This window comes from Collinsella aerofaciens (genome assembly GCF_025289055.1).
Lineage (GTDB): Bacteria > Actinomycetota > Coriobacteriia > Coriobacteriales > Coriobacteriaceae > Collinsella.
Map to the genome: position 1 here is coordinate 1 of NZ_JAESIQ010000025.1, position 40,876 is coordinate 40,876.

General features: G+C 59.1%; 42 protein-coding genes and 2 tRNA genes. 16 read left to right on the forward strand and 28 right to left on the reverse strand.

Translation table 11 applies throughout. The features are described 5' to 3' along the window. Positions 1-172 precede the first annotated feature (172 nt). From JMJ97_RS07955 to deoC, 4 genes are all read right to left on the reverse strand, one after another. On the reverse strand, positions 173-1,036 hold the full coding sequence (locus JMJ97_RS07955; RefSeq protein ID WP_260699821.1) for a PfkB family carbohydrate kinase: 864 nt from the start codon (positions 1,034-1,036) through the stop codon (positions 173-175). 60 nt (positions 1,037-1,096) lie between these two features. Then, positions 1,097-1,756: an HAD family hydrolase gene (locus tag JMJ97_RS07960; RefSeq protein ID WP_324248642.1), complete on the reverse strand. Its 660-nt coding sequence runs from the start codon at positions 1,754-1,756 to the stop codon at positions 1,097-1,099. Between the two features lie 63 nt (positions 1,757-1,819). Continuing rightward, positions 1,820-2,662: a Cof-type HAD-IIB family hydrolase gene (locus JMJ97_RS07965; protein WP_195232104.1), complete on the reverse strand. Its 843-nt coding sequence runs from the start codon at positions 2,660-2,662 to the stop codon at positions 1,820-1,822. 149 nt (positions 2,663-2,811) lie between these two features. Further along, positions 2,812-3,486, reverse strand: coding sequence for a deoxyribose-phosphate aldolase (gene deoC, locus JMJ97_RS07970; RefSeq protein ID WP_022094433.1), 675 nt, complete (start codon positions 3,484-3,486; stop codon positions 2,812-2,814). A 618-nt stretch (positions 3,487-4,104) separates the two neighbouring features. Between deoC and JMJ97_RS07975 the strand changes: the two genes are divergently transcribed. The 3 genes from JMJ97_RS07975 to JMJ97_RS07985 all read left to right on the forward strand — a co-directional run bounded on the left by JMJ97_RS07975 (position 4,105) and on the right by JMJ97_RS07985 (position 7,129). Beyond that, positions 4,105-5,151 (forward strand): hypothetical protein, encoded by a 1,047-nt coding sequence (locus JMJ97_RS07975; protein ID WP_260699823.1) that lies wholly within the window; start codon positions 4,105-4,107, stop codon positions 5,149-5,151. A gap of 63 nt (positions 5,152-5,214) precedes the next feature. Beyond that, a complete protein-coding gene (locus JMJ97_RS07980; RefSeq protein WP_022094432.1) occupies positions 5,215-5,832 on the forward strand; it encodes an ATP-dependent Clp protease proteolytic subunit in 618 nt (205 codons plus the stop codon). Continuing rightward, complete coding sequence (locus tag JMJ97_RS07985) at positions 5,825-7,129, forward strand: type IV secretory system conjugative DNA transfer family protein (protein WP_260699826.1); 1,305 nt, start codon at positions 5,825-5,827, stop codon at positions 7,127-7,129. Before JMJ97_RS07980 ends, JMJ97_RS07985 begins: the two co-directional genes overlap by 8 nt. Before the next feature lie 142 nt (positions 7,130-7,271). Here the strand turns inward: JMJ97_RS07985 and pgi are convergent, their stop codons facing one another. From pgi to JMJ97_RS08000, 3 genes are all read right to left on the reverse strand, one after another. Beyond that, positions 7,272-8,966 (reverse strand): glucose-6-phosphate isomerase, encoded by a 1,695-nt coding sequence (gene pgi / locus JMJ97_RS07990; protein WP_260699827.1) that lies wholly within the window; start codon positions 8,964-8,966, stop codon positions 7,272-7,274. A 199-nt stretch (positions 8,967-9,165) separates the two neighbouring features. Then, a complete protein-coding gene (locus tag JMJ97_RS07995; protein ID WP_195232109.1) occupies positions 9,166-9,690 on the reverse strand; it encodes an iron-containing alcohol dehydrogenase in 525 nt (174 codons plus the stop codon). Positions 9,691-9,831: 141 nt separating this feature from the next. Beyond that, a complete protein-coding gene (locus JMJ97_RS08000; protein WP_195521232.1) occupies positions 9,832-10,443 on the reverse strand; it encodes a phosphatase PAP2 family protein in 612 nt (203 codons plus the stop codon). 181 nt (positions 10,444-10,624) lie between these two features. Here JMJ97_RS08000 and JMJ97_RS08005 point away from each other — a divergent pair, with 181 nt between their 5' ends. Continuing rightward, positions 10,625-12,130, forward strand: coding sequence for a Y-family DNA polymerase (locus tag JMJ97_RS08005; protein WP_260699828.1), 1,506 nt, complete (start codon positions 10,625-10,627; stop codon positions 12,128-12,130). Continuing rightward, on the forward strand, positions 12,123-12,548 hold the full coding sequence (locus JMJ97_RS08010) for a hypothetical protein (RefSeq protein ID WP_260699829.1): 426 nt from the start codon (positions 12,123-12,125) through the stop codon (positions 12,546-12,548). The genes JMJ97_RS08005 and JMJ97_RS08010 overlap by 8 nt, the downstream gene beginning before the upstream one ends. Before the next feature lie 26 nt (positions 12,549-12,574). Here JMJ97_RS08010 and JMJ97_RS08015 read toward each other — a convergent pair whose 3' ends face one another. Further along, positions 12,575-12,958, reverse strand: a complete 384-nt coding sequence (locus tag JMJ97_RS08015) for a heavy-metal-associated domain-containing protein (RefSeq protein WP_260699830.1) — start codon at positions 12,956-12,958, stop codon at positions 12,575-12,577. A gap of 175 nt (positions 12,959-13,133) precedes the next feature. Here JMJ97_RS08015 and JMJ97_RS08020 point away from each other — a divergent pair, with 175 nt between their 5' ends. Next, entirely contained in the window at positions 13,134-13,838 is a 705-nt protein-coding gene (locus JMJ97_RS08020) for a DUF3793 family protein (RefSeq protein ID WP_260699832.1), read from the forward strand. Positions 13,839-13,884: 46 nt separating this feature from the next. After that, positions 13,885-14,304 carry a flavodoxin gene (locus tag JMJ97_RS08025; protein ID WP_260699833.1) on the forward strand — a complete coding sequence of 140 codons (420 nt, stop codon included), beginning with the start codon at positions 13,885-13,887 and terminating at the stop codon, positions 14,302-14,304. Between the two features lie 117 nt (positions 14,305-14,421). Here JMJ97_RS08025 and JMJ97_RS08030 read toward each other — a convergent pair whose 3' ends face one another. From JMJ97_RS08030 to JMJ97_RS08055, 6 genes are all read right to left on the reverse strand, one after another. After that, positions 14,422-15,174: an amino acid ABC transporter ATP-binding protein gene (locus JMJ97_RS08030; RefSeq protein WP_055251428.1), complete on the reverse strand. Its 753-nt coding sequence runs from the start codon at positions 15,172-15,174 to the stop codon at positions 14,422-14,424. 12 nt (positions 15,175-15,186) lie between these two features. Further along, entirely contained in the window at positions 15,187-16,548 is a 1,362-nt protein-coding gene (locus JMJ97_RS08035) for an ABC transporter permease subunit (RefSeq protein WP_229058824.1), read from the reverse strand. Between the two features lie 118 nt (positions 16,549-16,666). Continuing rightward, positions 16,667-17,527, reverse strand: coding sequence for an ABC transporter substrate-binding protein (locus JMJ97_RS08040; RefSeq protein WP_099431468.1), 861 nt, complete (start codon positions 17,525-17,527; stop codon positions 16,667-16,669). 147 nt (positions 17,528-17,674) lie between these two features. Further along, positions 17,675-18,541: a deoxyribonuclease IV gene (locus tag JMJ97_RS08045; RefSeq protein WP_195192519.1), complete on the reverse strand. Its 867-nt coding sequence runs from the start codon at positions 18,539-18,541 to the stop codon at positions 17,675-17,677. Positions 18,542-18,693: 152 nt separating this feature from the next. Continuing rightward, positions 18,694-19,713, reverse strand: coding sequence for a Gfo/Idh/MocA family protein (locus tag JMJ97_RS08050; protein ID WP_260699836.1), 1,020 nt, complete (start codon positions 19,711-19,713; stop codon positions 18,694-18,696). Positions 19,714-19,803: 90 nt separating this feature from the next. Beyond that, a complete protein-coding gene (locus JMJ97_RS08055; protein ID WP_260699838.1) occupies positions 19,804-20,994 on the reverse strand; it encodes an aldo/keto reductase in 1,191 nt (396 codons plus the stop codon). A gap of 163 nt (positions 20,995-21,157) precedes the next feature. Here JMJ97_RS08055 and JMJ97_RS08060 point away from each other — a divergent pair, with 163 nt between their 5' ends. Both JMJ97_RS08060 and JMJ97_RS08065 read left to right on the forward strand, forming a co-directional pair. Further along, positions 21,158-21,352, forward strand: coding sequence for a cyclase family protein (locus JMJ97_RS08060; protein WP_055309748.1), 195 nt, complete (start codon positions 21,158-21,160; stop codon positions 21,350-21,352). A 123-nt stretch (positions 21,353-21,475) separates the two neighbouring features. After that, positions 21,476-22,390, forward strand: a complete 915-nt coding sequence (locus JMJ97_RS08065) for a ketopantoate reductase family protein (protein WP_260699839.1) — start codon at positions 21,476-21,478, stop codon at positions 22,388-22,390. Between the two features lie 109 nt (positions 22,391-22,499). On the opposite strand, the gene JMJ97_RS08070 is transcribed toward JMJ97_RS08065, so the two are convergent. The 3 genes from JMJ97_RS08070 to JMJ97_RS08080 form a co-directional block, all read right to left on the reverse strand. Next, positions 22,500-22,706: a hypothetical protein gene (locus JMJ97_RS08070; RefSeq protein WP_260699840.1), complete on the reverse strand. Its 207-nt coding sequence runs from the start codon at positions 22,704-22,706 to the stop codon at positions 22,500-22,502. Between the two features lie 186 nt (positions 22,707-22,892). After that, on the reverse strand, positions 22,893-23,666 hold the full coding sequence (locus JMJ97_RS08075) for a hypothetical protein (RefSeq protein ID WP_195363524.1): 774 nt from the start codon (positions 23,664-23,666) through the stop codon (positions 22,893-22,895). 312 nt (positions 23,667-23,978) lie between these two features. Beyond that, complete coding sequence (locus tag JMJ97_RS08080) at positions 23,979-25,289, reverse strand: O-acetylhomoserine aminocarboxypropyltransferase/cysteine synthase family protein (protein ID WP_260699841.1); 1,311 nt, start codon at positions 25,287-25,289, stop codon at positions 23,979-23,981. A 273-nt stretch (positions 25,290-25,562) separates the two neighbouring features. On the opposite strand from JMJ97_RS08080, the gene JMJ97_RS08085 reads away from it, so the two are divergent. The 5 genes from JMJ97_RS08085 to JMJ97_RS08105 all read left to right on the forward strand — a co-directional run bounded on the left by JMJ97_RS08085 (position 25,563) and on the right by JMJ97_RS08105 (position 29,085). Continuing rightward, entirely contained in the window at positions 25,563-26,465 is a 903-nt protein-coding gene (locus JMJ97_RS08085) for a LysR family transcriptional regulator (protein ID WP_260699842.1), read from the forward strand. Between the two features lie 99 nt (positions 26,466-26,564). Further along, positions 26,565-27,050, forward strand: coding sequence for a ribonuclease HI (gene rnhA, locus JMJ97_RS08090; RefSeq protein ID WP_260699843.1), 486 nt, complete (start codon positions 26,565-26,567; stop codon positions 27,048-27,050). 73 nt (positions 27,051-27,123) lie between these two features. Further along, on the forward strand, positions 27,124-28,230 hold the full coding sequence (locus JMJ97_RS08095; protein WP_260699844.1) for a Gfo/Idh/MocA family protein: 1,107 nt from the start codon (positions 27,124-27,126) through the stop codon (positions 28,228-28,230). 2 nt (positions 28,231-28,232) lie between these two features. After that, positions 28,233-28,643: an acylphosphatase gene (locus JMJ97_RS08100; protein ID WP_260699845.1), complete on the forward strand. Its 411-nt coding sequence runs from the start codon at positions 28,233-28,235 to the stop codon at positions 28,641-28,643. A 61-nt stretch (positions 28,644-28,704) separates the two neighbouring features. Then, on the forward strand, positions 28,705-29,085 hold the full coding sequence (locus JMJ97_RS08105) for a Fur family transcriptional regulator (protein WP_192934621.1): 381 nt from the start codon (positions 28,705-28,707) through the stop codon (positions 29,083-29,085). Positions 29,086-29,161: 76 nt separating this feature from the next. Here the strand turns inward: JMJ97_RS08105 and JMJ97_RS08110 are convergent, their stop codons facing one another. The 3 genes from JMJ97_RS08110 to JMJ97_RS08120 form a co-directional block, all read right to left on the reverse strand. Further along, positions 29,162-29,959 carry an HAD-IIB family hydrolase gene (locus JMJ97_RS08110; RefSeq protein ID WP_260699846.1) on the reverse strand — a complete coding sequence of 266 codons (798 nt, stop codon included), beginning with the start codon at positions 29,957-29,959 and terminating at the stop codon, positions 29,162-29,164. Positions 29,960-30,042: 83 nt separating this feature from the next. Beyond that, positions 30,043-30,621 carry an urease accessory protein UreE gene (locus JMJ97_RS08115; protein ID WP_260699847.1) on the reverse strand — a complete coding sequence of 193 codons (579 nt, stop codon included), beginning with the start codon at positions 30,619-30,621 and terminating at the stop codon, positions 30,043-30,045. Positions 30,622-30,624: 3 nt separating this feature from the next. Then, positions 30,625-31,053, reverse strand: coding sequence for an FKBP-type peptidyl-prolyl cis-trans isomerase (locus JMJ97_RS08120; RefSeq protein WP_117817160.1), 429 nt, complete (start codon positions 31,051-31,053; stop codon positions 30,625-30,627). 120 nt (positions 31,054-31,173) lie between these two features. On the opposite strand from JMJ97_RS08120, the gene JMJ97_RS08125 reads away from it, so the two are divergent. Together JMJ97_RS08125 and JMJ97_RS08130 are read left to right on the forward strand one after the other, a co-directional pair. Beyond that, entirely contained in the window at positions 31,174-32,187 is a 1,014-nt protein-coding gene (locus JMJ97_RS08125; RefSeq protein ID WP_138339826.1) for a dipeptidase, read from the forward strand. 74 nt (positions 32,188-32,261) lie between these two features. Further along, positions 32,262-33,038, forward strand: coding sequence for a M48 family metallopeptidase (locus JMJ97_RS08130; protein WP_195521736.1), 777 nt, complete (start codon positions 32,262-32,264; stop codon positions 33,036-33,038). A 6-nt stretch (positions 33,039-33,044) separates the two neighbouring features. On the opposite strand, the gene folB is transcribed toward JMJ97_RS08130, so the two are convergent. From folB to JMJ97_RS08170, 8 genes are all read right to left on the reverse strand, one after another. Continuing rightward, a complete protein-coding gene (folB, locus tag JMJ97_RS08135) occupies positions 33,045-33,530 on the reverse strand; it encodes a dihydroneopterin aldolase (RefSeq protein WP_138112053.1) in 486 nt (161 codons plus the stop codon). A 43-nt stretch (positions 33,531-33,573) separates the two neighbouring features. Then, complete coding sequence (locus JMJ97_RS08140; RefSeq protein ID WP_022094400.1) at positions 33,574-34,155, reverse strand: HD domain-containing protein; 582 nt, start codon at positions 34,153-34,155, stop codon at positions 33,574-33,576. Positions 34,156-34,157: 2 nt separating this feature from the next. Next, positions 34,158-34,715 (reverse strand): GTP cyclohydrolase I FolE, encoded by a 558-nt coding sequence (folE, locus tag JMJ97_RS08145; protein ID WP_022094399.1) that lies wholly within the window; start codon positions 34,713-34,715, stop codon positions 34,158-34,160. 66 nt (positions 34,716-34,781) lie between these two features. Further along, the gene (gene nrdG / locus JMJ97_RS08150; RefSeq protein WP_260699853.1) at positions 34,782-35,363 is read right to left on the reverse strand and encodes an anaerobic ribonucleoside-triphosphate reductase activating protein; all 582 of its coding nucleotides are present in this window, start codon (positions 35,361-35,363) and stop codon (positions 34,782-34,784) included. A gap of 426 nt (positions 35,364-35,789) precedes the next feature. Further along, positions 35,790-38,012 carry an anaerobic ribonucleoside-triphosphate reductase gene (gene nrdD, locus JMJ97_RS08155; protein ID WP_238022783.1) on the reverse strand — a complete coding sequence of 741 codons (2,223 nt, stop codon included), beginning with the start codon at positions 38,010-38,012 and terminating at the stop codon, positions 35,790-35,792. Between the two features lie 611 nt (positions 38,013-38,623). Then, a tRNA-Val gene (locus JMJ97_RS08160) sits at positions 38,624-38,698 on the reverse strand. A gap of 3 nt (positions 38,699-38,701) precedes the next feature. Next, positions 38,702-38,777, reverse strand: a tRNA-Gly gene (locus JMJ97_RS08165). Between the two features lie 132 nt (positions 38,778-38,909). After that, entirely contained in the window at positions 38,910-40,643 is a 1,734-nt protein-coding gene (locus JMJ97_RS08170; RefSeq protein ID WP_260699855.1) for a glycoside hydrolase family 13 protein, read from the reverse strand. Positions 40,644-40,876: the final 233 nt, after the last annotated feature.

Genomic DNA, 40,876 nt, shown 5'->3' on the forward strand with positions numbered 1-40,876 from the left:
TCCCTTGCGGCGTAGTTCTTATTTAAGCCGTCCAAGTTTTGGGGTGCAGTTCAAAATCACGTCTGAAGGGGTCGATTTTGCTGCGACTAAATTAGTCACAGTACTCATATTTGGCTTTTTTTGACCACCGAGTCACGGGAAGGCACCAATACAGCTCCCCGGGACAGCTCGGCTATTCGACGATTGGTGCTCCGTGGCCCCAAGAACCTTCCATGCCGCACACGGTCGAGGCAAACCCGGCAGCAAAGTCGAGCGCGCGCTCGATGGCCTCGGCGCCATCCTCACCACGCTTGGCGGAATCGAGATAGCACATCAAAAACGAGGTGAGGAACGAGTCGCCCGCCCCCATGGTGTCCTTCATGTCCGTTACCGGTTTAGCCAGCTGGCGGTAATAGCGCTCGCCGTCGTAAGCAATGCAGCCCTCGGCGCCCGCCGTAGCCGACACAAAACGCGGACCCAGGCCCTTCACCCATGCCAGACGTTCGCGAATCTCGTCCTCACTCGCGGCATCCGCCGCACTAAAGAAAGCGAAATCGACGTAGGGCGCAATCTGCTCGTAGTACTCGTCGGTGGAGTCGTCCGAAAAGTCAAAAGAGACCGTGACGCCCGCAGCCTTCAGCTTGGGCAGCTCGCGCTCGGTAAAGCAATAGTTGCCCGAATGAACCACATCGAACTGCTTCATGTACGAAAGGTCAAAGCGATCGAGGACATAGCGCGCATCGCCACGGATACCGCCCTCGTTGGAGCCGAGGAAGACACGGTCACCGTCAACGACGGTCACGCGAGCCGCTCCGTTCTCGCCAATCATCTGCTCGCACTTGTCAAGCTCGATACCCTCATCCTCGAGGCTTGCAATGACATGCTCGGCAGCGGCGTCATTGCCAAAAATGCCCATGTATGCAGAACGTGCGGCACCGCATTTCTTGGCATAAACGGCGAAGTTCACCGCATTGCCGCCAGGATACATGGTGTGGATATGCTCGTAGCGATCGACGACGTTGTCGCCAAACCCCAGTGCGCTCACGTTAAATGCCATGACGCCGCCTCTCTCTTATGCCAACGGAACCACTGTTGTGACAGCAGTACCGCCCAGAATCTACGCGAGTTCCAGCAGCTCCGGCAGCTGGTCGATAATCTTGTCCGCGGCATCCTGGCTAAAGCCAAAGCGCTCCTCGCGCTTGGCAATAACCGTCAGGCCGGCTCGCTTACCCGCGGTAATGCCCGGAACGGAATCCTCAACGCAGCAGCAGCGATTCGCGGGCAGCCCCAGCAGGTCTAGCGCATGCAGGTAGATGTCGGGCTCGGGTTTACTCTCCTTAAACTGCTCGCCGCTCACCACATACTCAAAGGCATCCGACAGCCCGCATGCGTTGAGCACTTCCTCGATGCTAACCATGGGAGACGAGCTGGCAAGCGCCACGCGAACGCCACGGCGCGGCAGCTCTCGAATCGTATCCACGGCGCCTGGGTTAATCAAAGCCTGATAGTCGCGCGGACGCTCATGCGCCCACTCGTCCCAACGGGCCAACGCTTCCTCGCCAGTGAAGTGCCCCTTACCGGCGCGCTCAAACCAATCGACCAGCATATGCAGGAAGAACTGATGCGAGGTACCGACCTGCCCATTCAACTCCTCTTGAGTCAGATTAAGCCCAAGCTCCTTGGCAAACGCGGCAGTCTCGCCCAGGTAGTAATACTCGGTATCGACAATGACGCCGTCCATGTCAAAGATAACGGCGTCGAACGGAAATGCGGACACGGCACCCTCCCTAACAAAAGGGCGCCTGCAAGCAGGCGCCCAAACCATGCATTATCGGCGATTCTAACCCAGCAGCTTATCCAGCGCCATTGCAATACCATCTTCGTTGTTATCGGCGGTCACCATCTGGGCCACAGCCTTAACCTCATCGACGGCGTTACCCATGGCAACACCGGTGCCGGCCCACTCAATCATGGACTTGTCGTTCTGGCCGTCGCCAAACGATACGACCTCGCTGGCATCGATGCCGAGTTTGGGCAGGGCACCCTCGAGCGCACGGGCTTTGTCGATACCGTGCGCCGTGTACTCAAAGTACCAGTCGGCCGTAAACATGCCCGAAAGCGTCTGCTTAAAGGGCGCATACATCTCCTCGTAATGCGCCTGCAGGTAGGCCGGATCGCCCGCCGTCAGCAGCTTGTCCACGGGATAAGCATCAGCGACCTCATGCAGGCTCTCGACCTCGCGGATCTTAAGATCGCACGCATCGCGCTCGTATTTGACGATGTTTTTCTGCGAGCCGTCAGGCAGCGTGATCATGCAGCGGTACGAGTCCTCGACGTGCAAATCGCGACCGAGCGAAATCATAGGGATCACGTCAAAATTACGCAGGTGATCAATCAGGCGATGCAATTCGTCGGCAGGCATAGCCTGATCGAACAGTACCTCGTCGGTCTGGGCATCGACGACGTGTGCGCCGTTAAAGGCAACTAGCAGACCGTCATGGTTTTGGAGGTCGAGCTCCTGCGCCAAGGCGTGGAGCCCCCATGCGGGACGGCCCGAAGCCAAAATGAGCTTAATGCCCGACTCCTGCGCCGCGAGCAGCTTCTCGCGCGTACGCGGGCTAATCACTTTCTGATCGTTGGTGAGCGTACCGTCGATATCCATCGCGATGGCTTTGATTGCCATATATGCCTCCCTGTCATTGAACAACCTTGTCTGAGCCATCATACAGAACACCCATCGCGACTCCGTTTACAACGGGCAAAAAGTCATATTGTCTCGAACATGAACGGCGTGTGGTCGTGAAGCTTTATCGCTCAGGTCAAATACGTCTGCTAGCGACGCTCATCCGTCGGTGCGCCCTCGACGATCGCGATGCCCGCCGATGCACCTAACGCGCTGGCGCCGGCCTCGATGAATGCGCAAGCCTCTTCGTAATTATGGATACCGCCCGCCGCCTTGATTGCCACGGCATCGCCGAGCACCTCGTGCATCAGCCGCACGTCCTCGAGCTTAGCACCGCCAAAGCTTCTGCCGGTCGATGTCTTAAGGAATCCCGGCTTGGCCTCCAGCGCGATCTCGCATACACGGCGCTTGGCGGCGTCGTCGCCGTCCAGCTTGCACATCTCGACGATTACCTTGTCAGTGATGCCATGCGCGCGACAAAAATCAGCAATGGTAGTCATCTCGCGCTCGATGGCATCAAAATCGCGGTTCTCGATCGACCCCTGATTCAAAACGTAGTCAATCTCGGTAAAGCCACACGCAGCGTATTCCTCAAACCTCGCAAGCTTCTCCTCAAGCGTCATAGTGCCCTGGGGAAAGTCGATAGCGCCGGCAAGGATGATGTCAGAGCCCTCGAGCATGGCGCGGCCCGTCTCGTACTCCTGCAGGTTCGCAAATACGCAGCGAAAGTTGTACTTTAACGCCTTCTCGACATACTGCTCAAACGTGTCCTCGGGGGCATCGATATAGTCGATGTATTTATTGATGGGTTTGGCAAGCGTCATGCTGGGCCTCCTTGTTCAGGGCTGGCAACCGATTCGTGGCTTCACGCGAAAAACCACGTTCAATGTACGCCCGGCATGCAAGGACAGCGTCCGCATTCCGACAAGTGGTATGAAATTAGCCGTAAACGTATAATTTACGGACAGCGAATGGCACCGCACGCGGATGCCGACAGCAAGACATCCCCCCTCAATACACCCTCATGCCCATTTAAATAGCAAGGGGCCCGTATCTGTTGGGATACGGGCCCCTTTCGGCCGTGACCTATCTCAGCAACAAAGACTACTTGCAGTGAGCGCGGTAGAACTCGATCGCACCATCTTATCCGAGCCGGGGCACGTTCGCATAGCGTGGCGCGTGACGGTTGCAAAACCACCCCATTTGAAACAAACGCAAAAAAGTACTTGCAAAGACACGTTCCGACATATAAGTTGATAAAAGACCGCCGTTGCGGTTTTAAGTAGATCGAGCATATGAAGTTTCAGTTTTCAGCGTGTAAGAGAAGGAAGATCGGCAAAGTACAACCCCAAACGCAATGACAACTTAATGAGGTAACTGCCACATGTGAGGCACCCAGGGCATTGCTGTCTCGATTTTGAGCACGATGCCTTCCGCCTTGCATGGGCCGTTCCATCCCGCCCCTGCAGCAACTGCCTCACGGGCTCATTGAAAACCGCATAGCACCCCAACGTCAGCACATCACCCACGGCAAGCACATCACTCACGACAACCAACACATCAACAAACAGCACGAACATCAACCGATTGGAGAAGCTATGACAAACCACCACGCTGAAGACGGCGATAAGAAAAGCATTCTGGATGCCCGCATTGAGCGAGCATATGCAAACGAATATGACGCCGCCTTTGCCGCCGCGACCATAAAGAACTACGCGTCGCTACCGCTCGCGACGATCTTGGCCGACCACCCTCAACTGCTGAAGCGCTGCACAAAGATCATGGGCGACCCCGACATTCGCAAGCTGACAGACCCCTATGCCCCAAAACGCGACAACGATTCGTACGTTCTTACCGTAGGCTGCCTAGCCCATATGCTTACGGCGCTCGACACGAAACTCAAGCTCGAATGGGAACCCGACGAGCGTCATGAACTCGAAAGTAAGCGGAACACCCTGCGCACCGCACTGTTCCTTCCGTTGGACGGCCTCAAGCGCTGCAACGTCGAGCTCAATACACAGGCGCGGCAAAAGCCCGGGACCACGGGGCAGAAAACTCCAAGACCCCATGCGGCCATCATCGACCGCAACCGATATAACCGCATGACCGCGCACTTTTCCGCCGAGGGAGCAGCCATAAGGACGCTGATCGACCTGCTGTGCCTTCTGAGCATCAACGAGCTATTTGAGGGCTATCTCGCCCTTGTTCCCGCGACGGCACCCAAGTCGGTAGCAAAGATCATCGAAACCTGCAGACGCCAGTTTGAGCGCCATCGCAATGGCAGCGAGATGAACGCCAGCATCGCGCAGTACTACGCGGCTCATTACAAAAATGACGGATGTGCCCCTGTCGAGCATCAGCTGCGGCTCGCCTACACCACGCCCGTCGCAACGCTCCATCGCTTTGGAGTCCTTGGCGCTTGCGAGCCGCACGAACAGGCAGCCTGCCCCACAACCGAGCTCGATCTCAGGCTCGGACGAACCCTGTAGCCCGCCAGCCCCTCCGCGGGCAACAATCCTATTCCACAACACAACCAACAGAAAGGAGTCCTCATGGACACCAATCATTCCCCCATCATCAGCCCCCTCACCATGCGTGAATCCGCCCGAGGTATCACGCTCACCAGCATTTACGATGAGATGCTCGCCCGTCGCGAGCTCTCCGTCATGGGAAACATCGAAACCCCGATGGCCCACGACCTATGCCAGCAGATCCGCCTGCTCGATGCCACCGACCCCAGCCGCCCCATCACCATATTTGTCGCCAGCGCCGGCGGAAGCGTGCGATCGGGCCTTGCGATCTATGACGCCATGCGCCTCGCATCGTGCCCCATCCGCACCGTCTGTCTGGAATTCGCCGCGTCCATGGGCGCCGTGATCTTTATGGGCGGCGACGATCGCCGTATGGCGCCCCATGCAGAGCTCATGATTCACGACCCGCTGATCCCCCAGGGGGCAGGCGGCTCGGCACTTGCGCTGCAGGAAACCAGCCGGCGTCTCATGCAGACCCGCAAGACCCTCACGCAAATCCTCTCGGACCGCAGCGGCCTCACGCCCAAGCGCATCCAGTCCCTCACTGCAAAAGACACCTACCTTTCGGCCGAGCGCGCCGTCGAGCTCGGCTTTGCCCACGAAATCCTCTCGACCACCAAGGAGGTCGCCCATGTCTAACCTCACCAGCCGCCTCGCCGCATCTGAGTCCGCATCGTCCACCATCCTCGCCAAGGATCGAACGCTTTCCTGCGACACCCGCCAAACGGGACTCAACAACAACGCACTTGTGATCGGCCCCTCGGGAGCCGGCAAGACCCGAAACGTCCTCAAGCCCAACCTGCTGCAAATGAACGCAAGCTACATCGTGCTCGACACCAAAGGCACGCTCTGTCGCGAAGTGGGACCCGTGCTGGCAGCCCACGGTTACCGCGTGCAATGTCTCAACTTCGCCGACCTCAACACCGTCCCGGCCCTTGCGCCCGGCATCGAGCGCTGCGGTTACAACCCCCTGAGGCACATTCGCCTCAAGGCGGACGGCAGGCCCAACCAGCAGGACATCCTCTCGGTGGCAAAGGCCATCTGCCCCATCGAGGACAACAACCAGCCTTTTTGGGATCATGCGGCGGCAAACCTGCTGTCGTGTCTTATCCCCTACGTCACCGAACAGCTACCCGCCGACGAGCAGACGATCAGCTCGGTCATCAAGCTGATCGAGCACCTGCAGGACGGTGCCACGGGTCGATTGTTTGACGACCTGATCACGACCGACCCCCAAAGCTATGCCCTCTCGCTATGGCGGCGCTACGCCATTACGCAAAATGCCGAGCGCATGCACGCGAGCATCGTCGGCATCCTTGCCGAAAAGGTCATGTGTCTGGGATTCGACGGTGCGGCACAGCTCTATCGTGAGTGCTATCAGGTGGACTTCGCTTCCATGGGACACACCCCCTGCGCCCTGTTTGTAACCGTGAGCGATATTGACCGCAATCTCGATCCGCTGACCGGCCTCTTTATTTCGCAGGCGTTTATGGGCCTCATTCGTGAGGCCGATAGGCAGCCCGACGGCAGCCTGCCCGTGCCCGTGCGCTTTATGCTCGATGACTTCGCAAATCTGCAGATCCCCCAGATCGACAACGTGCTCTCGATTATCCGAAGCCGCAACATCTGGGCAACGCTGCTGCTGCAGTCGACCAACCAGCTCGATGCGCTCTATGGCGAGGCACGCGCACGCTCCATCATGGGCAACTGCGACACGCATCTGGTGCTGGCGTTCCAGGATCCCGAGAGTGCCCGGGTGTTTTCCGACCGCGCCGACGCGCTGCCCAGCACGCTCATGGCGACGCCGATCGATCGCTCGTGGCTCTTTGTACGCGGTCGCACTCCCGAACAGGTCGAGCGCTTTAGGCTCGAAGACCATCCGCTCTACGGGGAGCTGCCCGAGGCGCAGCGAGGCCATGCGGAGGCCGAGATCTAGGCGCAGGGTTCTCGCAGCGCGCGACGCCCCGGCGATGTTCCACAAAGGCCGTGCGCCCCGGGACCACGGCAAAAGCAAAGGGGCCCGCATCCGATAGGATACGGGCCCCTGACTATAAGGCGCGATACGTTAACAGCAGCGACTACTTGCGATGCGCGCGATAGAACTCGATGAGCGCCTGGGTCGAAGCGTCCTGCTCGGCCTTGGCGGCGTCGTCGTGGAAGGCCGGGGTGATCTGCTTGGCAAGCTGCTTGCCCAGCTCGACGCCCCACTGGTCGTAGGAGTCGATGCCCCAGACCGTGCCCTCGACAAACGTAATGTGCTCGTACAGGGCGATGAGCTCGCCGAGCGCGAACGGGGTCAACGTGTCGCCGAAGATCGAGGTCGTCGGGCGGTTGCCCTCAAAGCAGCGGGCCGGGACGATCTGCTCGGGCGTGCCCTCGGCGCGCACCTCGTCGGCCGTCTTGCCAAAGGCGAGCGCCTTGGTCTGGGCCAGGAAGTTGCCCAGGAACAGCTCGTGCACGTCCTGACCGCTGTCGGTCGCAGGGTTGGCAGTGTTGGCGAAAGCGATAAAGTCGGCCGGAACCACCACAGTGCCCTGGTGCAGCAGCTGGTAGAAGGCGTGCTGGCCGTTGGTGCCGGGCTCGCCCCAGAAGATCTCACCGGTATCGGAGGTCACGGCGCTGCCGTCCCAGCGGACGTGCTTGCCGTTGGACTCCATGGTGAGCTGCTGCAGGTAGGCCGGGAAACGGTGCAGGTACTGGCAGTACGGCAGCACGGCGTGGCTCTTGGAACCGAAGAAGTTGACGTACCAGACGTTGAGCAGGCCCATCAGCGCGACGGCATTGTTCTCGAGCGGCGTGTTGCAGAAGTACTCGTCGATGGCGTGGAAGCCCTCGAGGAACTGTTGGAAGCGCTCGGGGCCGAGCACGACGATCAGCGACAGGCCCACGGCGGAGTCAACGGAATAGCGGCCGCCAACCCAGCTCCAGAAACCGAAGGCGTTGGCGGGGTCGATACCGAAGGCCTCGACCTTCTCGAGTGCGGTGGAGACGGCGACGAAGTGCTTTGCCACGGCCTCGGCGTTCTGCTCATCGGAGCCGTCGATGGCGCCCTGAGCCTTGAGCTGCTCGAGCATCCAGGTCTTGACTTCGCGGGCGTTGGTGAGGGTCTCGAGCGTGGTGAAGGTCTTGGAGACGATGATCGCGAGCGTGGTCTCGGGATCCAGGCCCTTGAGCTTCTCGGCCTGATCGTTGGGATCGATGTTGGAGATGTAGCGGCAGTCGATACCGGCGTCGGCATAGGGACGCAGGGCCTCGTAGGCCATGACCGGGCCCAGATCGGAGCCGCCGATGCCGATGGACACCAGGTGCTCGATCTTCTTGCCGGTAACGCCCTTCCACTCACCGGAGCGCACGCGCTCGGCGAAGGCATACATGCGATCGAGGACCTCGTGCACGTCGGCGACGACGTCCTGGCCGTCGACGATGAGCTGGCCCTTCTCGCTTGCCGGGCGGCGCAGCGCGGTGTGCAGGACAGCGCGGTCCTCGGTGGTGTTGATGTGCTCGCCAGAGAACATGGCGTCGCGGCGCTCCTCGAGCTTCACCTCGCGAGCAAGATCGCACAGCAGCTTGACGGTCTCATCGGTCACCAGGTTCTTCGACAGATCGAAGTGCAGGTCACCGGCGTCAAAGCTCAGCTTGTTCACGCGGTCGGCGTCAGCAGCGAACCAGGCCTTGAGGTCGATACCTTCGGCCTCGAGCTTCTCCTGATGGGCCTCGAGTGCCTTCCAAGCGGCAGTCGACGTAGCATCGATAGGTGCGACAACAGTTGCCATAGAGTCCTCCTCAGCATACGGGCGCACGCCTCCATGCGCCCGGACATTCAGATGCCACTATTCTAGCGCAGGTCAAGACTACAATCAGCGAGCGTTGCCAATCGGCCCCCAAACGGCAACCGATCAAAAAGAGACAGGCTTATTTTGGCAGGTCAAACGCTTTACCAACCAAAAATAACCCATCCCTTTATGGCAAATATTAGGCCACGGCGCAGACGCTACCGAGCAACTCACGCAGAGGAGACCCGATGCCCTCCAGCAGTTCGGGCGCGATAATGGCAAAAACGGGAACCTCGCCGGTGCCCACGACAGCAGGCACCTTGCCCTCCGAGACAATGCATCCATAAGGGACAAAACCATCTTCGCCGGCATCGAGCGCCGCCATGCGACGCGCGAGTTCGCGCGCAAAGCCGGCAGCATCGGCATCGCCAATCGCCAGGACAAAGTCCACGCCTTCGTCGGTCGCCAGGGCCACGGCTTCGTCGACCAGTTCGTCTCCCCCGTCGCCCTCAAACGAGCCGCAGCGGAAAAGCACACGCTCGAGTAGGGCTCGAGCGAGCGAACCAAGTGCCGCCGAGACAAGCTCATCGCGCGTATGCTTGTCACCGCCCAACACGACCAGTGCCTTGGTGCCAGCGTAGTGGGCAACCAATCGCCCGCACCAGCGAGCCACATCCCCATCCGCAACCAAGCGCGTCGGCATACCAAACCCATAATTGACCATCTTTCCCACAACCCTTCCGTGCGCATAGGCGGTATCAATCGTTAGGCTCATGCTACGAAGCAAGGTTTTCCGAGCTGTTTCGCGCTCTTTAGGGCTGCGTTAAAATCAGATTCGATCCGACATGGCGTCCAGTTGCGACAATTAGGCGGTCAAAATCCAAGGGCCAAGACGCACGAACAGGATGAGCCAGACAAAAGACAGGCAAAACCCGCCCAGCACATCCGAAACGTAGTGCACGCCCAGGTAGACACGGCTGACACCCACCGCAAGGATGACGCACGCAAGTGCAACCTCGATGGCGGCGCCGAACGGAAGGCCACACACGCCACACCGCACCAACCATATGCCATAGCCATAAAACGCCATGGCCGCCATCGAGTGGCCCGAGGGGAAGCTCAGCCCCGGTGCCTCGACAAGCCGAAATCCCTGTGGACGAGGTCGACGCACAAGGACCTTTAACAGCTGGTCGATTGCGCTGATAGCACCGACATTGAAGGCGGCCCAGACAACATGGGCCCAATTGGGCGCCCACAGCATCGCCGCGGCTAGCACACCGACGACAAACGGCAGCGACGCCAAACTCGAGGCGGCTTTCATCGCGGCCGTCAACACCGGCGACCGAAGCCTCTCGACAAGCAGCAAGTATCCCACCTCATCGATTCTTATAGCCCGTCCTTTGAGGACCTTGATCAGCAGGTAAACAAAGATCGCAAGGCACAGCACGAACAGTATCAAAAGTGCAAGATCACCCATACCTATGGTCATCCATACCCCCTCAGCGTATTTAACACATTAAGGCTACCGACCCACCGTAAGCACTCGGTAAACCGACCAAAAAACCTGTCCCTTTTTGGTAGGTTTTGACGGTGTCCGGTCGAGCGGGTATTATCGAACAGGTATTCGATAAGAACATGTGTTTGATGAAAGGGCACGGATGGCGCACGAGCAGCACACCTACATCTGTATCGACCTCAAGACGTTTTATGCCAGCGTCGAGTGCGTCGATCGTGGGCTCGATCCGCTCACCACCAACCTGGTCGTTGCCGACGAATCGCGCGGACGCACGACCATCTGTCTCGCTATCACGCAGGCCATGAAGGACCTAGGGATTCACAATCGCTGTCGCCTGTTCGAAATACCCGATGGCATCGACTACATCAAGGCCGTACCGCGCATGCAGCACTACATGGAGGTGTCGGCGCAGATCTACGGTATCTACCTGAAATACGTCAGTCCGCAAGACGTTCACGTCTACTCAATTGACGAGTGCTTTATCGACGTGACGCCCTATCTGGACCTCTATCACACCGATGCGGAAGGCTTCGCCTGCATACTGCGCGACGAGGTCCTGGCGCGCACCGGCATCACGGCGACGGTCGGCATCGGCCCCAACCTATTCCAGGCCAAGGTTGCACTCGATATTACCGCCAAGCACGTGCCCAGCCGTATCGGCATACTCGACGACGAGACCTTTCGCAAGGAGATCTGGCCCCATCGCCCCATCACCGACATCTGGGGCATCGGCCCCGGCGTGGCGGCCCGTCTCGAGAAATACGGCGTCTACGACCTAATGGGCGTCGCCGCACTCGACGAGAACCTGCTCTACGACGAGCTCGGCGTCAATGCCGAATATCTTATCGACCACGCCTTCGGGCGTGAGCCGACAACCATCGCCGATATCCAAGCTTATCGCCCACAAGCGACCTCGACCACCACGGGGCAGGTGCTCTCGAAGGGCTATGCCTACGAGCAGGCCTACACCGTCTTGCGCGAAATGGTCGATGCCGCCGTGCTGGATTTGATCGACAAGCACGTGGTGTGCAACAGCATCTCGCTCTTTGTGGGCTATGCAAGCGAGCACGCCGACATACGCCGGCTCAACGCCAGCGGCACGGCGCAGTATATAGACGGCTGCGGACACCTGCGCTCGAGCACTTCGGGCATCGAGCCCGCAGCGACCGACGGCCTCGAGCTCGCGCACCGCGCACCGAAACCCGTCCAGCGAGATGACGAACGCCGACGTTTGGTACGGGAGGCACAAGCGATTGACGGCATCTTTGTGGGCGAACACGGCGGCAAGCCGCGTGGTGGCTATGCCGCGTTCTTTGCGCACTCCAACGCCTCGCGCAAGCTGCCCGAGAGCACTAATTCGTTTAAGAAGATCATGGGCTATTTCGATGACCTTTGGGCACAAACGGTCGACCCCAAGCGACCGGTCAAGCGTATCAATCTGGGCTTTGGCAATCTGGTGCCCGAGGAATTTGCCACCATCGATCTGTTCAGCGATGTTAAGGCCGATGAACGCGAGCGCGACCTGGCACGCGCCGTCTTGGCCGTGAAGGGCAAGTACGGCAAGAACGCGCTCGTCAAGGGATTAAGCTTTACCACCGGCGCCACCGCACGCGAACGCAACGATCAGGTAGGAGGACATCGTGCCTAAGTCCCAACAACAGCCGATACGGCCACCGACGCCTTTTGAACGTCTAGCGGACCCCGAGGGAAGACGCCGATCCGCCGACCCCAGACTCACCGCCAACGGCACCGTCCGTGCCGGCCGTGCCGCGCAGTTTATGCCCTTTGCCGCCCTCACGGGATACTACGAGCTCGTGCGTAAACAAGAGATCACCGCCGAGCCAAAATGCGAACTCACAGAAGAAAAAGCCCTCGAACTTTCGAAAAAGCTCGAGGGCCTCAAGCGTGGCGACTTGGTTCGTGTCACCTATTACGATACGTACGGCTATCGCGCTCGCACGGGCATCCTCGACGAGGTGCTCCCCGCTTTCAAGCTCCTCAAGCTCAAAGATATCGCCATCGACTTCGACGACATCCAGGACATTGAGTTACGCGGACGAGCCTAGACAAGGACGCGCATCCAGGGCGGCGCTTACAGCGTCATGACGTAGTAGCCCGCGTCTTTCACGGCCGTCTCGAGGACACCACGATCAACCGGCTGCTTAGAGCGCACGCGTGCCGTGTGGTCCGCATACGTCACCGTTGCCCACACGCCATCCAGCGCATTGAGGGCATTGGCTACGTTCTGAGCGCAGCCGTCACAGCTCATGCCGCCGATAAGCAGCTCATCGCTATAGGGATAGTGCGACGCATCGGTATCCACCACAACAACCTTTTTGGCCTTCTTGCCGCTCGTACCATCGCTGCAACAACTCTTCCCGTGTGTCGAAGCGGCAATGCGACGCAGTCCAAAAAACATGCCGACGGCAATGACGGCCAGCACGATGATATTCGCAGGGTTGAGCAAGTCACTCATGCGTTCCCCTTTCAAGTAGCCCTATCTAGATACCCCCATGGGGTGTCCCCATCTTAACCCAAAATCATGTCAGTTCGGTCAATTAGTTTCCCTCTTCAAACTTTTTAGTTGACCAAGGTTTACTTTCGTGTATAAGTTTTCCTAGGCTAACAAGTGAGGGCTCGAAAGGGGCAACGTGACTCGAACCATTGACATCCCAACATACCAAACGGCTGTCGTGCGCAACTGCTCCCCTACGCTCGCAGGTATCAAGCCGGCTTCGCTCTTTACCTATCCCGGCGTTTACGCCAACCAAAACGGAAAACCCGGCGCCGCCCATATCGAAGAGCGACGCTCTCGCCTGCTCGCCGTCATAGCCGAATGCAACCGCGAGCTCCAACCGCTCGGGATCCATATGAGTGTTTTGGTCTGGCGCCCCTGCGGAGCGCTCATCTATGTGTACCGCCCTGCGGACCTCATGCGATACCTCTCCGACCCCCGCGCTGCGACGGCGCTTGTCGCCGAAGGCTACGATGTCCACAACCTGCCCGCATCCCTGGTGCATCTCGCCGCGCGCATCACGCTGGCAAGCAGCAATGCCGCAGAAAGCGCCTATGACGGCAGTGTCTGCGCACTCGCGCGAAATAGGCACTGCGATACGGGGTGCATGTGCGAGTTCCCCCACGAAATTGGCTATTTTTTGGGCTATCCCTACGAAGATGTCCATCAGTTTATCGTCCAGCACGGCGAAAACTATAAGGTCTTTGGCGCCTGGAAGGTATACACGAACGTCGAACAGGCGCTCACGACCTTCGATTCCTATCGCGCATGCACGCAATACCTTACCTATATCTATCAACAGGGATGCACCCTGGGACAACTTGTCCAGGCAACCCGATAGAGCATACAAAACGCGGCCGCACGCCGCACAACCGAAAGGAAGACATATGAGCAAGATCGCAGTCGTCTACTGGAGCGGCACGGGCAACACCGAAGCCATGGCAAACTTCGTTGCCGAGGGCGCAACCGGTGCCGGCGCCGAGGCAGAGGTCATCTCCTGCGCCGACTTCTCCGCAGACAAGGCCGCCGGCTATGACGCCATTGCCTTCGGCTGCCCCGCCATGGGTTCCGAGGAGCTTGAGTATGACGAGTTCCAGCCTATGTGGGACGAGGTCAAGGAGACCCTCGGCGATAAGAAGGTCGTCCTCTTTGGCTCCTACTCGTGGGCCGAGGGCGAGTGGATGGAAAACTGGAAGGCCGACGCAGACGAGGCCGGCGTCAACGTCGTGGACTCCACCATCTGCTACGATGCGCCCGACGATGAGGGCGAGGCGGCCTGCAAGGCTCTGGGAGCCGAGCTCGCGTAACGAACCCAGGGCCTCCAAAAGAGCCCGCATCAAAGCGCATCCCCATCCCTACAAAAGAGCGGGGGCTGGATTCAAGTCCAGCCCCCGCTCTTTTGTAACGGCAGTTACATCAACCGGCTACGAGATATTGCCCAAAAACGCCTTGGTGCGTTCGCTCTTGGGATGGTCGAAGACCTCGCTTGGCGTGCCCTCCTCCACGATAACGCCGCCATCCATAAAGACGACGCGGTCGGCGACGTCGCGGGCAAAGCCCATCTCGTGCGTCACGACGATCATGGTCATGCCATCGCGTGCCAGGTCGCGCATGACACCCAGAACGTCGCGAACCAGCTCGGGATCGAGCGCCGACGTGGCCTCGTCAAAGAGCATAACGTGAGGGTTCATCGACAGGGCGCGGGCGATGGCAACGCGCTGCTGCTGGCCGCCCGAGAGCTGGCTCGGCATAAAGTCGATACGCTCGGCAAGACCGACCTTGGTCAGCTCCTCGACGGCGATCTTCTCGGCCTCTTCCTTGCTGCGCTTGAGCACCTTTTGCTGCGCAAGCATGACGTTCTTTTTGACCGACAGGTGCGGGAACAGGTTGAACTGCTGAAACACCATGCCCAAGTGCGTACGCACCTTATTGAGGTCAACGCCCTTGGCGCACACATCCACGCCCTCGACGACAATCGAACCACTCGTAGGATGCTCCAGACGATTGATGCAGCGAAGCATCGTCGACTTGCCCGAGCCCGAAGGACCCAGAACTACGACGACCTCGCCCTTATGCACATCCAGATCGATATCGCGCAGGACCACGTTATCGCCAAAGGCCTTCTGGAGGTTCTTAATGCTGACGACGACCTCGTTCGAGTTATTGGTTTCGCTCATGATAGGACCTCCTTACAGACCGGCGATGTGATCGGCAGGCGTCGCGACAACCTGTCCGGCGCTCTTGGCGGGACGCTTCTTCTTGGTCTCGGTCGTACCCAAAAGCCTCGCCTCAAGACCGCTCACCAAGCGAGCGAGCGGCAGGGTGATGACCAGATAGAACAGGGCGGCAACCACGTACGGTGTAATGGAGCCCGTCGTGGCCACGATGGTACGGGCGTTCATGACGATTTCGACCACACCCACGGCGGCAAGCAGCGACGTATCCTTGTAAAGCAAGATAAACTCGCTGGTCAGCGTAGGCAAAACATTGCGGAACGTCTGCGGAATCATAACGTAGAGCAGCGTCTGGAAGGCATTCATGCCCAGAGAGCGAGCAGCCTCGTTTTGGCCCTTGGGGATCGATTGAATACCGGCACGGAAGATCTCGCACAGGTACGCAGACGAGTTCATGGCCATGACGATAACGCCCAAAACATAGTCGTCCACCTTGACGCCGGCCAACGGCAGACCGAAGAACGCGATATAGATCTGCAGGAACGCCGGCGTACCGCGAATGATATTCACGTAGATGCCGGCGAGGCAGCGCAGGATGCGCGACTTGGAGATGCGCATAAGCGACAGGGCAAAGCCAAAGGGAATTGCCAGCGGAAACGCCACGAGCACGATCGAAAGCGACATAAGGAAGCCCTTGAAGACGATCGGCAGGCTCTGGACCAAAATGACCGGGTTCAGGAACAGGCGCAGGAACATATTGGAGTTCCACGCCTCGACCCATGGCTGCTCCTTAAGGTCGGCCAGGAAGTTATCGAAGGCCGTCACGCCCTTGATCTCCACCGACGGAATCTTGGAGATCTTCTTGGTCGAACCGTCGGCGAGCGTATAGGTGCCGCTAAAGGCCTCATCGCCGCCCTCGACGGGGAAGGTCACGCCGTAAACCTCGACGCGGAAATAGCCGCCGGCAGGCGCCGTCTCGCCAAAGTCAATCTTGAGCGTCTGGCCGTCAGCCTTGCACGTGGGCTTCATGGGCGTACGATCCATGAGGTCCTCGCCCGAGAGCATCGTCAATCGCGTGTCATCGGTACCAAACGTCGTGCCGTCGACAAACGTCAGCGAAAGACCGCTCAGCTCCTCGTCGGCATCGGCCTGAACTTCCCAAGTGATGCGCGTCTCGGTGCCGCCGACCACATCGCTACCCGAACCGGTATTGGGTCGGGCGGTAATCTTTGCGGTCTCAAGCGCCTGGGCGGTCGTGGGCACGCAGGCCCCCGCGCATACCAGGGCGAGCGCCACAGCCAGGGCACAGGCCAGCTTTTGGAGCATCGAGGGCAGTGGAAAACGCTGCTCCGCGGCCCCTTTGTTCAGTCGAGACAAGGTGGCTCCTATCGTAGAAGTTGCCGGCAAAACGAGACGGAAACGCTCTCCGTCAAGAGAAGCGCAAAGGCCCTTTCCGCCAAAACGGAAAGGGCCCGCGCGCAATCAAGTAGTTATTTTACTTGATATTGTACTTAGCCATGAGGGCGTCGACGGTACCGTCGTCGGTCAGGTCCTTGATAGCCTGGTTGATGTCGTCCTTGAGCTTGGTGTTGCCCTGGTTGATGGCGATGGCGTACTCCTCGCCGGTGCTGATCTGCTTGATGGTCTGGCAGGTGTTGAACTGCTCGGCGGTCAGCTGGCTGGCAACGGAGCGGTTGGTGACTACGGCGTCGCCCTTATCGGACTGCAGGGCGCTGAAGCACTCGGTGGCGTCCTTGTAGGGGACGATCTTGGCCTTGGGGAAGTTCTCCTGGGCAAAGGCCTCGGCGGTCGAGCCAGACTGGACGATGATGGTAGCGTCGGCGTTGTTGAGCTTCTCGCTGTAGTTGTCGGCCGTGATGTCGGTGTTATCGACCTTGGTCACGATAGCCTGATCGTCCATGTAGTAGGAATCAGAGAAAGTGACTTCCTTCTCACGCTCGGGCGTGTCGGTGATAGCCGCGATGGAAACGTCATACTTGGCGCCCGAAGCGACGCCCGGAACCAGCGTGTCAAAGTCATTGTTGACGTACTCGACATCCAGACCCAGCTTGTCACCGATAGCCTTGATGAGCTCAAGGTCAAAGCCCTGGTAGTCGCCGTTGTCATCCTTGTACTCAAACGGCGCGTACTCGGCAGAGGTGCCGACGGTCAGCGTGCCGTCCTTGACGAGCGCGTACTCCTTGGAGCCGTCGACCTTCTCGACCTTAGCGTCGTCAGAGCTGCTGGAACCGGCATCAGAACCAGAGGTGGCGTTGGACGAACCGCAGCCCGTCAGAGCAAGGGCGAGTGCCATAGCACCCGTGGCGGCAAATGCGCCAAGCTTCTTCAGCTTCATAATCAGTCTCCTTCCGGTGACCTCGTTTGATTCAGAGGTCTGCAAAAACTGTTGGCTATTATGCACCCGGAATTACGAATCTGCAATGAGAAAACTGATTGAAACAAACCCATAACGTGAATGGAATACTCTACTTTGTGACAGTCATTACTGCTGTAATGACCTTAATAGTCTAATTTCAGCTGCATAACCTGCAAGTTCGTTCGGAGTCTCCAAAATAAACGGCAGCGAACGCAAGTGGCCATTCGATACAATATTCTGCATAACCTGCATACCGCCACCAAATTCCTCGCTGCCAAGGTATCCCTTGCCGATGCACTCGTGACGATCTTTATGGGCGCCACAAGGGTTCTTCGAATCGTTGATGTGTACGGCATGCAAGCGATCGATACCCACCACGCGGTCGAACTCGTCGAGTACGCCGTCCAGATCATGGATGATGTCGTAGCCGGCATCGCTCACATGGCAGGTGTCCAAACAAACGCCCAGCTTATCGGACAGCTCTGGGCACTTGGCGGCAACGCCCTCGATAATGCACGCCAGCTCCTCAAAGCTGCGGCCCACCTCGGTACCCTTGCCGGCCATGGTCTCGAGCAGCACCGTCGTCTGCTGGCCCTCAAACATCACCTGGCACAGGGTGTCGACAATCATCTGAATGCCGGCGTCGGAGCCCTGCCCCACATGCGCACCGGGATGGAAGTTGTAGTAGTTGCCGGGCAGCGCCTCCATGCGCCGCAGGTCCTCTGCCATGGCCTCCAGGGCAAACTCGCGCGCCCGCTCTTTGGCTGAGCAGGGGTTATAGGTATACGGGGCATGAGCCACGAGCGGGCCAAAGTCGTTTTGCTCCATAAGCTCGCGCAGGGCCGCCACGTCATCCATGTCAAGGTCTTTCGCCTTGCCGCCGCGCGGGTTGCGCGTAAAGAATGCAAAGGTATTGGCGCCAATGGACAACGCTGTCTCCCCCATTGCCCGATAGCCCTTCGTCGTCGAAAGATGGCACCCGATCGTCAGCATCTCCAGCTCCCTCCTCATCAGTTGCGGAAAAATACGGTCTATTGGTGCCTTATTTTGGCGCAAACAGACCGTATTCCACCGCAAGTTATAAAAGGGGCATCAAGAGCAAAGGCCTCCAGGCATTCCAAGCGCTGGCGCCATGCCCCCACGCCCTAAAGTTTCAAGCGAATCGCATCGATGATGTGCGCACAGCGCTGTGTGGCGGCTAGGCACATGATGGGGCTTTCGAGTTTCCCCGCCTGAATGAGCTGCGTCGCATGCGACGCCTCACCGTAAAAATCATCGACTTCAAATGGTGCATCGATTTCGAGTACTCGACCGTCGGAATACTTCACATGAGCGAGCTCGGGGCGATGGAGCCGCTCGATTTCCAACGAGCCCCGCTCACAGGCAATCGTTAAGCGGCTTTCATATGTTGCTTCGCCGTCGCACACCATATGAATGGGTATACCGTCGACGCTCATATGGATCTCGTCGGCCCAATCGACGCGGCCGCCCGATACGTCACGCCAGCGAACTTCACGAGACGAAACCTCGCAAGCGCCCGCGAGCAAATCCTCAAACCAACCGACTGCATAGCAGCCCATGTCATATAGACAGCCGCCCTGCAACGGATCAAGCAGATAGCCTGAAGGAGACTCGCCGTAATCGAGCTTTTGCACGCTTTCAATCGAGACAATACGGCCAAGCTCACCCGACGCAAGCAAGTCCTTCACGCGAGTGCGCATCGGGCAAAACCGATTCTTCATCGCCTCCATAAACAGCACGCCGCGCTCGCGAGAGGTGGAGGCAATCGAGAGAGCCTCTTCCTCACTCAAAACGGCCGGCTTTTCGCACAGCACGGCCTTTCCGGCGCACAGCGCGCGACAGGCCCAACGCGTATGCATGCCATGCGGAAGAGCCAAGTAAATTGCGTCGATATCGGGGTCGGCAATCAGCGCGTCATAAGCCGCATCGCCGTTATCGTCGACCGAGGCATGGCCATGCGCAGCATCAATCGAAAACGCTCGGCAAAATTCCTCGACATGTGCAGGAGTGCGGCCGGCCGCAGCCACCAGCCGTGCCCCGTCGACCTTCTTGAGCGACGATGCAAATCGATGAGAAATGTGCCCAGCGCCCAAAATGCCCCAACGAACCTCACGCGAATCATCCCATGAATCCCGATGGCCCACGACAGCCCCCTTCAGTTGCGGTGGAATAGTCCCTGTTTAAGCCCTATTCTGCCGCAAGCAGGAACTATTCCAGCGCAAGTTATAAAAGGGTCACGAGGAGCGCGTTTTGCCGAAGGCCTTAAGCACTGCCGTCACGGGGCCAGGCTGGAAACGTCGGCGCACGTCATCGAGACGCTCGGGGATATCGATATGCTGTGGGCAGTGGCGCGCGCATTTGCCGCACTTGACGCAATTGCTCACCAGCTTGGCCTCGCTTGTGCGCACCGCGCTCGCCGTAAAGTACTGCGATAGACCCGTAAACCAGCTGTGCGCATAGCTTGCGTTGTAGGCGGCAAAGCAGCCGGGAATATTGATACCCTTGGGACATGGCATGCAGTAGCCGCATCCCGTGCAGGGCACGCGATTCGATTTTTCAAACTCCGTCACCACGTGCGCGATGGCATCGAGCTGAGTAGCTGTCATCGAATCCGGCAGAGCCCGATCAGCCAACACCGCGTTCTCATCCACCTGCGCGGTATCGGTCATACCCGAAAGCAGCATCGTCACCTGAGGATGGTTCCACACCCACGAAAGACCCCAGGCGGCAGGAGTGCGCAAATGCGGGTCACGGGCACTATCGAGCACAGCGCGAGCCCGTGGCGGCAGTTTGCCCGCTAAACGCCCGCCCAGTAGCGGCTCCATCACAAACACCGCGAGCCCGCGCTCGGCGGCGGCCATGAGCCCCGCCGTTCCCGCCTGATAGCGCTCTCCAGCGTAATTGTACTGGATCTGGCAAAAGTCCCACTCATACGCATCGAGCATCGTGAGGAAGTCCGCCGCGCTGCCGTGGTATGAAAAACCGATCTGGCGAATGCGCCCCGAAGCCTTTTGGCGCGCAATCCAGTCCTCGATGTCCAGTGCCACCACGCGCTCCCACTGGGCGGGCGAGGTAATGTTGTGCATAAGGTAATAGTCGATATGGTCGGTCCGCAGGCGACGCAGCTGCTCGTCGAAGAACCGATCGAAATCCTCCGCGCATTTGCACGAAGCATGTGGCAGCTTGGTCGCGAGCAAAACCTGGTCGCGTAGGCCTAGGCGCTCAAGCGAAGCGCCCACACAAGCCTCGTTGCCGGGATAGAGATAGGCCGTGTCCAGGTAGTTAATCCCCTGCTCCACCGCACGGGAGATGATGGCGTCGGCGGTCTTCGCATCCGGGCGTCCCGGCGCACCGGGAAACCTCATGCAGCCCAGACCCAGAGCGGATATTCGGTTACCACTTTTGGGGTCAACGCGATATTGCATGGCCCCTCCCTTCGCCATCAGCGCCCCGGCAAGGCGAAACACAATGGTCACGCAGCCGAAACATCGTGGAATCGCAATCGAGAACGTATCGTAACGCAGCAGAAATCGAGCCGTCACGGCACCGCTTTAACATCAGCAAAAAGCCCGATGAAAGGAGCCGGGCATGACCACGCGCGAGGACGCCTACCCCTACCCCGGCGAGCAATACATCCTCTCGGTCGACCGCTATCAGATCGAGGTCATGGACCATCTGGACGAGCCTCCCGCCACGGGTGCCGTCATCTTCTGCACCTTCCCCAAGGTCCGCGATGGCGTCGGATACCCCGCCCGCGTCTTTGCGGTCTGCCCCGCGGCATAAGCGCACAGCGCAATAGTTTCTTTTTTATAACAGCCGCCCCGCGCACCCACCAATCACCCTGGCAGCATACAATCCATCAGGCGCCCCTTACGCGGGCGCCTTTTACATGGGGAGATGATTCACATGCAGATCAACAAGGTCGCTTTTATCGGCAAGGGCGGCGTCGGCCTGCTCTACGGCAGCATGATTGCCAAGGCCCTCGGCAACGACGCCGTCGAATACGTCATGGATGATGCCCGTTTTGAGCGTCATGCGAACGACGCGCTCACCGTCAACGGCAAGCCCTGCGATCTCACGTCCGTCCGTGCCAGCGAGGCGACGCCCGCCGATCTGGTCATCCTGACGGTCAAGACCACCGGTCTCGACCAAGCACTCAAGACTATGGAGCGTGTCGTGGGACCCAACACGCTCATCGCCTCGCTGTGCAACGGCATTACGAGCGAGCAAAAGATTGCCGAACGTTTTGGCTGGGAGCATACCGTTCTTGGTATCTGCCAGGGCATGGACGCCGTGTTCCTCAACGGCGCGCTCACCTTTACCAATGCGGGCGAGATTCGCTTTGGCGCGGCAGCGGGCACCAAGCCCGCAACCGTTACCGCCATCGACGAGCTCTATACGCGCTGCGGCATCGCCCATACCGTCGAGGACGACATCGCCCACCGCATGTGGGCCAAACTCATGCTCAACGACGGCATCAACCAGACCTGCATGGCCTACGGCGGGACCTACGGAAGCGCCACGGAGCCGGGCTCCGAGCAGCGCCGCTGTTTTGTCTCCGCCATGCGCGAGACGCTTGCGGTCGCCAACGCCGAGGGCATTGAGCTGACCGAGGCAGACCTGACGCAAATGGTGCACATCATCGAGGGAATCGACCCCGCTGGTATGCCCTCGATGGCTCAAGACCGCATCGCAAGGCGCAAAACCGAGGTTGATGAGTTCGCGGGCACCATCTGCCGCCTCGCAGCCAAACACCATATCCAGGCACCGCAAAACGAGTGGCTCTATCGACGCATCCGCGATATCGAGAAAAGCTGGTAGCGCCAACGCGCCGCATTCAACAGTCTTAACAGCAAAACCGCCGCAAGGGGACCTTTCCCCTGCGGCGGCCTTCATCTTCGTCTATGACCGGCGGCCAATCTCACAACAGCTAGTGTTGCGACTCCGACGCCTGGCCCTCATCGTCGCGACAAAGGGCTACACCCGCACTTCCCAGCAGCGCGGCCGCGATCAACACGCCAACCACGATAGAGGCAGCCCCACAAGACCCCTGCATACCCGCGACGAGCGCGGCCGTAGGACCAAGGCAACCAAGCATCAACGCGACGGCGGCAACGGCAATATCTCGAGCATTCACAAGACCACTTCCTCCAAGAGAAAGACCTTATTTCTCAAGAACCAGTGTGCCCCGCATCCATACGCCCGGCGTACCGCCACGGTAAGGGCTCTGTTAACTCAAACGCATACATAGAACGGACGTCCTTACGTTGCCCTAAAGCTCGGTAAAGACGCCCGTCCGCCAAATATCCGTGATGCAGAAAAATTACCAACCGGTGTAGTAGTCGGTGGTTCCGGCAGCGCAGCCGGAGTCATAGACCTTGCAATCACCCTTGGAGCCCGTAAAGGTCGAGCCCTGGGCCATATCGCCCGCGGCAACAACGTAATAGCCGTCGGAATCGCGCCAGAAGCCCTCAGAATCCTGAGTCCATTCGCCCGTGCGATAGTGATAAAGCACATTGCTGCTGTAATAGGTCTCGCGGCGCCCGTTGTAGTTATTGACACCCGCAGAGCGCGTCAGGCCCGATCCGTTCGCGTAGGACGCGGCAGACGCGTAGGACGGAGTGTAACCGGCGTTGTAGTACGAAGCTTGGACGGCCTCGGCAGCCTCCGCCTCGGCGGCAGCCTCGAGCGCTTCGCGCTTGGCATCCTCAAGCGCAGTGCGCAGCTCATCGAGCTCGGTCGACTTGGCGTCGACCTCCCCCATCGTCAACAGGCTACCCGCGCCGTCGATGCAACCCTGCAGCACAGCGCGCTCGTCATCGGTGGCATAGTCACCGTACATGTTCATGATGATCTGAGCGCGCATCTCCAGGGAATCGCGCTTGGCCTCCATCGAGGCGTTCCACTCCTGCATGGAACCATAACCATCGCCGCGATAGTCAACGGGCTGTACCAGCGTCGTCTCGGACGGCGTAGATCCAACCGTATCGGACAGTGTTGCGGCGTGGGCATCAGTTGCACCGGCGCCCGCTAAAAGTGCCACGGTCAGAGCGGCGGAAAGGGCGGCGGCTTTCGGTTTTCGTGAATCGATCCTCATGTAGCTGGAAACCTCCGTAGTGCGTTTTTGCTGCGTTTGAGCTGCGTGTGATTCGATCGCGCTGCATAGTACCCCGAGCAAATCGCGACCTGCGGTTTTACTCAAAAGGCGCACGTCAATTGCGTAAAACTCACATCCTCTCAACAGGAGTTTTCCACAACTCAAATGCATAAAGCGTGTCAAAAACCCTGTTTTTGCACCCACTCTATGCAAAAAAGGCGCCTGTGCAACCATTGTTCGCACAGGCGCCTTGAGCAGGCATTTTATGCAGTTATACCTATCGAGTCGCAAGGGGTCCTTGCACAAGTCGCCTTACTCGTCCAGCGCGGCGAAGGCCTGCTTCAGATCCCAAATGATATCCTCGGCGTTCTCGGTACCGATGGAAAGACGGATCGTGGAGGGCGTGATGTTCTGCTCGGCGAGCTCCTCGGCAGAGAGCTGGGAGTGCGTGGTGGTAGCCGGGTGCACGACGAGCGACTTGACGTCGGCCACGTTGGCGAGCAGCGAGAACACCTGCAGATGATCGATGAACTTCCAAGCTGCCTCCTGGCCACCCTTAATCTCAAAGGTAAAGATCGAGGCACCGCCGTTGGAGAAGTACTTCTGATAGAGCTCGTGATCGGGGTGCTCAGGCAGGCTCGGGTGGTTCACCTTGGCGACGTGGCTGTCACCAGCCAGGAACTCAACGACCTTCTTGGTGTTCTCGACATGACGGTCAACGCGCAGCGACAGGGTCTCGGTGCCCTGGAGCAGGACCCAGGCGTTGAACGGGCTGATGCAGGCGCCCTCGTCACGCAGCAGGATAGCGCGGACATAGGTTGCGAAGGCGGCGGGACCGGCAGCCTCGGCAAACGAAACACCGTGGTAGGAGGGGTTGGGCTCAGCGATCTGGGCGTACTTTCCGCTCGCCTTCCAATCGAAGTTACCGCCGTCGACGATCACACCGCCCAGCGAGGTGCCGTGGCCGCCGATGAACTTGGTTGCGGAGTGGACGACGATGTTGGCACCATGCTCCAGCGGACGGAACAGATACGGGGTGCCGAAGGTGTTATCGACGACAACCGGCAGACCGTGCTTCTTGGCGATCTCGGAGATGGCGTCGATGTTGGGGATGTCGGAGTTGGGGTTGCCGAGTGTCTCGAGATAGATGACCGTGGTGTTGTCCCTGATGGCACCCTCAACCTCTTCAAGGTTATGGGCATCGACAAACGTGGTCTCGACGCCAAACTGGGAGAGCGTATGCTCCAGCAGGTTGTAGGAGCCACCGTAGATGGTCTTCTGAGCCACCACGTGGTCACCGGCCTGGGCAAGAGCCTGCAGGGTATAGGTGATGGCAGCAGCACCGGAGGCGACGGCAAGACCTGCCACGCCACCCTCGAGGGCGGCGATACGGCCCTCGAAGACGCCCTGGGTGGAGTTGGTCAGACGGCCGTAGATGTTACCGGCGTCGGCAAGACCAAAGCGGTCGGCGGCGTGCTGGGAGTTGCGGAACACATAGCTCGTGGTCTGGTAGATAGGCACGGCGCGGGAGTCGGATGCAGGATCGGCGCTCTCCTGGCCAACGTGCAGCTGCAGGGTATCGAAACCAAAGGTGTGCTCGGGGTTGTTGATAAACTGGCTCATGATGATCTCCTTGATCGAACAAAAGTAATAAGAGTAAGAGAAATAAGTCGCTGTCTCCTGATCACGCCAACGGGCGCAAACAGGAGCCCGGCATTCGTCTTGGCAAGCAGTTCATATGCGGGCCTCCTTTCGCATCCCGGTTCCGTGGTTGGCTTAATTACCTACCGCCTTTGTGTGTTTTGAATAGTACGAGCATTGTTTCCCTCGGTCAATCACTTAAAAGCGCTAACCTGTTATCTGTTTTATAGATAGCTATCGAAGGGACAGGCGCCGATGACCCTCCAGCAGCTTCGCTTTTTGATCGCCGTGGCAGAGTCCGGCTCAATCAACGCCGCGGCCCAGCGCCTCTATACCGCTCAGTCCAACATCTCAAACGCCGTCAAAAGCCTGGAACAGGAGCTCCATCTGGAAATCTTTACGCGCTCCAGCCGCGGCGTCACGCTCACCAACGACGGCACCGAGCTTTTGGGCTATGCGCGCCAGGTCGTTGAGCAGGCCGACATGCTCGAGGCCCGCTACGAAGACGGCGGCATCCCGCAAGCCCGCCTTGCCATCTCGGCCCAACACTACGCGTTTTCGGTCGAGGCCTTTGTCAACGTCGTCGAGCGCTGCCGCGACAGCAAGTTCGAGTTCATCATGCGCGAGACCACCACAGCGCAGATCATCGACGACGTGCGCGCGTTTCGCAGTGACATCGGCATCCTCTATCTGGATGACTTTAATACCCGTGTCTTGCAGAAGGCCTTTACCGATGCCCGGGCGAGCTTTCATCCCCTCTTTGATGCAAAAGTCCACGTGTTCGTCAGCGAACGTCACCCGCTCGCACGCCGCCCTCAGCTGTCCCTTGCCGACCTCACACCATATACGCGCTACAGCTTTGAGCAGGGAACCTCAAACTCCTTCTATTACGCCGAGGAACCTTTTAGCTATATCCCTTGCGACCGCAACATACGAATCTCGGACCGCGGAACACTTACTAACTTACTTATCACGTCGAACGGCTACACCCTGTCGACCGGTGTCCTCTCCAATGAAATGCAATGGGGTATGGCATCGATCCCGTTAGCAGACGCCCCAACGATGCACGTAGGCTATATCATGCACGACGAGCGCAAGCCCTCTCCCCTCTTGCAGCAATACCTCGACGAGCTCAACCGCATCATCCATGCCAACTAACTGTCGGAAGACGGGGTAGAAATCGTAGATTGCTAGCCCTCGACGAACGCGGCGCTACAATGGTCACTCACACGAAACGTACCCAACGAAAGGAACCATGTGAAGGTCATCATCTATACCGACGGCTCGGCCCGATCAAATCCGGGACGCGGCGGCTACGGCGCCGTGCTCAAATACACCAACCCCGCCGGCAAGACCTTCACCTCCGAGCTTTCGCGCGGCTACACCAAGACCACCAACAACCGCATGGAGCTCATGGCGGTCATCGTGGCGCTCGAGGCACTTAACCGCCCCTGCGAGGTCGAGGTCCATTCCGATTCGCAGTACGTCGTCAACGCTTTCAATAAACACTGGATCGACGGCTGGAAAAAGCGCGGATGGAAAACCGCCAACAAGCAGCCCGTCAAGAACCGCGACCTGTGGGAGCGCCTACTCACCGCCAAAAGCAAGCACAAGGTTGAGTTCATCTGGGTTAAGGGTCACGCCGGCCACGAGCTCAACGAGCGCTGCGATGAGCTCGCCACCACGGCGGCCGACGGCAGTAACCTCGATATCGACACCGGCTTTAACGAGAGCGACCTGTAATAGCGTTTTCGCGCAGCTTTATATCCCCACGCGCTACACTCATCCTGTAGACCAAACAACGCAAGGGGGACGTATGCTGCGCATCGCGACCATCGGCACATCCATGATCACCGACGACTTTATCCAAGTCGTCAACGCCAACGACCAAGCCGCGTTTGTGGGCACGCTTTCACGCGACGCCAATCGCGGTACTGCCTTTACCGCCGAGCGCGGTGGTGAGCGAAACTTTACGTCACTCGATGAGCTTGCGGTAGCCGCCGACGTCGACGCCGTCTATATCGGCAGCCCTAACGCACTTCACTACGAGCAGGCCCTTGCCTGCATCGCCGGTGGCAAGCACGTCATCGTCGAGAAGCCCTTCTGCGCCACCGAAGCGCAGGCGCTGGAAGTCTTCCGCGCTGCCGAGGCAGCAGGTGTCGTGGCCCTCGAGGCCATGCGTCCCCTCCACGATCCCGCCTTCCACGCCATTGAGGACGCTCTGGGCGAAATTGCGCCCATCCGCCGCGCCTCATTGCGCTTTGGCAAGTATTCCTCGCGCTACAACGAGATTCTCGCGGGACGCGCCACCAATATCTTCGACTGCAATATGGCATCGGGTTCCCTCATGGACATTGGCGTCTACGCCGTCGAGCCCATGGTCGAGATTTTCGGCATGCCCTCCGGCCTTACGAGCATGACTACTCTGCTCGACCCCACCACGCGACAGCTCACGCACGGCCCCATCGACGGCTGCGGTTCCATCCTCGCCAGCTATGGCGGAGGCCGCATCTCCGTCGAGCTCGCGCACTCCAAAATTACGAATGACCTGCTGCCCTCGCAGATCGAAGGCGAGCGTGGCACTATCCAGATCGACCATCTGTCCACGCCCCGCAACGTCCGCATCGACTATCGCGGCGATGTCGTACGCGGCTCGGCGACCGAGGCACCGCGCGAACAGGACGACAACGGCCGCGTGCTCGACCTGCCCAAATCGAGCAACACTATGGAATACGAACTCACAGACTTTATCACCGCCATCGGCGGCATCGATAACGTTAAGGAAGAGATTTGGGAGACCCCGGCGGGACGCCACGAGCTTGGCCACTACCGCGATGTCACACTCGTCTCACTGCGCATCATGGATGCCGTGCGCCAGCAGGCCGGCATAACCTTCCCGGCCGACGCAGGCAAGCAGGCATAGCTATGGGCCTCTTCGATACGTTCTTCTCCAGCGTCACCGGCGGCAGTCGAGAGCCTCAAAAACCATCAAACGTCGAGCTCGAGCTGCGCCGCAGGCTTACTGTGCTCGCAAGCGACGGGGCCACTCAAGACACTCCCCTGCGCTATTTCCTGCGCTGGGCGGGGCAAGTCCAGGGCGTTGGCTTTCGCTTTACCAACACCAACCTCGCGCAGGCACGCGCGCTCACCGGCTGGGTGCGTAACATGGAAGACGGCTCAGTCGAGATGGAGATACAGGGAGCTCCGGCAAATATCCTATCTCATCTCGAGGCGCTTCATGCCTCCTACGAGCGCATGGGAACGCGTTTTCGCCTCGTAGACGCCCAGGCCCGAGCCCCACTTACCAATGAAGACGGTTTTACGCCTCGTTATTAGTATTGTGTGCTAAATACGGTATCATTTACCTACGACCGTTGATAGAAAAGAGGCGAGGCGCATGGCGGTGCAAAGAAGGAATACCAAGCAGCGAAAGCTGGTTCTTGACGCCGTGCGCCAAAGCTATAACCATCCCACCGCCGACGAAATCTACAACGCCGTGCGCGAACAGGATGACAAGATCAGCCGCGGCACGGTCTACCGCAACCTCAATCTCTTGGCAGATGCCGGCGAGATTCTCTCCATCAAGACGCCGGGCGGCAGCCGCTTCGATCGCACGATCGAGCCGCATGCGCATATCATCTGCACCTCATGCAGCCGCGTCATCGACGTACCGCTCCCCTTCGATGCCCAGCTCGACGCCAAGGCGTCCGAGCAAATCGGCTGGCACGTCACGTCGCACTACACCATCTTCGAGGGTCTCTGCCCCGACTGCCGGTAGTCTTTGAGGCGTGCCCGCAAATCTACTTGCCCATCCGCTACAGCAAACAGTACATTTCTAGGCATGTCGCGAAAACCTACTCGGCGAGCAGACGGCGCAGTTCTTCTTCGACTGTGCGCACGTAACGGACGTGGTCGTTGATGCCACGCATAGAGGGATTGCAGCTCTCCATTAGATAAGGATGGCCCACTACGTTGAGCATGTCGCGGTCGTTTTCGTTATCGCCAAACGCCATCATCTCATCGGGCGAAATACCCAGGGCACGACCGTAATCGGCAAGCGCGGAGCCCTTGCCCGAACCGAAACCGATAAAGTCCGTCCATTCGGTTCCCGACGTCATCACGTCAACACGGTCGCTAAAGAGGCGCTCGAAATACTCCAGGGCCGCCGGCTGATCCACCTCGGGCGTCTGGAAGGCGATCTTAATGACGTCCTCGTCGATGTCCTCGGGGCGGTCGACCACCGCCACATCGCAGTGGACCTCATAGCGCAAATGATCGACGAACACATCGTTGCCGCTCATGGTGTAGAGGTGTCCCTCACACGAAAGGGTCACGTCGGCATGGGGATACGCAACCACGGCATTCGCGATATCCATAGCAAGACTACGCTCCATGGAGCGCTTGACGACGGCGCGACCCTCGCTCATGACCAGGGCACCGTTTTCGCATACATAGGCGAGCTCATCGGCCACCGGGGCAAACAGGTAGCGCAAGCTCGCATATTGACGACCGCTCGCCGGCATAAACACGATGCCGCGACGATGCAGCTCGTCGATGAGCTTAAAAGCCTCGGAACGCGGCTCGCGCTCCCCCGGATGCAGCAACGTGCCGTCCAAATCGCATGCAATCAGCTTGATTCCCTCAAGACCCATATGCTTTCCCCCACAGCATCTCATCAACAGAAAGACGGACTTTGAATAGTTGTCTCTCAAAGTCCGTCTTACTCATACGCACGTTAACCGCGCGCCTTCTTTACGATCGTAAAGTCGGGAGCCATACTCACAACGACATCCGCCGCACTCGACGCAAAGCGCCGGTCCGAATCGAGTTCACGGGTAACCGTCGAGAGCCGAACGCCCTCGACGCCCCGGAGCATGCGGCCCAAAACCGGCTGCAGCGGCGTATACATGCGCACGGTATGCTCGTCCGAATCGCCTCGAAACAGCGGCGCATGCATATTGCCGATCTCCCAGCATACATGCGCAAGCGCAATCGGGTCCATGCGGTCGACTTCAACCAGATAGACTTCGGCACTGCGTAGGCGCACGACAACCGCCACGGGCACCGTGTCCGAGCGGTCGATGACAAGCACATCGCCGTCGGCAAGGCGATCGCCATCGGCAGCGCCCAGCCGAATATCGACCGTACGCCCCAGCTCCGTCACGCCCACAAATGTGCGGGCATCGGCCTGGTCCCAATCGAGTAGTAGCTCATCGACCTCAAAGACACCGCCCAGCTCCCGGCGAAGCAAAAGCTCATAGGACGGGTCGTTGAGATTTCCGAGACACGCTGTCGAAACCAGATTCACAGGCATAGCCTAGTCCTCGACCTCAACGAGCTCGATATCAAAGTTGAGGTCCTTGCCGGCCAGCTCGTGGTTGGCGTCGAGCGTCACGGCCTCGGGCGTTACGTCGATGACCACGGCGGGGACGGGCATGCCGCTCGGCGTGGACAGGAAGAGCTTCATGCCTTTCTCGATCTGCTCGATGTTGGGAACCTGCTCGGCCGGGAAGGTCAAAACCATCTCGGGATTGTGCTCGCCGTAGGCATCGGCAGCCGGGATGTGCACGGTCTTCTTCTCGCCCACCTGCATGTCGACCACGGCGGCGTCGAAGCCCTTGATCATCTGGCCGGCGCCGCAGGTGAACTCCAGCGGCTCGCCGCGATCGTAGGAACTATCGAACTGCGTGCCGTCGTCGAGCGTGCCGCGATAATGAGTCTTGACCTTCTTGCCCTGGTTGGACATGGTAACCTCCGTGATAAGGGCGGCGCACAACGCGGGCCGCCGTGAACATATGGCGCTAACTATACCCTAGTCATACAATTCAAAGACAGTTTGCAAAGAAACGCTGCAACCGGAGGAACCATGGCATATCCCGTATTTGACCTACACTGCGACACCGCCGACCGCATCGGCTGGGCCACGCTCGATCTCGACCTGCGCTTTACCGCCGGCACCGACGGTTATTTCCCCGGCGACGAAACGCATCCGCAAGATTTCGACCTCATCGAGGGCAACGCCTGCGCCATCTCGCTCGCAAAGATCGGCAACACGCCGTGGGCACAGTGCTTCGCCACGTTTGTCCCCGATGAGATTCCCACCGCCCACGCCGCGCGCTTCCAGGCGCAGATCATGGCGCACATGAGCGGCCAGGCAATGCTCAACCACGACCGCATGGTCAACGTGCGCAGCGCGGCAGACATTCGCCCTGCGCTCAAAGACGGCAAGGTCGCCTGCATCCACACCATCGAAAACGCCACGTTCTTTGCCGAGGACCCCGCGCTGATCGAGGTGCTCAAGAGCCTGGGCGTACTCATGTCATCACTCAGCTGGAACGCGCAGGGACCGCTCGCGAGCGGCCACGACACCCACGCCGGCCTCACCGCCGCCGGCATCGAGGCACTTACGCAGATGGAGCATGCCGGCATGGTACTCGACGTCTCCCACCTCAACGACGAGTGCTTTGACGAGGTTGTCGCCCACGCCACGCGCCCCTTCGTCGCCAGCCACTCCAACTCCCGTGCGGTTTGCGGCGCCAAACGCAACCTTACCGACGACCAGTTCCGCACCATTCGCGATATGGGTGGCATCGTCGGCCTCAACTACTGCAGCGAGTTCCTTTCCAACGACGCAACCGACAAGACAGCCGCAGACGTCACCTTCGACCAGCTGGCGGCACATATCGAGCACTGGCTCGACCTGGGCGGCGAGGACGTCATCGCGCTCGGCGGCGACTGGGACGGTGCCACGGTGCCCGCCTTCCTCTCCGATGCCAGCAAGATGCCCGAGTTCCAGAACATGCTCTCCAAGCACTTTGGCAAGACCGTGATGCAGAAGCTCTGCAGCGATAATGCCCTTGCCTTCTTTGAGCGTTATTAATTTCACATCCCCTGAGCGGGCCGGCATGCCGAACGGTCGACATGCCGGCCCGTCCCCAATCTGAAGGACCACTTTTGACGCAGCAATTTACGCTTTTCCTACCCCAACCGGATGGGACTCCCATCCCCGTCGTCGTTACCAAAAAGCGCGTCAAAAACTTCAACCTGCGCGTCACATCGAGCGGTGAGGTCCACGCCAGCGCACCGCTCGGCGCCAGCCGCGAGCGTATCGAAGCGTTTGTGAAGCGCAACAGCGCCTGGATTATCAGCCGGCTTGCCCAGCGCGAGCAACGTCAGGCGACGGCGCGAGAGCCGCTCAGCCCCTCGTCCATCATTGCACTTTGGGGCAAGCCCATCACGGTACAAGATGCGCTCGATCACAACTTTAAGTCACCCGCACCGCGGCCCAAACAAGCCACGTTCGCAAGCTTTATGGGTACCGACGAGCCAGACGAACGTCCGCAGGCCAAGTGGAACGCGCCCCTCGACGGCTTAACGCCCAGTGAGATCCAAGCCCATATTGACCAGCTCTATACGTCCGAAGTCACATCGGCGCTGCGGGATATGGTGCACGCATACGAAATCGCAATGGGTGTCGCCGTTTCCCGCGTTTCCGTGCGCAGCATGAAAACGCGCTGGGGATCATGCACGCCCAAAACCGGCGCCATTCGCATCGCACGAGAACTTGCCGCCTACCCCGTCGAGTGCCTTGACATGGTTGTCGCCCACGAGCTCGTCCACTTGCTCGAGCCAAGCCACAATCAGCGGTTTCACGCCCTGCTCGACACGTACTGCCCCAACAATAGAGCACTGTCCCAGCGGCTCAAGCAGCCACCCATAGAGACATATTAGAACCGGTTAGCGCACGCGCTCGATCTCGACACCGCAGCTTGCCAGGGGAAGACCGACGGGCGCCCAAGGCTTATCGAGCTTAACGCGCACGCCAAGCAGCAAGGGGTAACGACGCAGCAGCATCGAGGCCACACCCTCAGCTGCAGCCTCGATGAGCTTAAACGTATGCTCGCGCAGATAGCCATCGACATCGTGGCACACCGAGCCATAGTCAATCGAGGCGTCCAGGTTATCGTGCTCCCCCGCTGCACGCAGGTCGGCATAGAGTACCAAGGACACGATGAACTTCTGGCCCAGCGCGTTCTCTTCGGGATACACGCCATGGTTAGCAAAAACCTCAAGACCTTCAACGGTGATGCGGTCGGCATGGCGAAGGTCGTCATAGCTCACGTGGGGCACCGCCGTTGCGGTGGATATTTCGCCCCTTCCACGGCGGGCGAGCTCGGCGCCTTCAGTCTTGGTTGCATTCTCGGGCAGTTTCTTGTTGCTCATCGCGATCGTCTCCTTCGTTTAGAACCCCGACCGCGCAAACTAACTACACGCGAATCGACAGGTTCTTTTTATCATCGCTCCAGTTGCAAGCATTGCGCGCGGGGCATGCAAAGCAGGCGCGCGACGCTTTGTCGGCTGCATAGAGCAGACGCTCAAGCGGTTGGCTGTTCACGCGCAGCTTTCGATGGCCCAGAATGGCCGTCTTAATGGCTGCGGCATCGGCCGGCTCAAACGCCACGTCATCGGGCATGCCGCCGAGAATCGCATCAGCGACGCGTTCGCTTGCAACATCATGGGATATACCCGATTCATACTGTTCATCTTTGCCGATATCGTGAAGAAGTGCCGTGGCGTAGATGACCTCGCGGTCAAATTCGAGCTGCTCCTCGAGATTCTTGATCCACATAATGCGAGAGACATCGAGCAGATGGTCAATACCGTGGCGGCAGAAGATGCGCCCCGATTCCAACTGCGCAATGTTGCCCAGATGCCGCCGGAACAGCCCGTTGGCACAAATGTAATCAATGCGAGGCATGGCACCAAAGGGGGCCAAGCCCGAAGCCATAAAGCCGCGACGCGACGTCCCCTCATCGGTCTTCGATGCAAAGTCGTTGACGACTCTCATAGTTAGCGTCCCAGCATCCTAAAGAAACGCTCCTCGAGCGCGGGATCGGTCTCAAAGACGCCGCGGCGAGCGAGCGTCACGGTCTTGGTGCCAGGCTTTTGCACGCCGCGCATGGTCATACACATATGCTCGGCTTCCATGAGCACAATCGCTCCCTGGGGAGCGAGATAATCCATGAGAGCGTCGGCAACCTGCGCACACAGCTGCTCCTGCAGCTGTAGACGGCGGGCATAAACCTCAACCGTGCGGGCGAGCTTGGAAAGCCCTGCGACACGGCCGTTGGGGATATAGCCAATGGCAGCCTTGCCGTAAAACGGCAGCAGATGATGCTCGCACAGCGAGTAAAACGTGATGTCGCGCTCGATAACCAAATCGTTCGAAGCGACGGCAAAGGTTTTGGACAGGTGCTCCTCGGCACTCTGGTCCATACCACCGGCGATCTCACCATACATACGGGCAACGCGCGCCGGGGTCTCCAGCAGGCCCTCACGAGTTGGGTCCTCGCCTATGCCCTCAAGCAACAGCTTAATGGCGGCCTCGACTTTTTCCTGATCGACCATCTGGGCCTCACTTTTCCGATTTTGCGTTCGCGCTATGGTACCACGCCCTTTGGCATCGGCCACAAGCTACATAGTATGGGTCGAATAGACCGGATCGTCCCGCCAAAGCTCCACAGCGTCGCAAAGCGCAACGCCCTCGCGCACAGCACGGGCGCGCGTGGCGTTCATATCAATCACGCGCTGATTGCTCGAGCCCCTAAAGCGCAACGAGATATCGTACAAATCCTGAACGAACGGGCCGTCCACCAACATGTCGAGGCAGGCCAGGATACGGTTCGTCACCTCGGTATGATGGCGACCGCCCGGCATAAGCTCCTCGAGCACGTCGCCGGTAAAGCACCAAATGGTCTTGCCCGATCCCGCGGGATAGGCCGCACGCACGCGTTCGATAAAGTCAACAAGCCCCACCTGATTCTCGGGCTCCATAGGCTCGCCGCCCAGAATCGTCAGGCCATCGATAAAGGGATGGTCGAGGCTCTCGATAATCTTGTCCTCGACGGCACGATCGAACGTTTCACCCGCGGCAAAGTCCCACGCGACGGAGTTAAAGCAATTCTTGCACCCGCGACGGCACCCGCTCACAAACAGAGAAGTACGAACGCCTTCCCCATCAGCAATGTCGAAATACTTAATGTTCGCGTAGTTCATAGGTAACTCTCCCGGGAGGCCGGGACATATCATCCCGTCCTCAAACATTCTCGGCCTTCGGCCTGCGAAACTGCGGGCGGGACGATATGTCCCGGCCTCATGCAAAGGGTAACTCAATGAACGAAGCGAACATCGAGTATAGGGTTCGAGGTCCAATAAAAACTTTGTTGCAGCTCAACCGCCATCGCAAGCAAAGCGTTGTTGCAAGTCAACTCATTTCCGCTAAGAACTTCGAGGAGTGAGCAGGCCGCATGCTGCATCTCAGCTACATCAACTTGGCTGCCCCGTAGCGAGGCCCCGGGCCTTTGCTCGATATGAGTTCCGCACGAACAGGAGGCGCCAGTGGCGCCTCCGTCGTGAGCCAGGACTGTCCGAAATAGCGAGTAAAGGCCCGGGGCCTCGCTACGGGGCGGCCTGGGATGGTTATTAGAGATGCAGCACGCGGTCGCGGATCTCCTCGGTTCGGCCCTGGTTCCAGAACTGGGTACCGATGTAGCCGCACGTACGACGAGCGACATTCATCTTCTCCTGGTCACGATTGCCGCAATTGGGGCACTCCCACACCAGCTTGCCGTCATCCTCGACAATCTTGATCTCACCGTCGTAGCCGCACACCTGGCAGTAGTCGCTCTTGGTGTTGAGCTCGGCGTACATGATGTTGTCGTAGATGTACTGCATCACGCGAATGACAGCCTTGAGGTTGTCCTGCATGTTGGGAACCTCGACGTAGGAGATGGCACCGCCCGGCGAAAGCTGCTGGAACATACCCTCGAACTTGAGCTTGTCGAATGCGTCGATCTCCTCGGACACGTGGACGTGGTAGCTGTTGGTGATGTAGCCCTTGTCCGTCACGCCCGGGATGATGCCAAAACGACGCTGCAGGCACTTGGCGAACTTGTAGGTCGTCGACTCAAGCGGGGTACCGTACAGCGAGAAGTCAATATCGCTTTCGGCCTTCCACTCCGCGCACTTGTCGTTCATGCGCTGCATGACGGCCATGGCAAAGGGCGTGCCCTCCTTCTCGGTGTGGCTGTGGCCCGTCATGTACTTAACGCACTCATACAGGCCGGCATAACCCAGACTAATGGTGGAGTAACCGCCCACGAGCAACTTGTCGATCGTCTCGCCCTTCTTCAGGCGGGCGAGGGCACCGTACTGCCAAAGAATCGGTGCGGCATCCGAAAGCGTACCCATCAGACGCTCATGACGGCACAGCAGGGCGCGGTGGCACAGCTCAAGGCGCTCGTCGAAGATCTTCCAGAACTTGTCCATATCCTGGTGCGAGCTCAGTGCGACATCAGGCAGGTTGATGGTCACAACGCCCTGGTTAAAGCGACCATAGTACTTGGGCTTGTTCGGGTCGTAGTTCAGCGCGTTGGCAACATTGTTAAAGCCGTTGCCCGAACGGTCGGGCGTCAGGAAGCTGCGGCAACCCATGCAGGTGTAGCAGTCGCCGTTGCCGGCGGTCTCGCCCTTCGACAGCTTGAGCTCGCGCATCTTCTTCTCGGAGATGTAATCGGGCACCATGCGCTTGGCGGTGCACTTGGCAGCCAGCTGGGTCAGGTAGAAGTACGGGGAATCCTCGTGAACGTTATCGTCCTCGAGTACATAGATAAGCTTGGGGAATGCCGGGGTAATCCAAACGCCGGCCTCGTTCTTAACGCCCTCGTAGCGCTGGCGAAGCGTCTCCTCCACGATCATGGCAAGGTCGTGCTTCTCCTGGGGCGTACGGGCCTCGTTAAGATACATAAAGACCGTCACGAACGGCGCCTGGCCATTCGTGGTCATAAGGGTCACGACCTGATACTGAATCGTCTGGACGCCGCGACGAATCTCATCGCGCAGACGGTCCTCAACGACTTCGCGAACCTTCTCGGCAGACGCAGAGACGCCAAGCTCATCGAGCTCGCGGGCAACCTCGCCGCGAATCTTCTGACGGCTCACCTCAACAAAGGGGGCAAGATGGGTCAGCGAGATAGACTGGCCGCCGTACTGGGAGGAAGCAACCTGGGCGATAATCTGCGTCGCGATGTTGCAGGCAGTCGAGAAGCTGTGCGGCTTCTCGATCAGCGTGCCCGAGATAACAGTACCGTTCTGGAGCATATCCTCCAGGTTCACCAGGTCGCAGTTATGCATGTGCTGGGCAAAGTAGTCCGAATCATGGAAGTGAATCAGGCCCTCATTGTGAGCATCCACAATCTCCTGGGGCAGCAGCACGCGCTGGGTCAGGTCCTTGGAGATCTCGCCGGCCATGTAGTCACGCTGAACGGAATTGACGGTCGGGTTCTTGTTGGAGTTCTCCTGCTTGACCTCTTCGTTGTTGCACTCAATCAGCGACAGAATCTTGTCGTCGGTCGTGTTCTTCTGGCGCTTCAGGCTCTGAACATAGCGATAGATGATGTAGTGGCGGGCAACCTCGTAGCAGTCGAGACGCATAATCTCGTCCTCGACCAGATCCTGAATCTCCTCGACCGACACGGTGTGGCCCGCGTTCTCGCATGCCTCGGCGACGTTTTGTGCCGCGTAAACCACCTGGCGGTCGGTAAGACGAGAGCTCTCCTCGACCTCCAAGTTTGCGGCGCGGATGGCATTGACAATCTTATCGATGTCAAAGACAACCTCGGTGCCGCTGCGCTTGATGATCTTCATCCTCTTGCCTCTTTCGCGTCGAAATCGTATTGCGCTTCAGAGCCAAACGATACCCGGCAGGGCTTGCCCCTGTCTTGCGGCGCCGTCGCGCAATCTGTGTTTTCGAAAACCATAGGCCCTCATGCGGACAATCCTCGCAGCCAATCAAGGGGCTCGAAGATCCATCCAAATGGGGCGAATAAGGTCCTCGTTCTCTGTCCGCCATCTATCATACGACAAAGAGGCATCTATATCCTGTATTCTTTTTTTAGGTCAAACACAACATATAGTGTTTCAGCAGGTCAAAGCAATTAGTCATTTTGCAGACGCATTAATTATGAGGGGTTCTTGGCAAGTCGGTAAAACGTTACCAACACGGCTACCTGCATGGCAGTTATAAAACCCCCTTAGTCAAGCCGCTGACAAATCCTACCAAAACCAAGCCGCTCACGCCAAAAGAATCCAAAAGATTATGCTTGACCAACATGTTGCGGTCACGGTCGGCCAGGACGTATGCAACCTGCCGGCACCTCTACGGGGACCTTGGATCAATATTTGCTGGCATATTTGACGGCGTGCTTGGTAGCAAAACAAAACAGCTCAGAGGACATAGCCTCTGAGCTGCGAACATTTGGTGGGCGTTAGAAGATTTGAACTTCTGACCTCTTCCGTGTCAGGGAAGCGCTCTCCCCCTGAGCTAAACGCCCAAATGGAGCGGACAACGGGGCTCGAACCCGCGACCCCAACCTTGGCAAGGTTGTGCTCTACCAACTGAGCCATGTCCGCTTACGAGGATTAATCTTACGTGATGCCCGCATCCTATGCAAGAACTTTTTTTGAAAAGTTTTGCGACGCTCTCGCGAGGGCATCAGTCGTCACGAAAGGCGCGAACAAACGCAGGCTCGCAGCGAGATGCCCCTACATCTCACCGAGCATGATCCAGGCAGAGCTGTCCTGCGCGAGCCTGCCGTCTGCAAGCGGTGATGAGGTGAGCAGGACCCTGCCCGCCGGCAGCTCCACGGGTGCTGCACCGAAGTTCGTCACACACGCCCAGCCGTTATCGCGGCGATAGGCGATGACGCCGCCCTCAGCGCCCTCGGCACCATCCGCAAGACCGGTGCGCCCGTCAAGATCGAGCCACGCAAGATCGTTGGCGCACCCGCGCAGCTTGCGCCGCAGCCAGAGGGCGTCACGATAGAGCGCAAGCATCGATGTCGGGTCCACTTCTTCCCTATCGGCAGCATAATCGGAAAACCATGCAGGCTGCGGCAGATGGGGCGCCGCATCGGCGTCTGCCGGCGAAAACCCAAACGATCCGCCATGCGCGGGATCGTCCGCCGCCACCCACGGCAGGGGCACACGACAGCCGTCGCGCCCCTTCTCACGCTTCGGTCCGTGCGTATTGGTCGCAGTAGGGTCTTCGAGTGCAGCCCACGGGATATCAGCCACCTCAAAAAGGCCGAGCTCCTCACCCTGATACACGTATGCCGAGCCCGGAAGCGCCAGCTCAAGCAAAAGGGCCGCCCGCGCGCGGCGCTCGCCGAGTTCACGGTCCTCGTCATAAGACGACCCGTCGCGCAAGAGCCAGTCGAGCGCAATCTGGTGGTAGCGCGTCGCCTTGATTTGCGGCAGGGCATAGCGTGTCGCCACGCGCGGCACGTCGTGGTTGGAGAGTACCCAGGTCGAGGCGGAATCGGATTCGACGGCTGCCTTCAAGCCCTTCTCGATTGCAGTGTGCATGTCATCATAGGTCCAAGTGGCCTTGGCAAACTCAAAGTTGAATGTCTGGCCAAGCTCGCTGGGACGCGCGTAGAGATACTGGCGCTCGGGCAGCACCCACGCCTCGGCAACGGCACTGCGCGGCGGATTATAGCGGTCGAACACGCGGCGCCACTCGCGATAGATCTCGTGGACCTCATTGCGGTCCCACAGCGGATGGGTGCCGTCGTCAACCATGTCATCGCCCTCGGCGAGATGCCACCGGTCGAGGTCATCGCGGTCGAGATCCTTGGCGAGACCCTGCGCCACATCAATGCGAAAGCCGTCGACGCCTCGATCGCTCCAAAACGCCAGGACGTCGCAAAAGAGCGCGTGAACCTCAGGGCATGACCAGTCAAAGTCCGGCTGCTCGGGCGTAAACATGTGCAGATACCACTGACCGTCCGCAACACGCGTCCATGCGGGGCCGCCAAAGTTGGCATTCCAATTGGTGGGAGGCAGCTCGCCATGCTCGCCGCGACCATCGCGGAAGATATAACGGGCGCGTTCGGGCGATCCGGGGCCGGCGGCAAGAGCGGCTTTGAACCAGGGGTGCTGGTTGGATGAATGGTTGGGCACGATGTCGACGATGACCTTGATGCCGCGCGCGTGAGCCGCAGCGATCATGTCATCGAAGTCGTCAAGCGAGTCGAGACGTGGGTCGACATCGCAGTAGTCCGCCACATCATAGCCGCCATCGACAAGAGGCGAAGGGTAAAACGGGCTCAGCCAGATGGCCTCGATACCCAGTCGCTCAAGATAGTCCATCTGCTGGGTAATGCCCGCGATATCGCCCAGACCCGAACCAGTCGAATCCTTAAACGAGCGCGGGTAGATCTGATAGATCGCGGCATCGGACATCCATGAGCGCGAAGAAGACTTTTCTGTAGCCATGGGGCGTATCTCCCTTGCAACGAGGTTATGCGAGATGCCCACGATGATACGCCCAAAGCGGACATTCGCGACAAACAACGCCACAGCCACGCCCCAAAACGATCGCTCCCTCGCGGGTTCGAGCCCAGGCGACGGGTACGAAAAAGCCCGGCTACCGTAGTAGTCGGGCTGTTACGTTTGGAGCGGACAACGGGGCTCGAACCCGCGACCCCAACCTTGGCAAGGTTGTGCTC

What these genes read in the sequence shown, in the direction of transcription:
- JMJ97_RS07955 (WP_260699821.1), bottom strand. Translation starts at nt 1,036, where the DNA reads ATGGCATTTAACGTGAGCGCACTGGGGTTTGGCGACAACGTCGTCGAT.
- JMJ97_RS07965 (WP_195232104.1), bottom strand. Translation starts at nt 2,662, where the DNA reads ATGGCAATCAAAGCCATCGCGATGGATATCGACGGTACGCTCACCAAC.
- deoC (WP_022094433.1), bottom strand. Translation starts at nt 3,486, where the DNA reads ATGACGCTTGCCAAACCCATCAATAAATACATCGACTATATCGATGCC.
- JMJ97_RS07975 (WP_260699823.1), top strand. Translation starts at nt 4,105, where the DNA reads ATGGGCCGTTCCATCCCGCCCCTGCAGCAACTGCCTCACGGGCTCATT.
- JMJ97_RS07980 (WP_022094432.1), top strand. Translation starts at nt 5,215, where the DNA reads ATGGACACCAATCATTCCCCCATCATCAGCCCCCTCACCATGCGTGAA.
- JMJ97_RS07985 (WP_260699826.1), top strand. Translation starts at nt 5,825, where the DNA reads ATGTCTAACCTCACCAGCCGCCTCGCCGCATCTGAGTCCGCATCGTCC.
- pgi (WP_260699827.1), bottom strand. Translation starts at nt 8,966, where the DNA reads ATGGCAACTGTTGTCGCACCTATCGATGCTACGTCGACTGCCGCTTGG.
- JMJ97_RS07995 (WP_195232109.1), bottom strand. Translation starts at nt 9,690, where the DNA reads ATGGTCAATTATGGGTTTGGTATGCCGACGCGCTTGGTTGCGGATGGG.
- JMJ97_RS08000 (WP_195521232.1), bottom strand. Translation starts at nt 10,443, where the DNA reads ATGGGTGATCTTGCACTTTTGATACTGTTCGTGCTGTGCCTTGCGATC.
- JMJ97_RS08005 (WP_260699828.1), top strand. Translation starts at nt 10,625, where the DNA reads ATGGCGCACGAGCAGCACACCTACATCTGTATCGACCTCAAGACGTTT.
- JMJ97_RS08015 (WP_260699830.1), bottom strand. Translation starts at nt 12,958, where the DNA reads ATGAGTGACTTGCTCAACCCTGCGAATATCATCGTGCTGGCCGTCATT.
- JMJ97_RS08025 (WP_260699833.1), top strand. Translation starts at nt 13,885, where the DNA reads ATGAGCAAGATCGCAGTCGTCTACTGGAGCGGCACGGGCAACACCGAA.
- JMJ97_RS08030 (WP_055251428.1), bottom strand. Translation starts at nt 15,174, where the DNA reads ATGAGCGAAACCAATAACTCGAACGAGGTCGTCGTCAGCATTAAGAAC.
- JMJ97_RS08040 (WP_099431468.1), bottom strand. Translation starts at nt 17,527, where the DNA reads ATGAAGCTGAAGAAGCTTGGCGCATTTGCCGCCACGGGTGCTATGGCA.
- JMJ97_RS08045 (WP_195192519.1), bottom strand. Translation starts at nt 18,541, where the DNA reads ATGCTGACGATCGGGTGCCATCTTTCGACGACGAAGGGCTATCGGGCA.
- JMJ97_RS08055 (WP_260699838.1), bottom strand. Translation starts at nt 20,994, where the DNA reads ATGCAATATCGCGTTGACCCCAAAAGTGGTAACCGAATATCCGCTCTG.
- JMJ97_RS08060 (WP_055309748.1), top strand. Translation starts at nt 21,158, where the DNA reads ATGACCACGCGCGAGGACGCCTACCCCTACCCCGGCGAGCAATACATC.
- JMJ97_RS08065 (WP_260699839.1), top strand. Translation starts at nt 21,476, where the DNA reads ATGCAGATCAACAAGGTCGCTTTTATCGGCAAGGGCGGCGTCGGCCTG.
- JMJ97_RS08075 (WP_195363524.1), bottom strand. Translation starts at nt 23,666, where the DNA reads ATGAGGATCGATTCACGAAAACCGAAAGCCGCCGCCCTTTCCGCCGCT.
- JMJ97_RS08080 (WP_260699841.1), bottom strand. Translation starts at nt 25,289, where the DNA reads ATGAGCCAGTTTATCAACAACCCCGAGCACACCTTTGGTTTCGATACC.
- JMJ97_RS08085 (WP_260699842.1), top strand. Translation starts at nt 25,563, where the DNA reads ATGACCCTCCAGCAGCTTCGCTTTTTGATCGCCGTGGCAGAGTCCGGC.
- JMJ97_RS08095 (WP_260699844.1), top strand. Translation starts at nt 27,124, where the DNA reads ATGCTGCGCATCGCGACCATCGGCACATCCATGATCACCGACGACTTT.
- JMJ97_RS08100 (WP_260699845.1), top strand. Translation starts at nt 28,233, where the DNA reads ATGGGCCTCTTCGATACGTTCTTCTCCAGCGTCACCGGCGGCAGTCGA.
- JMJ97_RS08105 (WP_192934621.1), top strand. Translation starts at nt 28,705, where the DNA reads ATGGCGGTGCAAAGAAGGAATACCAAGCAGCGAAAGCTGGTTCTTGAC.
- JMJ97_RS08110 (WP_260699846.1), bottom strand. Translation starts at nt 29,959, where the DNA reads ATGGGTCTTGAGGGAATCAAGCTGATTGCATGCGATTTGGACGGCACG.
- JMJ97_RS08115 (WP_260699847.1), bottom strand. Translation starts at nt 30,621, where the DNA reads ATGCCTGTGAATCTGGTTTCGACAGCGTGTCTCGGAAATCTCAACGAC.
- JMJ97_RS08120 (WP_117817160.1), bottom strand. Translation starts at nt 31,053, where the DNA reads ATGTCCAACCAGGGCAAGAAGGTCAAGACTCATTATCGCGGCACGCTC.
- JMJ97_RS08125 (WP_138339826.1), top strand. Translation starts at nt 31,174, where the DNA reads ATGGCATATCCCGTATTTGACCTACACTGCGACACCGCCGACCGCATC.
- folB (WP_138112053.1), bottom strand. Translation starts at nt 33,530, where the DNA reads ATGAGCAACAAGAAACTGCCCGAGAATGCAACCAAGACTGAAGGCGCC.
- JMJ97_RS08140 (WP_022094400.1), bottom strand. Translation starts at nt 34,155, where the DNA reads ATGAGAGTCGTCAACGACTTTGCATCGAAGACCGATGAGGGGACGTCG.
- folE (WP_022094399.1), bottom strand. Translation starts at nt 34,715, where the DNA reads ATGGTCGATCAGGAAAAAGTCGAGGCCGCCATTAAGCTGTTGCTTGAG.
- nrdG (WP_260699853.1), bottom strand. Translation starts at nt 35,363, where the DNA reads ATGAACTACGCGAACATTAAGTATTTCGACATTGCTGATGGGGAAGGC.
- nrdD (WP_238022783.1), bottom strand. Translation starts at nt 38,012, where the DNA reads ATGAAGATCATCAAGCGCAGCGGCACCGAGGTTGTCTTTGACATCGAT.
- JMJ97_RS08170 (WP_260699855.1), bottom strand. Translation starts at nt 40,643, where the DNA reads ATGGCTACAGAAAAGTCTTCTTCGCGCTCATGGATGTCCGATGCCGCG.